The organism is Streptomyces sp. NPDC015130, from assembly GCF_043080005.1.
Lineage (GTDB): Bacteria > Actinomycetota > Actinomycetes > Streptomycetales > Streptomycetaceae > Streptomyces.
Genome location: NZ_JBIBVC010000008.1, coordinates 66163 through 123833, shown reverse-complemented (window position 1 = coordinate 123833; position 57671 = coordinate 66163). Strand labels below are relative to the sequence as shown.

The window sequence follows — 57671 nt, the reverse complement described above, 5'->3', positions numbered from 1 at the left end:
CGAGAACCCCAACGACCCCGCCGCCGCGGGAATGCGCGAGACCGAGGCGTCGATGCTCCGCGTGGTCGCCACCGGCGAGCGCGACACCATGGCCCTGCTCCGCTACGACATCGAGGATTCCGAGCAGCCGGGCCACTGGCAGGAGCACTTCTGGAGCCCCGTCAACGCACCCGTGGTGGGCTCCGACGGGCAGGTGGCGATGATCGTGCACCGGGTGGAGGAGATCACCCCGCTCATCCGGGCCCGCGGCGGCCTGGGAGGCACCACCGAGGCGGCGCGGCTGGAGGCCGAACTGTACACGCGCTCCCGCGAGTTGCAGGAGGTCAACGAGCGCCTGCGCAAGGCACACGCCCGGGAGCGGAAGGTGGCTCTGGCCCTCCAGGCGGCGATGCTGCCCTCCCCCGGTCCCGTCGGCCACCACCGGGCCGCCGTGCGCTACCGCCCCGCGGTCGGCGGCCTCAACGTGTGCGGCGACTGGTACGACCTGGTCGGACTCCCCGGGGACCGCATGGCGGTGGCGGTGGGAGACGTCGTGGGCCACGGGCTCACCGCGGCCTGCGTCATGGGCCAGCTGCGCAGCGCGCTGAGCGCGGCCACGCTCGTCGCCGACGGCCCGGCCCAGGCACTCGACGCCCTCGGGCTCTACGCCCGCTCCGTCGAGGGCGCCGAGTCGACGACCGCGGCGACCGCCTTCATCGACTGGAGCAGCCACACCCTGACGTACAGCAGCGCGGGCCATCCTCCGCCCGCGCTGCTCTCCCCCGACGGCGACGTGATCTTCCTCGACCGGGCGACGGACCCGCCGCTCGGGGCCCGCCCGGACCACGTCGCCCGGCCCCAGGCGACCGCTTCCTTCGAGGAGGGCGCGACGCTGGTGCTGTACACCGACGGCCTGATCGAACGCCGTACGGAGGACATCGACGCCGGACTCGCGCGCCTCGCCGCCTCCCTCGGCCGGCATCGGCTCGACGATCCCGAGGCCCTGGCCGACACCCTCCTGGCGGACCTCCTGAACACCGACGAGAACTCGGACGACACGGCGCTGGTGGTCATCCGCCTGTGAGTCGCCGGACCTAGGGCGTGTTGCGAAAGTAGCGCCGGCCGCCCGAAGGGCGGGCCCGACGACGTCTGGTGCGTGCGATCGCAAGGCGGAGGGTCGCCCCGACTACTGGATGTATCGGGGTGATCCGACAACGCGGCGAGCGTGCGTGCCAGGCGCCGTCGGGCAGGCGGGACTTTCGCAACACGCCCTAGGAGCGCAGGAAGGCGCGTACGCCCCGGGAGACGGTGTCGTCGCCGAGGAGGTCGTTGTGGGCGAGGCAGCCGGCGGCGTTGTTGGTCGCGCCGGTCAGGTGCACGCTGCTGTCGGGGTTGATGACCTCGTCGCAGTTCGACCACCAGGTCGCGTAGCGCACGGCGCCGGGTGTCTCGTCGCCCGCCGCGAGACCCTTCTGGACGTAGGACCCGGGGGTCATGTCGCGGCAGGCCTGGTCCCACAGCGCGCAGGCCCATGCGGTGCCGGTGCCGTGGTTGGGGCCGGCGAGGGAGACCCAGTGGGCGACCGAGGCCTGACCGGCGGGGTCGTACTTCACGTACCAGCGGGTGACGAGGCTGCCGAAGGAGTGCGCGACGAGGTCGACGCGGCTCGCGCCGGTCTGCCGCTTGACGGACTCGACGTAGGCGGCGAGTTCGCCCGACAGGACCTCGTTCACCGACCGGTGCGTGTCGTATCCGAAGGAGAAGAGCTCGGCGTCGGTGTACCCCTCGGACGTGAGGTCCTCGCGCAGGCCGCCCCAGACGCCGGGGTCGGCGTTGTACCCGTGGACGAGGACGACCGGGGTACGGGCGACCGCGCTCCGCTCGGGCACCTGGGCCCGGACCGTGGCGGCGGGCACGAGCAAGGACATGGCGACGGCCAGCATCGGCACGGCGATCCCGGCCGCGGTCCGTGAACCGGGCTTCACCACACTTCCCCCTACGACGCGTTACGCACGAGTAGTCAGGAGCATGGTGGGGCCTCGGGGCCCGGATGAACAGCCTCGTGCGCAGCCCTCTCGGCCGACGGTCACCGCGCCGAGGACGACGGAGAGGGGAATCGCGGGCCCGAAGGCCGCCCGGTCAGGCGGCCTTCGGGCGCACGGGCGCCTTCCGCGTCGTCACCCCGGCGGCGACGAGCACCAGTCCCACCGCGACGATCCCGAGGTAGGCGGCGGTCGGAAGGTCGACGACCTTGTGGATCCAGCCCCACTCCGCGTCGAAGAAGGTCCGCGAGGTGAAGCTGACGACCCCCTGGGCCCCTACGACGTATCCGATGCTTTCGACGATGTATCCGATGGTTGTTCGCACGGATCAACCCTCTCGTGGCCGTGCCACAAGATCCTCCTCCTCAAGGCCGAAAGCACGGTAGGCCGAAGGACGGAGTCACCCGGATGCGGCTCCTCGGCCCGCCCGTGCCGAGTCCAGGACACGGTCGAGCGCCGCGCGGCCCGCGGGCCCCCAGGCCGGCTTGCCGCCCGGCAGACCCCGGTCCCCGGCGCGGCCCATGAGGATGAGGAAGAGGCTCTTCGCGGCAGCCAGCCCTCGTGCGCGCCGGACCATCGCCTCGTCCACGTGTCCGTACGCGTCGAGGAACCGTGCGTCCGCCCCGGCGGGAAGGAGCACCCAGGCGGCCGCGAGGTCGACGGCCGGGTCGCCGGCGCACATGTCGCCGAAGTCGACGACGCCCGAGAGCGTCCCGTCCGCGACGACGACGTTCGCCGGATGGAGGTCCCCGTGCAGCCATACCGGCGGGCCCTGCCAGTCGGGAGCAGCGACGGCCTCGGCCCAGACGTCCCGTACGTCGTTCTGGAGGTCGGCGAGGCCGCTGCCGGAGACGACCTCCTCGAGGCCCCTCTCGAATCCGTCCGAGAGCGTCCTGAGGGGCACGCCACGATCCTGGCTGACCGGTGCGTCCGCGGGCGCCTGCACATGGAGCGCCCTGAGGAAGCCCGCCAGGGTGTCGGCCGCACCCTGCCGGCTGACGGGGGTGCGGTCGGCCGGTTCGCCCGGGACCCAGGTCGCGACGGTCCACGGGCGCGGGAAGCGTGCGGACGGTTCCCCGATCCGTACGGGGGTCGGAATCGGGAGCGGCAGGCGCGGGGCCAGGTCGGGGAGCCACCGGTACTCCTTGCGCAGGAGGGACGGCGCACGCTCGGTGCGTGGCATGCGTACTGCCAACTCGTCGCCGAGGCGCCACAGTTGGTTGTCCCAGCCGCCTGCCACCTCCCGCAGGTCCAGTTCCGCGAGGTCCGGATGCTGCTCGCGTACCAGGTGACGTACCAGGTCCCCGTTGATCACGAAGTCGTCCATGAGGTCACTCAACCATCAGGGGCACGGGGCCGACCGTCGATGGCGCCGTTTTCCGAGCCCCCTCCGAACCGGTCGGAGGGGGCCCTGCGGAGTCTCTCAGGAGCCGAGGATCTTGCTCTTCTGCGCCGCGAACTCCTCCTCGGTCAGGATGCCCTGCTCCTTCAGCTCCCCGAGCTCCTTGAGCTGCTCGATCTTGCTGCTCATGTCGGGGGCCGCGGGAGCGGGCGGGGGCGCCGCGGCCGGGGGCGGTGCGTACTGCTCCGCCGGAGCCGGTTCCTGCTGGGCGGCCCAACGGCCCGCCTGGCGTCGCGAGACCCTGTTGGAGACGGCGGTCGCCGTCCCGGCCACCACTGCCGTGCGTGCCACACCTCGAAGAAGTCCTGGCATGTCGTTCCTCCTTGGCCCTGTTCGAATGATGCGCTGGTCCTCGGCCGTCCGGGGACGTCAGGCGGCGGCGGTGCCGCCCTCCTCCTCCACGGCGTCCAGCGAGGCCAGGAGCGCCTGCACGGGGATGCGCCCGCCGGCGACGAGCTGCGCACCGCCGCGCCGCAGCTCCCGTGCGAGGGGGGCGGCCCAGAGGTTCTCGTAGATCAGGATGCCGGCCGAATTGCCCGGTTCGAGGGCCGCGCCCGCCTCGTCGAGGTCGTCCTGTCCGAGCAGTCCGGACGAGGAGCCCTCGAACACGGTCAGGTCCAGCTCACCGTCGGCGTCGATGTCCCGCAGCTCCAGCGCGGTGACACTGCCGTCGGTGTCCTTCCGGACGAACGTGAGGTCGAGGACACGGACGATGCCCCTGTCGACCAGGTCGAGGAGCAGGGACAGCCCCTTGCCCGTCATGCGGTTGCCCGGGAACTCGATGACCAGGAAGTCGACCGGCCCCATGTCCTGGAATTCGTTGCTCATCACCGCTCCACACAGTCGGGAGGACAGCAGGGAGGACATGACCGAGCCCGAGCCCAACGTCGTCCCCGTCGCATGTCCACGGACGTGACCGGAGCCAGTCCTGGTCCCATTGCAGCATCGGGCGGAGGGCTTCGCACATTCACGCCGTCATCGGCGCTCTCGGAGCGCGCTGTCGACGCGGGCGACGAGCAGGGCGATGTCGTCGTCCGCGGAAGCCGGTACGAGGTGGGTGACCAGGCGGTCGCAGAGGGCGGGCAGGGACGGGACGGGCTCGGTGAGCAGGTCGGTCAGCTCGGTGAGGCGGGCGTCGATGTCGCTGCTCCGGGACTCGACCAGCCCGTCGGTGTACAGCACGAGGAGGCTGCCCTGGGGCAGGGTGAGCTCGGTGGTCGTGAAGGGGACGCCGCCGACGCCCAGCGGCAGGCCCGGCGGTACGTCGAGCAGGCGGACGACGCCGTCCGGGGAGACGGTCGCGGGGGGCGGGTGGCCGGCCCGTGTGATGCGGCAGCGGCCGGTGGCCGGGTCGACCACGATGCACAGGAACGTCGCCAGCATCGGCTCGGCGAGATCGTGCAGGGCGGCCTCCAGCTGGTAGAGCATGCCCTCGGGCGAGAGGTCGAGGCGGGCGAGGGCCCTGACGCTCGCGGAGAGCCGCCCCATCACCGCGGCGGCCGCCGTGCCGTGGCCCATCACGTCGCCGATGACGAGCACGGCCCTGCCGTCCTCCAGCGCGATGACGTCGTACCAGTCGCCGCCGACCTCGTTGACGTCGCTGGCGGGCAGGTACCGGTGGGCGACCTCGATCCCCGGCGGCGGCGTGATGTGCTGCGGCAGCATGCTGCGCTGCAGCACGGCGGCCGTGTCGTGTTCGCGGCGGTAGAGGCGGGCGTTGTCCACGCAGACCGCGGCGCGCGCCGCCAGTTCGCCGGCGAGGTCGACCTCGCCCTTGGTGAAGGGGCCGACGGCCCGGGTCCGGTAGAAGGTGGCCAGGCCCAGGACCACGCCCCGGGCGAGCAGCGGGGTCATCATGAACGAGTGCACTCCCAGCCCCAGCAGCTCCGCGGGGACGCTGGAGTGGGCGGCCGCCGACACGATGGCCTCCTCGTCGAACTCGCCCACGACGAAGGGACGGCGCTCGCCGAGCGCCCGGCTGTACGGCGCGTTCGCGGGAAAGACGAGTGTGCGTCCCAGGGGGGCGAGGACGGCCGTGACGGACGATCCCGCCAGCGGCGCCTTGGCCACCCGGCGCAGCGTGGCGCCACCCACCAGCCCGCCGCCGAGTTCGCCGTCGGCGGCGAGGGACTCCAGCACGTCGACGGTGACGGCGTCCGCGAGTTCGGGCACGGCGATGTCGGCGAGCTCCTGCGCGGTGCGTTCCAGGTCCAGGCTGGTGCCGATCTTCAGCGTGGCCTCGTTCACGAGGGCGAGGTGGCGCCGTCCCGCGTCGGCCTCCAGCTGTGCCTGCTGCTGGGCGGTGATGTCGATCAGGGTGGCGGCCAGCCCGATCGCGCGTCCGTCGGCGTCCTCCAGCCGGACGTACGACCCCGACCACACGTGGTCGTGGTCCGGGTCGGCCGGCGTGCGGCCCGTACGGCGGGAGTCCAGGACGGGTCTTCCCTCGTCCAGGGCCCGGCGCATCGCACGCTCCATGTCCGCGGCGTTGACGTCGGGCAGGATCTCGACGAGGCGGCGCCCGATGTGGGCGGCCTGCGACAGACCGTTCATCGCTTCGAGGGCCGGGTTGACGCGGAGGAAACGCAACTGCGTGTCGAGGACCGCGATGCCCACCGGGGAGCGGGAGAACAGCCCGTCCCACACCACCGACGAGCCGCGGATCCGTCGTGCGGCCTCCGCCTCCGCGGCGAACACCAGCACCGTCGTCCCGCCCCGGTGGCGGGCCGGCACGGGGCAGGCCCAGATCTCCAGGTCCAGCGGGCGCCCCTCGCGGTGCCAGGCGGTCACCGTGCCCATGACCCCGCGCCCCGTGGCGGCGCCCTCCCACAGCGAGCGGCCGAGACTGCGGTCCGCACCCGGGTGGAGCAGGTCGGCGATGTGCCGGCCGAGGACCTCGTGCGGGGTGTAGCCCAGCAGGTCCTCCGCCGCGTGGTCCCAGCGGACGATCGCCCCGTCCGCGCCGGTGGCGACCACGGCGACCTGCAGGGCTCCCAGCCAGCCGCCCGCGTCCCGGGCCGCGCCGGTGGTCACTTCGTCGAAGGGCACCTGCTCCATCGCCACCGCGATTCTTGTGCTGCGCACCCCTGGGCGGCTGTCGTCATCCTCAGTATGGGCGCGTGTCCGCGGTTCGTCGCGGCGACGAGCGCGGCCGCCACCGGCCGTGCGTCAATGAACGGGAGAGTCGATGAAGGAGAGGGCAGCATGGCGATTCAGCGGATGGACAACGTCGGCATCGTCGTCGAGGACTTGGACGCCGCCGTCGCGTTCTTCGTGGAACTCGGCATGGAGCTGGAGGGCCGGGCGGAGGTCGAAGGCCCCTTCGCCGACCGGTGCACCGGACTCGAAGGCGTCCGCTGCGACATCGCGATGGTCAGGACCCCCGACGGCCACAGTCGGCTGGAGCTGGCGCAGTACCGCAGCCCCGCGCCGATCGACGCGGGGCCGCGCAACCGGCCGCACAACATTCTGGGCACCCACCGCGTCATGTTCGCCGTCGACGACATCGAGGACACGGTTGATCGCCTCCGCCCTCACGGCGCCGAACTCGTCGGCGAGATCGCCCGGTTCGAGGACAGCTATCTGCTCTGCTATCTCCGCGGCCCGGACGGCATCATCGTCGGACTGGCCGAGGAGCTGCAGGGCTCACCCGCGGACGAGTAGCCCGGCGCCGGCGGGTCATTGGGGGGCGAGGAGGCAGAACTCGTTGCCCTCCGGGTCGGCCAGAACCCTCCAGTGGATCTCTGACTGGTCGATGCCGGGGTCCGTGGCGCCCAGGGTGCGCAGTCGGGCCTCCTCCTCCGCCAGGTCGTCACCGGGGTACGGGCGGACGTCGAGGTGGACGCGGTTCCACACGCTCTTGGCGTCGGGGGTGCGGACGAACTCCAGGTAGGGGCCGACGCCCTTGGCGGAACGCATGGTCGCGCTGTCGTCGGTGACCTCGAGGACCGTCCAGTCCATCGCCTCGCCCCAGAACCGTGCCATCTCCCGCGGGTCGCCGCAGTCGACCACGACCGCGGCGACCGGCCCGGTGTCCTGGTAGACCGGACGGGGCTCCAGTACGCAGAACTCGTTGCCCTCCGGGTCGGCCATGACCGTCCAGGGGACGTCACCCTGGCCCACGTCGGCGAGCGTCGCGCCGAGCTCCTTCAGGCGTGCGACCAGCTTCTCCTGGTGGGCGGTGGAGGTGGTGGCGAGATCCAGGTGCACCCGGTTCTTCACCGTCTTCGGTTCCGGGTGGGCGATGATGTCGATGCAGACGGCCGCGGGGTCGGGGTAGTCGAAGCCCACGGGTTCCAGGTTGGTGACGCCGGGCCCCTCGCTGTCGACGCCCCAGCCGAGCGCCTCCGCCCAGAACCGGCCGAGCGCCGCGTCGTCCCGGGCCTTCATGTTGATCTGTACGAGCCTTGTTGCCATGCCGCCGATCCTAGAAGCCCCTCACCGAGCGCTGCCCGCGGATTTCCGCGAGCCCGGGCCTCCCCCGGGGCGTCGTCGGCGCGGCCCGTAAGCTCGCGGGCGACGACGACGGGAGATCGGCATGTGGAAGCGGGTCCTGGACCGGGCCGGGATCAGGGAGCCGCGGCTGCGGAGGGACTACACCGAGCAGCGACGGGCCGTACGCAGGTTCGCGACGGCCGAGTACGCCGCCGCTCGGCTGCTGCTTCCCGCGCCGCTGGTGCCGCACGTCGTGGCCGCCGTCGCGTTCATGCACGACACCGACGACCGGATCGACCGCGGGGCGCGGGACGAACGCACGGCCGCGCTCGCGGAGTGGGGCGGCCTCGTGCACAAGGCCTTCGACGAAGGTGACTCCGGGCTGCCCGTGCTGCGTTGCCTGGTGCGCACCGCCGAGCGCCACCCGGAGGTGCGCGCCCACGTGGAGGAGTTCCTCAAGGGCTGCGAGCGGGAGGTCGCGTGGCGGAGCATCGCCGACGAGGAGGAACTGGAGCGGTACGTGGAGCAGTACTCGCTGCCCGCGCTGATGCTCACGGCCTGCCTCCTCGCGCCCGCGCAGGCCGGGGCACGGGCCGTGTTCACCGGCGGCTGCCACCAGCTCATCCGTGCCATGCAGCGCTTCGACTTCCTGGAGGATCTCTCCGAGGACGTGCGCGCGGGGCGTACCGGCGTACCCTCCGACGCGGTGGCGCGGCACGGCGCGGATCTCACCCGGCCCGACGGGGCCCTGGGCCGGCTCGTCGTGGAGCAGGCGGACCTGGCCGACTCCGACCTCTTGGCCGCCGCCTGCCTCACGGAGGTCGTGGATCCGTCGTACCGGCCTTTCCTGCGGGCCCTGATCGGCGTCCAGCACCTCCGTCTCGACGCCGTACGCCGCGCCGGTGCGTCCCTCGCGACACGGACCTCCGGCCCCCCGGCACCTGCGGCTGCCGCCCTGCTGCTCCGGGAGACGCTCGCACGGCCCCGGCGCCGGGCCGTCAGCTGAGACGCCGTCCCGGCAGGTCGCAGGCCCGCGAGGCGCTCTTCGAGCCGTGGTGACGTCGAGTCACGGATACCGACGTGCACCGCGCGACCGATGCCGAGCAGGCGTACGCGTCTCCTACGTCGACGTGGGGCGGCTCCTCAGATGCCGGTGGCGAGGGCTTCGTGCCGCCAGGCGTCGAGTTCTCGTCGCACCAGGTCGAGCTTCGCCTCGACGCGCTCGACCGCGTCCGCGCCCAGCTGCAGGCGCAGCGGCGGGTCCGTGGTCTCGGTGATGTCGACGACGGCCTTCGCCGCCTTCTCCGGATCGCCGGGCTGGCGGCCGTCGTTCCGGGTGAGCGCCTCGCGTACCGGGCCCGCGCCGGCGGCGTAGTCGGCGATGGAGGCCGGCTCGACCTGGATGCTGGAGCTGTGGAGGAAGTCGGTGCGGAAGCCGCCCGGCTCCACGATCGTGACGTGGATGCCCAGCGGGGCGAGCTCGCCGTGCAGCGCCTCGGAGATGCCTTCGAGGGCGAACTTCGAGGCTCCGTACAGGCCCACGCCCGGTGCGGTGGCGAAGCCGCCCACGGAGCCGATGTTGAGGACGTGCCCGGACCGCTGCGCACGCAGGGTCGGCAGGGTCGCCCGCAGGGTGTTCAGTACGCCGAACACGTTGACGTCGAAGAGGGCCCGGGCGGCCTTGTCGGAGACCTCCTCCACCGCGCCCACGAGCCCGTAGCCGGCGTTGTTGACCACGACGTCGATCCGGCCGAACGCGGCCAGGCCCGCCTCGACGGCGGCGGCCAGCTGTCCGGGTTCGGTCACGTCCGCGCTCACGGCCAGCAGCCTTTCGGGGCTGTCCGGGTACGCCCGCCGCACCGCCGCCGCGTCCCGCGCCGTGGCGATGACGCTGTGCCCACGTCCCAGCGCCTCCTGGGTGATCTTCGCGCCGAGCCCACGCGACGCACCGGTGACAAACCACACGCTCATGCTTTTCCCTGTTCCGTTCCGGTCGGCCCCGTCGGCCGACGGCTCGACGCTAGAAGCTAGAGTCGTGTCTAGATCAATAGCTGTGTGACGGGGGTCACTCATGGACCTGAGCATCGGCGAAGTGGCGCAGCGCAGCGGGCTCAGCGTCCACGCGCTGCGGTTCTACGAGCGGGAGGGCCTGTTCGCCAACCCGGTGCGCCGCCTGCCCAACGGCCGCCGGATCTACCACGAGGAAGACCTGGAGTGGCTGGCGATCTGCACGAAGCTGCGCTCCTCCGGCATGTCGTTGGCGACGATCCGGCAGTACATCGACCTGGCGCGCCAGGGCCCTGGCAACGAGCACGAGCGGCTCGAGCTGCTGCGCCGGCACGAGAGCCACGTGGAGGCGCAGATCCGGGAACTGCGCGAGACCTTGGACGTCATGCGGTACAAGGTGAGGATCTACGAGGAGCACCTCGCGCGCGGCGAGGCCGACCGTCTCTGGAATCCGTCCCGTTCGGACACCGCGGTGGCCGGCCCCCACCACGAGGACCAGGCGTCAGAGGGGGCGTGACTCCTCGGGCGCGCCCTCCGGCGGGCGCAGCCGGTCCAGCTCGTCGCCGATGGCTTCTCGGAGCACGTCGTGCCGCGGGCCGAGCCTGAAGCTCTCGTCGCTCCACCGGTCGCGCGGGTAGAGCCAGACGGGAAGACCGACCACATCGGCGGGCTCCCACTCGAACCGCGGCCACACATGCGCGTGCAGGTACGGGTCCGTGTTCCCCAGGATCTCCAGGTTGACCCGCCGGAAGGCGGGGTCCGCCTGTCGGCAGGCGCGTTCCACCGCCTCGCCGAGCCGGTCCATGTCGGACAGGAACGACAGCCGCTTCGTCCTGGGCAGGTCCGAAAGCCGCTGTACGTTCGGGTCGTCCACGAGGAGGACCGAGTACCCCGGCAGGAACTGCACGTCGCCTATCGCCGCGAACCCCGCCGTCAGCCTTCGCACGACGGTCGGGTTCTCACCTCTCAGAGCGGACCCGATCCGGTCCGTCCGTCAGTCACTGTTCATGGCCCGAACCTAACCGCGGGTGATCATGGGGAGGAACGGACGCCCTGGGCCCGCTCAGAACTGCTGGAGGTAGGTGTCACCGGCGTACCGGGCGATGGGCTCGGCGGGGCGGCACTGGTTGAACATCAGGTCGTAGAACGCCCTGGCCGTGGCCTTGTTCTTCTCCGGGTCGCTCATGGGGTCACGGTAGGTCCGGCGGCCGGGCTCGGCACGGTGAGTGTGGCCGTGCACGGGGGTGCCGGGTCCGGGCGGGGCGTCCGGTGGACCCGCGACCTGTACCCTCTTCCGGCCTTAGGTTAGGCTGACCTTGCCTGGCGTGCGAGTGTACGGTCGGCAGAGGACTCGACGGGCAGAGGTAGGGCGCAGGTGAGAGACGGTATCCGGGCTTGTGCGCGTCGTGCGCCCGCTGGGGCGGGACGTCCATGCGGCTGAGGTGCGTTCCGGGTGCCGGGCCGGGGTACGGGACGGGGCGTCGTGGATAAGATCGCGCTGACGGCCGGAGCCCTGTACGTGATCGTTCTGCTGCGCGCCGGAGGGACGTTCGCCGTCGGATGGCTCACCGGCGCCGGTGCCCGTCGCAGCAGGTTCGCCGGGCGGATCTCCTCGGCGAAGTTCCAGCGTGCCGAGCGGGCGATCCAGCGTTGGGGCGCGCCGGTGGTGGCCCTCTCCTTCCTGACCGTCGGTTTCCAGACCGCCGCGAACTTCCTCGCGGGCAGCATGCGCATGCCGTTGCCGCGTTACCTTCCGGCCCTGTTCCTGGGCGGAGCGGCCTGGGCGCTGATCTACGCGACGGCGGGGATCGGCGTGCTCGAAGTGCTGGGAAGGATCTTCGCCGAGCAGACGGCTCTCGGTGTCTCCGCCGTGGCCGGTCTGCTGCTCGCGGTGTGCGGGGCCGTGGTGTACCGCAAGCGGAGGGCGACGTCGCCCTCCGGGGACGGCGTGGCCGAGGAGTCGTAGGTCGCGGGGTTCCGACAGCGACCGAAACACACCGGTTCGACACTGCGGTTCGCGAGCGCGGCCCTGGACTCGGTCTCCGGCATCGCCTTCGGCACCGAGGCCGGAGCTCCGGAGCTCGTGGAGCGCGGGCGCCGCACCCTCGCCCGCCTGCGAGCAGGCACTCTCTGACCGCTCCTGGGCAGCCGACGGCCCGCCTTCGGTTGATCACCGGCCGAGTCGTCTCGGGTCGCGGCGTGCGGCGGATGGGGGAAGGGTGGGCTGGGCGCGACGAAAGGGAAGAGTCATGACCGAGAGCCGACCCGCGACGACGACCGATTCCGGCGCCCCGGTGGAGAGCGACGAGCATTCGCTCACCGTCGGGCCGGGAGGGCCGATCCTCCTCCAGGACGCCTACCTGATCGAGCAGATGGCGCAGTTCAACCGGGAGCGGATCCCGGAACGGCAGCCGCATGCCAAGGGCAGCGGCGCCTTCGGCCGTTTCGAGGTCACCCATGACGTCAGCCGGTACACCAGGGCGGCTCTCTTCCAGCCCGGCGCCCGCACCGACATGGTCGCCCGCTTCTCGACCGTGGCCGGTGAGCGCGGCAGCCCGGACACCTGGCGCGACCCGCGCGGCTTCGCGCTGAAGTTCTACACGTCCGAGGGCAACTACGACATGGTCGGCAACAACACGCCGGTCTTCTTCGTGAAGGACCCGATGAAGTTCCAGCACTTCATCCGGTCCCAGAAGCGGCGGGCGGACAGCAATCTGCGCGACCACGACATGCAGTGGGACTTCTGGACCCTGTCCCCCGAGTCCGCGCACCAGGTCACGTGGCTGATGGGCGACCGTGGCATCCCCCGTACCTGGCGCCACATGAACGGCTACACCTCGCACACGTACATGTGGATCAACGCGTCCGGGGAGCGGTTCTGGGTGAAGTACCACTTCAAGACCGACCAGGGCGTCGAGTTCCTCACGCAGGACGAGGCGGACCGGCTGGCCGGGGCCGACGCGGACTTCCACGTGCGGGACCTGTTCGAGCACATCCGGGACGGGGACTTCCCGTCCTGGACGCTGCACGTCCAGGTCATGCCGTACGAGGAGGCCGCCGGGTACCGGTTCAACCCCTTCGACCTCACCAAGGTCTGGCCGCACGGCGACTACCCCCTCATCCCCGTGGGCCGGATGACCCTCGACCGCAACCCGACCGACAACCACGCCGAGATCGAACAGGCGGCGTTCCAGCCGAACAACTTCGTCCCCGGCATCGGGCCCAGCCCCGACCGGATGCTCCTCGGCCGGCTCTTCTCCTACGCCGACGCCCACCGGGCGCGCATCGGCACGAACTACCAGCAGCTTCCCGTGAACGCGCCCGTCGTCGACGTCCACACGTACTCGAAGGACGGCGCGATGGCCTACCGAAAGACCTCCGACCCGGTCTACGCGCCGAACTCCCAGGGCGGACCGGCGGCCGACACCGAGCGGTACGGGACCCCGCCGGGCTGGGCGGCCGACGGGGAGATCACCCGGTCGGCCTACGTGTCCCACCCGGAGGACGACGACTGGGGCCAGCCCGGCACCCTCGTCCGCGAGGTCCTGGACGACGCGGCCCGCGACCGGCTCGTGGACAACGTGGTCGGCCACCTCCTCGACGGCGTGAGCGAGCCCGTCCTGGAGCGCGCCTTCACCTACTGGACGAACATCGACACCTCCCTCGGCAAGCGCATCACCGACGGCGTCCGGGAGCGGCAGAACGCCTAGGGCGTGTCGTTGGCGAGACGGCATGATCCCGGAACGTCCAGGGCGCCGCCCACCGAGGGAGCTGTGATGACCCTTGGCGTGTCCGAGGTCCGGGTGACGGGCGGGGTGTTGCGCGGGAGTCTGGAGGCGGGCGTCGCGGTGTTCCGTGGCATCCCGTTCGCCGAGCCACCGGTCGGCCCGCTGCGCTTCGCCGCTCCGCGGCCCGCGCGCGCGTGGGACGGCGTACGGCCGGCGGTGTCGTACGGCCCTCCCCCGCCGCAGGGCGGCCATTTCGGCATGGACGCGCTGGCGCAGGACTCGGCGGGCGACGACTGGCTCACCGTCAACGTCTGGTCGCCCGACCCGAGCCCCGCCGCCGGTCTGCCGGTGATGGTGTGGATCCAGGGCGGCGCCTACTCGATCGGCATGTCCGGCCTTCCCGAGTACGACGGCGGCCGCCTGGCGCGTGACGGTGTCGTCCTGGTGACGTTCAACTACCGCGTGGGGCTTGAGGGTTACGGGCAGATCGAGGGAGCGCCCGCCAACCGGGGCCTGCTGGACCAGGTCGCCGCTCTGGAGTGGGTACGCGACAACATCCGGGCCTTCGGCGGCGACCCGGGCCGTGTCACGGTCTTCGGCCAGTCGGCGGGTGCCGGGTCGGTCGCCGCCCTGCTGGCGACGGATCGCGCGGCGGGGCTCTTCGTCCGCGCCGTGGCGCAGAGCGTGCAGGGCACGTTCTTCTCGCCGGAGCTCGCCGCCGACATCGCGGCCGCCTGCGCCGCCGAGCTGGGACTGCGGCCCACGGTGGCCGACCTGTCCGGGGTGGAGCCCGCCCTGCTGGCCACCGCAGGTGACGCGGTCGGCACCGAGGCGGAGGGGCGGAGCGATCGGTGGGGTCCGGCCGCGCACCGGGCGATCCCCTTCAGCCCCGTCGTCGACGGTGACTCCCTGGCGGTCACTCCCTGGCAGGCCCTCGCTGCCGGCGCCGGACGGGACGTCGAGCTCCTCGTCGGCCACACCCGCGACGAGACGCGGCTGCTGGCCGCGCTCGACGGAGTGCTCGGCCAGGTCACACCGGAGCAGGCGGAGACCGCCCTGCGTGTCTTCGGGCCCGGTCCGGACGCCGCACGCCGTTACCGCGAGGCGTTCCCCGCCGCGGGTCCGGACGAGCTCTACGAGCTGGTCGCCTCCGACTGGCTGTTCCGCATGCCCTCCCTCCACCTCGCCGAGGCCCAGGTCGCCGCCGGCGGCCGGGCGCACGTCTACGAGCTGACCTGGTCCGCCCCGGGCATGGGCGCCGCACTCGGCGCCTGCCACGGCCTCGACGTCCCCCTGGTCTTCGGCAACCTGGACCGGGGCCGGACCGCGGCGCTGATCGGCGAGGGCCCGTCCGTGGAGGCGGAGGAGCTGTCCGCACGCATGCGGGCCGCGTGGACGGCGTTCGCCGCCCACGGTGACCCGGGCTGGCCCGCGTACGACACCAGGCGGCGCCTTGTGCGGCTCTTCGACGTCCGGCCCGGTGTCGCCGCCTACCCGGAGGAAGCCTCACGTCTGCTCTGGCAGGACCACACCTTCCGCGCGCTGCCGCTGCTGCAACAATGACGTCGTCATCGGGCCGGGCGCTCCTCGCGCCTCGGGCCTTCTGCTGTCGGAGGGGAACGCCATCATGGCGTGGATAGTGGGAACGGCTGTGTTCCTGGGGCTGGTGGTGGTCGCGCTGGGCATCGTCACGCTCAGGACGGGGTGGGTCGTGCCCACGGCACGCCGTCGCGTCGCCAGGCCCGAGCTGCACGGTCTGGGTGCGCTACTCGTGGGCACCTCCGTCGTGCTGCAGGGCCTCTTCTTCTTCCCGGTCCTGCCGGGCGTCTCCTGGGAGGCCCGCTTCTTCGGGGGGAACGCGCTCCTTCTGACCGGGCTGCTCCTGCTCGCCCTCAGCCAGCTGCTGCCGGTCCGCCGGAGCCAGGACCGCCCCGGCCCCTCGGTCTGAGGCCGGGCGCGGGGCCGGCGCCCGCCGCTGGGTGCGGGGGCGCCGGTGTTCTCGGTGGTCTCCTTGCCGGGCGGAAGCCCGTCAGCAGGGGTTGACGGTGAGCTTGAAGTTGGTCGTGTTGCGGATGTTCTCGGCGTTGTCCTGCATGCGCAGGCAGTTGAAGGTGGCCTCGCCGACGGCGGGGCCCTGGCCGGGTTCGGGCATCTCGTTGGCCCAGACGCCTATGCCGGACTTGGCGTTCCAGGCGTCGCCGCTGCGCTTCGCACCCGTGATCGAGATGTCCGTGAAGACGGTGTCCTTCACGGGGTTCTCGGGCTGCGAGCCCGTGTACTTCGTCTGGAACATGATGCCGCTGTACGTGGGGTCGACGATGTCCACGTGGCTGACCCGGATTCCCTGGAAGACCTTCGAGGCGGAGAAGATCCAGATGCCGGGGAACGCCTGGTTGCCCCAGAAGTGGCCGCCGGCCCGGACGATCGAGATGTTCTCGAAGTTCGTCGGGATCGTCCCGAAGCCGTTCATCGGATAGCCGAAGTCCAGCGACGAGACGGTGATGCCGGAGTAGACGAGGGTGTCGGCGATGTGGATGTTGCGGAAGGTGTTGTTGTAGCCGCCGTACACCGCGATGCCCGCGGCCCGCCAGGTGAGCGTGGTGGTCAGGTTCTCGTAGACGTTGTTCTTCATGTCCGCGCCGCCGGCGTCGATCGCCGAGAAGAGCGCGAAGCTGTCGTCGCCGGTCGCCCGGGCGTCGTTGTTGGAGACCAGGTTGTCGGTCGATCCGTTGGTCATGTTGACGCCGTCGGCGAACATGTTCCGGATCCGCGAGTTCTTGATCGTCATCCGGTCGGTGTTGGCGCCCCAGTAGAGGCACACCATGTGCTCGTTCCAGATGTCGTCGACGACGATGTCCGCGACGTTCTGGAAGTCGAAGACCTTGCCCGGACCGTCGATGCGGGTGACATAGTTGCCGAAGTAGGCGAAGCCCTTGAAGAGCGAGCCGTTCGCCGTGGCCTCGGCCCGGAAGCCGATGTCGGTGTTGTCCTGCGTGGTGGGCGCGTGGAACTTGGTGTACCAGGGGCCCGCACCGACGACCTTGACCGCCTTGCCGTACACCTGGAACTTGCTGGACGTCTGGTAGTCGCCCGGCGGCAGGTAGACGCCGACGAGCTTCCCGGTGGTGTCCATGCGGACCTTGTCGAGCGCGTTCTGCACGTCCTGGTGCGTGAGTCCGGCCGGCACGGTGTACGTGGCCGGGTCGGGGTTCGCGACCGGTGCGACCTGCTCCAGGTCGACGAAGTCGATCGCGTAGTGGGCGGCGGAGTTCGCGGCGTCCTTCTGGAGCCGGATCCTGCTGCCCGCGGGGATCGTCTCGCCGAACATCAGGTGCGCCTCGTCGTAGATGTGGCGCGGGGCGCCGGAGCCCGGGTCGTTGCCGGGGCCGGCCTCGGCTCCGTACAGCCAGGCGTACTTCGAGGTGAGGGGCAGGGCCTTCTTGAACACGCCGTCGACGTAGACGTTGATGCTGGAGTCGATCCCGCCGCCGCCCGGGGCGTCCGGGAGGGAGAAGCGGGTGACGAGGGTGTTGGTGGCGGCGCGGGTGGTGAACTCGACGTACTCGCCGGTCGCGTCCAGGGTGACGGCCTTGCGGCCGGACGCCTCTCCGGCGATGTCGCCGACGGTCCGGTTGGGTCCGACGACGCTCGCGCCGCCGCCTGCCGTGCCGTCCTCCGCCTCGTAGGTCGTGTACGGCATGTTCGCGCCACGTCCGACGAAGAGCGGTTGGGTCGCCGTGTTGTTCGCGCGCTTCACCGGCAGCTCGTTGGCGTCGGCGGCGAGGACCGTCCTGACGGTGTACGAGCCGTTCACGGCGGTCCATGTGCCCAGGCTGACCTGGGCCGAGGCTCCGGGTGCCAGTGCTCCGGTGTGGACGCCGGTCAGTGTTCTGACCACGCCGCCCTGGCTGTTGACCAGCTCCAGGGACACGCCGTGGTCGCCGCTCGTGGTGGGTTCGGTGCCCTGGTTCCTGACCGGGACCTTGAACGTGACGGCGTCGCCGGCGGTCGGGCTCGACGGGGTGGTCGTCACCGAGCCGGCGACGAGGTCGGCGCTCGCGACCGGCTTGACCACGAGCGCGGCCGGCCGGGTGTAGGTGTTGTCGGTCTCGTTCTGCTCCAGGACCTCGTTCGCCTCGTCCGCGACGGCGCCGAGCTCGTACGAGCCGGACGCGCGCACGCCGAGGGAGACGGGGACGGTCGCCTGCTGTCCGGCGGCGAGGGCAGGGACCTGGCCGGTCGCGACCTTGGTGCCGCCGAGGCGGACGGCGACCTTGCTCGCCGCCGCGGAGACCGCGCCGTCGTTGCGGACGGTGGCGGAGACGGTGATCTCGTCGTCCTCGTCGGGCGAGGCGGGCGTGGTGGTCAGTCCGGTGACGGTGAGGTCCGGGTTGGGCGCGGGGACGCCGACGACCTGGAACTCGGCGAGCTGCCCGGCCGGGGCTCCGGAGTTGGCCGTGAACCTGAGCTGGACGTCCGCCAGTCTCTTGGCCAGCGGGATGGTGACGGTGTTGCCGCTTGCCGGGTCGAAGGAGTAGCTCCTGGCCGCGATCTGGCCGGTGAATCCGGTGGCGTTCTGTTCGCGGCCGAGGACCTCGACGGTCTGGGTGCGGGCCTGCCAGGCCTGGGCCGGGTTGAGTTTGAGCACGAGTCTGTCGAGGTCGGCGTTGGCGCCGAGCTTGACCGTGAGCGTCTGCGGATAGCTGCCGCCCGCGCCCTCCCAGTAGGTGGCGGTGTCGTTGTCGTTGGCGTTCGCCGCGACGAAGGTGCCCGTCGTGGAGGACGCCTCGACGGGCTTGCCGACGGAGAGGTTGGAGCCGCCGCCGCTGCCGTTTCGGGTGACGGCCTGGGAGGCGACGGAGGTGTTGCCCGCCGCGTCCTTCGCCACCACGTGGTACGAGACGGTGGCGCTCGCCGGCTGGCTGTCGGTGTACGTGGTGACGTCGCCCGCGACGCTGCCGCGCAGGACGTTGTTCGCGTAGACGTCGTAGGCGGTGACGCCCTTGTTGTCGGTCGAGGCGTTCCAGGTGAGCTTGATCTGGCCGGTGGCGGGCTCGGTGTAGGCCAGGTTCGCGGGGGCGGTCGGCGCCTGGGTGTCTCCGGCCTCGCCGACACGGGTGACGGTGTTGCTGTCACCCGACTGGTTGCCCGCCGCGTCCTTCGCCCGGACCCGGTAGGAGACGGTCTGGTTGGCCGGCCGGTTGTCGGTGAAGGTCGTGACGTCGCCGGAGACCGTGGTGAGCAGGGTGTTGTCGGCGTAGATGTCGTACGCGGTGACGTCCTCGTTGTCGGTCGAGGCGTTCCAGGTGAGCTTGATCTGGCCGGTGGCGGGCTCGGTGTAGGCCAGGTTCGCGGGGGCGGTCGGCGCCTGGGTGTCCCCCGTGGCCGGGCCGTAGACCTCCAGTTCGGAGAGCTGGGCGGCGGGCTGCGCGGTGTTCGCGGTCACCAGGACGCGCACGTGGCGGGTCGTGGTGGAGTCCAGGGTGAGCGTGGCGGTGTTGTCGTTGCCCGCGTCGAAGGAGTACGCCCGGGAGGCCGACAGGTCGGTGAAGGCGGTGCCGTCGGTGCTGCCCTGGATCTTCAGGGTCTGGCTGCGGGCGCCCCAGCCGGCCGGGAGCCTGAGGACGACGCGGTTGACGGCCACGGTGGCGCCGAGGTCGGCCTGGAGCCACTGCGGCAGGGCGTTGTTGGCGCTCTCCCAGTAGCTGGCCCGGTTGCCGTCGTTGGCGTTGGGCGCGGCGTACACCTCGGTGTGGCTGCTGGCGGTCAGGGTCTTCCCGGCGGCGAGATTCGCCGAGGAGCCCTCGGCCGCGTGCACCTCCAGTTCGGAGAGCTGCGCCGCCTGCCAGCCGGTGTTGGCGGTGACGTGGACACGGACGTACCGGGTCAGGGCCGCCGGGAAGGCGATGGTGACCGTGTTGGCCGAGCCGGGGCTGAAGGTGTAGCCGGCCGCGCTCTTCAGGGTGCTGAAGCTGGTGCCGTCGGCGCTGCCCTGGATGGACAAAGTCTGGTTGCGGGTCTCCCAGCCGGCGGGCAGCTTCAGGACCACCTCGTCGATCCGGGTCGCCGTGCCGAGGTCGGCCTGGACCCACTGGGGCAGGCCGGCGCCGGCGCTCTCCCAGTACGAGCCCTGGTTTCCGTCGGTGATGTTGCCGGCGGAGTAGCCGGCCTGGGCGCTGCTGGAGGCGGCGGTGTCACCGAGTGCGATGTTGGGTCCGCCGGCCGCCTGGGCGGCCATCAGCGGGCCTCCCAGGGTCAGCAGGCTGGTCGCGATCGCGGCGCTCAGGCACCGTGATCGCCAGGTGGGGGTTCTCATCGTTCCTCGCTTCTCGGTCCCGCGCCCGCCCGGGAGTGCGGGCGGGCGCGGGACGGGGTGGTGGAAGGCGGGGGTGCGTCAGCCCTGGTTGAAGGTGAACTGCGTGCCGGGCTGGGAGCAGATGTCGCCCTTGGCCGAGTCGGTGACGGTGACGCCGGTCAGCGTGGCGCTGCCGCGTGCGCCGCTCATCGCGAGGATGCCGCAGCCGTTGAGCGACTTGTCGATGCGGACGTTCGTGACCTTGACGTTCGGCATGGCGCCGCCGCCGGTCTTGAACTGGATGCCGTCGTAGGTCGACTCGTGGATGTCGGTGTCCCGGATGGTGACGCCGGGGATGTCCGGGCCCTGCGCGAAGAGGGTGATGGCGCCGAACTCCTGGTCCTCGTTCCAGAAGGCACCGCCGGTGCGGTGGAGCGCGTTGTTGGCGATGAGGGTCTGTCCGGAGAAGGGCAGCGGGTCGTGGTCGGTGGCCAGCATGATGCCCGGGTAGTTCATGGTGTCGGCGACGACGTTGTTCTCGATGGTGTTGCCGTGACCGCCGTAGACGGCGATGCCGTTGGCGCGCCAGGGCAGCTGGACGGTGTTGTTGCGGAAGTGGTTGTCGTGCCCGACGTCCACCGAGGTGTCCTTGACGTACTTGCTGGCCCAGACGGCGAGGGCGTCGTCGCCGGTGTTGCGGAACGAGGAGTTGTAGACGGTGGAGTTGCGGGTGCCGTTGGCGAAGTTGACGCCGTCGGCGTAGGTGTTGCGGATCCGCATGCCGCTGAACTCCAGGCCGTCGCCCGGTCCCCACAGTTCGGGGATGTTGGAGTAGTCGCGGCCGACCCAGGCGCCGACGTTGGCGTGCTCGATCCAGACGTTGCTGATCTTGGTGTTCTGGCCGAAGCGTCCGTTGAGGCCGACACCGCCCTCGGCGTTGCCGTCACCGCCCCGGATGGTGCCGGAGCCGAAGATGGCGATGTCCGAGATCTTGGTGTTGTCGTCGATGTCGAAGCCGAAGTTGCCCTCGTGCGGGTGGTTGATGCCGTTGGCCAGGTGCGGCGGGGTCAGGGTGTAGAGCTGCGAGTGCCACATGCCGGCGCCGCGGATGGTGACGTCGCGGATGCCGACCTGGTTGTGGGTGCCGCGGTTCAGGGGGTCGTCGGTCAGGATCTTCTGCTCCTGGCGCCACTGTCCGGCCGGGATCCACACGCAGGGGATCTCGCCCTTCTGGTCCGCCGTGACGGCCCGCTGGATGGCGTCGGTGTCGTCGATGCCGTCGTTGGGGACGGCGCCGTACGCGGTGATCGACGCGCACTCCGCCGGCTTGGCGGCCGCCGGGGCGACCTGCTCCAGGTCGACGAGGTCGACGACGTAGAAGGCGGCGGTGTCGCCGGCGTCCCGCTGGAGGCGGAACTTCGTGCCGGCCGGGTAGGACTGGGTCAGCAGGGCGTGGGACTCGTCGAAGAGGCGCCGCGCGTCACCGCCCGGGGTGTTGGTGAGTCCCTCCGGCTGGTCGGTGGTGCCGTAGAGCCAGCTGTGCTTGGAGGAGAGCGTCAGCTTCCGCACGAACTGGCCGTCGGCGTAGAGGCTCAGGGTGGCCTCCTGTCCGCCGCCGCCGGGGGCGTCGGGGACGGAGTTGCGTACGACGACGGAGTTGGCGGCGTTGGTGGAGGTGAACTCCACGTAGTCGCCCGTGGTGTTGAGCCGTACCGACTCGCGGCCCGAGGACTCGGTGGCGAAGTTGGTGTGGCCGAAGGGGCGGGTGGAGTCGGTGGAGAGGAGGGAGCCGCGGTAGTTCGCGTCCTCGGCCTCGTACTCGGTGTACGGGACGGCGGCGCCGCGCCCGACCACGAGGGAGCGTGCGAAGACGTTGTTGTTCTCGTTGGTCTCGGTCACGGTGCCCGTGGCGTCGGCGGTGGCGGTCAGGGTGACGCCGCCGTTGGTGGCCGTCCAGGTGCCGGTGACGGCGACGGTGACGGTGTCCCCCGCCGCGACGGCCGGGGTGCTGCCCGACAGGGTGGTCGTGCCGACGGTCAGGCGGGTGGTGGTGCCGGCCGGGGCGGCGGACGTGCCGCGGTTCTTGACGGCGACCGTGAAGGAGACGGGCGCGCCGACGGCGGGCGTGGCCGGGTTGGGGGTGATGCCGGTGACCGTGAGGTCGGGGCCCGGTGTCTGGGTGACGTTCAGCTTGTTCGTCGCGGTGCGGCTGTTGTTGCCGTTGTCGAGCTCGGGCACGGTGTCGGTCGGGTCGACCGCGGCCGAGACGGTGTAGGAGCCCATCGGGCGCTTGCCGATGGGGACGTCCACGGTCGTGGCCTGTCCGGCGGCGAGCACGGGGACGGGGGCGGAGCCGGCGACGGTGCCCTCGGCGCTGACGGCGACCGTGCTCGCCGGGGCGGCTGCGGTGCCGGCGTTGCGGACGGTGGCCTTGGCGGTCACGTCGTCGGCCTCGGAGGGGGTGGCCGGTGTCCAGGTGAGTTCGTTGACGACGAGGTCGGGGGCGGGGGCGGCCCTGCCGAGGACCTGGATCTCCGCGACCTGGACGCCGGGGGCGCCGCTGTTGGAGAAGCCGGTCAGCCGCAGGTCGGCGACGCGGCCGGTCACCGGGACGGTGACGGTGTTCTGGCCGGTCGACGGGTGGAACGCGTAGTCGGCGCGCGCCTTGAGGGTGGTGAAGCCGGAGGCCGCCGAGGCGCGGCCCTGGATCTCCAGGGACTGGGTCCGGGGGCCCCACACGGCGTCGGGGTTGAGCTTGACGACGACGGCCTCGATGTCGGCGTCCGAGCCGAGCTTGACGGTGAGGCCGCCGGGGAAGCCCGCCGATTCCCAGTAGGTGGAGGTGTTGTCGTCGTTGGCGTTGGCGGCCGTGTAGTTCTGGGCCGTGGACGTCGCCTCGATCGGCTTGTTCCGCGCCAGGTCGGTGCCGGTAACCGGTGGCGGGTCGCCCGGGTCCCCGCCGCCCGTGGTGTCGCCGTAGATCTCCAGTTCGGAGAGCTGGGCGGCGTTCCATCCCGTGTTGGAGGCCACCTGGACCCGTACGAAGCGGGCCGTGGCGGTGGGCAGGTCGATGTTCACCGTGTTCGCGGCGGACGGGTCGAACGAGCGTGCCTGGCCGGCGGCGATCGTGCTGAACGAGCTGCCGTCGGCGCTGCCGAGGACGGCGAGGTTCTGGCTGCGTGCCTCCCAGCCGGTGGGCAGCTTGAGCGCGAGGCGGTCGAGCTCGACCTGGGCGCCGAGGTCGACCTGGACCCACTGCGGGAAGGAGCCCGACGGGCCTTCCCAGTAGCTCTGTTGGCTGCCGTCCGTGACGTGGGACGCGGGGTAGCCGGTGTGCGTGCCGCCGGCCGTTGCGGCTCTGCCGAGCGCGAGGTTGGCCTCGCCCGCCGCCTGCGCGGGAACGGGGAGCAGTCCTACGGAGATCAGGCCCGCTGTCAGCAGACCGACCCCCAACCGCCTGCTCGGATGTGTGCCTCTCATGGTGACCTCTCCGCGATGCGGGCACGGCCCATGGCCTGTCTCCGTCCCGGGCGCCCCTCACCGGAGGACGCGCAAGGGAGCTCGGAGGAGTTCGACAGGGTCACGCGCCTGGAGCCCGACATGGCTCCGACAAGGATCGAATGACGACTAGCCATGTTCTTGAGTAACTCTGTGGCTCATTTGCGCCGTCAGCCCGCAAGGTTTCTACTGGATGGCGACTTTGTCAACGGTTCCCGTCCGGTTGCAAACATCCGCCATCTCGCGGAAACGCCGACGGCACCGGTATCGCAGCCGCTCAGGGCGGTGACACCGGTGCCGTCGGGTGATGGCTCTTCAGTTGTCTTGTGGAGAAAGGCAGTTGGGCGCCGGGGGAGGAGGGACTCCGGGAGCGGGGGTCCGCCGGAGGATCAGCGCGCGGGTGGCGGGGCCGTCGAGCCGCGGACGACGAGCTCGGGCTCGAAGAGCAGCTCCCCGGGGTGGTGCTGGGTGCCCTGGATCTGCGCGATGAGCAGGTCGACGGCGGCGCGCCCCATGGCCTCGATGGGCTGGCGCACCGTCGACAGCGGCGGCTCCGTGCAGGTCATGAAGGCGGAGTCGTCGAAACCGACGACCGACACGTCCGCCGGGACCGAGAGGCCACGGCGCCGGGCGGCCCGGATCGCCCCGAGCGCCAGCGGGTCGCTGCCGCAGGCGATGCCGGTGGCGCCGCGCTCCAGGAGGCGCGCGGCGGCGGCCTGTCCGCCCTCCAGCGAGAAGATCGACCGCTCCACGAACGCGTCGTCCCACTCCGTGCCGGCCGCCTTGGCGGCCACCCGGGCGGCCTCGAGCTTGCGGCGTGAGGGCACGTGGTCCTCGGGTCCGAGCACGAGCCCGATCTTCTCGTGGCCCAGCGAGGCGAGGTGGCGCCAGGCCTGTTCGATGGCGACGGCATCGTCACAGGAGACGCAGGGGAAGTCGAGGCCCTCGATCGAGGCGTTGACGAGAACGACGGGGATGTTGCGCTCGGCCAGCCGGTAGTAGTGCTCGTGCGGGGCGTCGGCCTGCGCGAACAGACCGCCCGCGAAGACCATGCCCGAGACCTGCTGCTGGAGCAGCAGGTCCACGTAGTCGGCCTCGGAGACACCGCCCTTGGTCTGTGTGCAGAGCACCGGGGTGAGCCCCTGCTGAGCGAGCGCACCGCCGATGACCTCGGCGAACGCCGGGAAGATCGGGTTCTGCAGCTCCGGCAGGACGAGTCCGACGAGCCGCGCGCGCTCGCCCCGCAGCTGCGTCGGCCGTTCGTAGCCGAGCACGTCGAGCGCGGTCAGCACGGACTGCCGGGTCGCCTCCGAGACCCCGGGCTTGCCGTTGAGGACACGGCTCACCGTCGCCTCGCTGACCCCCACCTTCTTGGCCACTTGAGCAAGTCGTCGCGTCATACACGCAAGTCTAGCGCAAATAACGCAAGAGAATTGCGCCAATTCGACAGGGACAGCGGGCTACACGACGCAAGAGAGCGGACCCCGCGTCAGGGCCAGGGCGAGGGAGCCGGGGGTGCGACGACCGGCGGTCGGTCCTCGCAGGTGATGGTGTTCGGCAGCAGCCAGGGGGCCAGCCAGCCGCCGTCGTTGCCTCCCCGGTCGGTGAGCGCGAACTCGGAGCCCGTGGCGGGGAAGTTGAAGGAGCCGCAGTTGTTCACGCCGACGGCCCCGACGTTGCGGGCGTCGACGTTCTCGAAGGTGGCGGAGCCCGCCGTGCGGGCGCTGAGCACGGAGTTCCCGGTACCGTCCACCCGGATGTCCTTGAAGTGGACCTTCGGGACGGCGTAGCGGTCCTTCACCCCGTACTCGCTGACCAGCATGACCGCGTTGTGGGTCGAGTCGAGGTAGTGGTCCCCGGTGACCCGGACGTCGGCGTCGATCGAGCCGTCGAGGGCGTAGAACCAGAGGGCGCCGAGGCCGATCCTCCAGTTGAGGTCGAGGGTGCCGGCGCGGACGGTGGTGTTGTCGGTGAAGCGGAGGGTGCCGGTGAAGGGCTCGGCGCCGAAGCGGGCGCCGGCGTGGAGTCCGCTGCCCTCGCGGACGGGATCGGCGACGAGGTTGCCGGCGACGGTGGTGTCGGCTCCGCCGTAGACCGCGATGCCGTTGGCGAGGGTGGGTGACTGGACGGTGTTGCGGGCGACGGTGTTGCGGGCGTCGGCGGTCTTCTCCGACCACAGGGCGATGCCGTCGTCGCCGGTGTTGCGGACGAAGTTGTTCCGTACGAGCGAGTCGGTGACGCCGGTGTGGAGGTTGAGGGCGTCGGCGATCTGGTCGGTGATCACGTTGTTCGTGATCCGCACGTTCCGCATCGGACCGTCGAACCAGAGGCCGACCTTGGTGTGGCGGAGGTGGAGGCCGTCGATCGTGGAGTCGCTCATGGCGCCGCCGACGGCGTTGACCTGGTCGGTGTCGATGCGCTCCCGTACATCGCCCTCGACGGCGAAGCCCCTCAGGTGCACGTTGCGGCTGCCGCCCTCGGCTGCGGGCTTTCCGTAGAGGCCGACGCCGGTGTGCCGGGAGCCGTCCGGGGCGGGTTCGTCGAGGGTGACCTGGCGGCCCTTGAGGACGGTGTGCCAGTTGCCGGCGCCGACGATCGTGACGTCGTCGACGACGATGTGCCGGTCGACCCGGAAGGTGCCCGGCGGCAGGTAGACGGGCCGGTCGGTGCGGCGGGCGAGGGCGATGGCCCGCTCGATGGCGGGGACCGCGTCCCGGCGCCCGGTGGGGTCGGCGCCGAGGGCGCGGACGTCGACACCGCCGCGCTCGACGTGCGGCGGGGCGACGAGCTCGGTGTCGAGGAGGTCGATCACCGTCCAGGCGGCGGGGCTGCCGGTGGGCACCGTGAGCCGGACCTTCTCCCCGGCGCGGTGGGTCCTGCCGAGGTGGAGGCGCTGCTCGTCGTAGAAGTGCGTGGGCCGGAAGGGCTTCGGGAACTCGGGCGCGGGCGTGGTGGCGGCCGGGACGCAGGAGCACTCGGCGAGCCACCAGTCCGGGTGGAGCAGCCCGGCGCCGGGGTCGTTGGTGAACGGGTACTGGTTGTAGAGCCAGGAGTACTGGGAGGTCAGGGTCAGCGTGCGGCGGTGGCGTCCGTCGAGCGCGACGTCGAGGGGCGCGGTGATGCCGCCGCCTCCGGCCGCGTCCGGGATGCTGTAGCGGACGGTCAGGGCGTTGGCGGCGCGCGGCAGGGTGAACTCGACGTACTGCCCGGGGACGAGCCGGACCGCCTTCCGGCCGGAGGCCTCGGAGGGAAGGGTGTACGGGGTGCGGTCCGGGCCGATGACCGTGCCGGTGGTACGGGCGTTCTCCGCCTCCTGCTCGACGAAGGCGACCTCGGCACCCCGCCCGGCCACCAGCTCCGGGTCGAGGCCGGCGCGGGTGACGACGGGCCGGACGGGCTCCGGGCCCGCCGGTGCGGTGTGAGCGGCGGGCCCGGTGGTGGGGGCGGCGGCCGCGATGCCGCCGGCCACCTGCCCGAGGCAGAGGAGGGCGCAGGCGACGGCGGTGGCTCTCGCCCCGGTGCGCAGGCGTGGCGGGCGGACGTGACGGGGGATCATCTGAGCTCGCTTCTGTGGAAGGGAGGTCACGCGGCGGACGGGATGCGCGGCGGGGAGCGGCGGGCTCAGGCGCGCAGCCAGGCGGCGGTGTCCGGGGGGAGGGTGCCGCTGGGGTCGAGGGGACCGCTGGCGAGGAGGAGCGTGCGGTGGGCGGGGAGCCGTACGGAGCCGGCGGAGAGGTTGACGACGCAGGTCAGGCCGGAGTCGCGGGTGAAGGCGAGGACGCCGTCGGGGGCGGGGAGCCAGGTGAGCGTTCCGTCGCCGAAGCCGGGCTCCGCGCGGCGCAGCCCGAGGGCCGTGCGGTAGAGGGCGAGCATCGAGTCGGGGTCGGCGCTCTGCCGGTCGACGGCGTAGCGGGACCAGTCGGCCGGCTGCGGCAGCCAGGGCTCCGTACGCGTGTCGCCGCCGAAGCCGTAGGCAGGGGCCTCGGCCTCCCACGGGAGGGGGACGCGGCAGCCGTCGCGGCCCGGGTCGGTGCCGCCGGAGCGGAAGTGCATGGGGTCCTGGATGCGGTCCAGGGGGATGTCGGCCTCCGGGAGGCCCAGTTCCTCGCCCTGGTAGAGGTAGACGGAGCCGGGCAGGGCGAGCGTGAGGAGGGCGGCGGCGCGGGCGCGGCGGGTGCCGAGCTCCAGGTCGGCGGGGGTGCCGAACCGCTTGGTGGCGAAGTCGAAGGCGGTGTCGGCGCGGCCGTAGCGGGTGGCGGTGCGGGTCACGTCGTGGTTGCAGAGCACCCAGGTGGCGGGGGCGTGCACGGGGGCGTGCTCGGCGAGGGTGTCGTCGATCGTGCGACGGAGCCGGTCCGGTTCCCAGGGGCAGGCGAGGAAGTTGAAGTTGAAGGCGGTGTGGAGCTCGTCGGGGCGCAGGTAGCGGGCGAAGCGCTCGGCGTCGGGGAGCCAGACCTCGCCGACGAAGACGGCGCCGTACTCGTCGGCGATCGCCCGCCAGGAACGGTAGACGTCGTGGATCTCGTCGAGGTCGATGTACGGGTGGGGGTCGACGCCCTCGGTGAAGTCGCGGAGGTCCGGGTCCTTGGTGAGGAGGGCGGCGGAGTCGATGCGGACGCCGGCGACGCCGCGTTCGAACCAGAAGCGGAGGACCTCTTCGTGTTCGCGGCGGACGTCGGGGTGGGACCAGTTCAGGTCGGGCTGTTCCGGGGTGAAGAGGTGGAGGTACCACTCGCCGTCGGGGACGCGGGTCCAGGTGCTGCCGGAGAACTGGGAGGGCCAGTCGTTGGGCGGGAGTTCGCCGTGCTCGCCGCGGCCGGGGCGGAAGTGGAAGCGGTCGCGCGCGGGGCTGCCGGGGCCGGCGGCGAGCGCCTCCCGGAACCAGGTGTGCTGGTCGGAGACGTGGTTGGGGACGATGTCGACGATGACGCGGAGGCCGAGTTCGGCGGCCTCCGCGATGACCTTCTCGGCCTCGTCGAGGGTGCCGAAGGCGGGGTCGATGGCGCGGTAGTCGGCGACGTCGTAGCCGCCGTCGACCATCGGGGAGGCGTACCAGGGGGTGAACCAGACGGCATCGACGCCGAGCGCGGCGAGGTGAGGCAGTCTGGCCCGGACGCCCGCGAGGTCACCGGTGCCGTCCCCGTCGCCGTCGGCGAAGCTGCGCGGGTAGACCTGGTAGATGACGGCGTCGCGCCACCAGTCGGCGGTGCGGGTCGGGGTGGGGGCTGCCACGGGGTGTTCCTTTCGGGCAGGGGGAGTTCTTCTCGGGCAGGGAGGGGTCTTCACGGACCGGAAGGGGTTCTTCGCCGTCGTCCCTGAGCAGCGGGGACAGGATGGGCCCGGGACGACGGCGAAGGCTTCGGGGGAAGGGGCGGTGCGGGCTTCAGCCCTTGAGGCCGCCGGCGGTGAGACCGCCCATGATGTTGCGCTGGAAGACCAGGAAGACGAGGAGGGTCGGCAGCGAGGCGATGGTGAGGGCGGCGATGAGGACGTTCACCGGGACCCCGTTGGAGAGCGAGTAGATGCCCACGTTGAGGGTCTGCTTCGCCGGGTCGGGGAGGGTGAGCATCGGCCAGAGGAAGTCCTTCCAGACGCCGACGACCGCGAAGATCGACACCACGCCGAGGATCGGCCGGGAGATCGGCAGGACGATCGACCACAGGATCCGCGTCGGGCTCGCGCCGTCCATCGAGGCGGCGTCCAGGATCTCCTTCGGGACGGAGTCGAAGAACCGCTTCAGCAGGAAGATGTTGAAGGCGTTCGTGACCGAGGGCAGCCAGATCGCCCACGGCGTGTTCAGCAGGTTCCGTTCGACGACCGGCACGTCGAGGACGGTCAGGTACTGGGGCACGACCAGGACGGTCGCCGGGATCATCAGGGTGGCGAGCATCATCCCGAGGATCGCCTTGCCGAGCACCGGGCGCAGCTTGGACAGCGAGTAGGCCGCCGCCACGTCGAGGACGAGCTGGAAGGCCAGGGCTCCGAAGGCGTAGTAGAAGGTGTTGAACAGCAGCGAGGAGAGGTCCATGACCTCCCAGGCGCGGCTGTAGTTCTCGGGGGTGAAGCTCTCCGGCACCAGCGTCGGCGGGGTCCGGACGACCTCCTGGGTGTCCTTGAAGCCGCTGGAGACCAGCCAGTACAGGGGTCCGAGGAACACCAGGGTGAAGCCGCCGGTGACCAGGGCGAAGGCACTCCAGTACAGGCGCTTGCCGCGGGGCCTGGCGAGCACGGCCGGTGAGATGAGCGTACGTGTGGACATGCTGTTCTCCCGGGTCCTACGCGTCCTCGGAGCGGCTGAGCTTCACGTACGCGGCCGAGAATCCGGCGAGCAGTACGAGCAGGAGCAGGCCGAGGGCCGCCGCGGCGCCGTAGTTGTTGAAGTTGAAGGCGTACTGGTAGATGAGGTAGACGACGGTGGTCGTCGAGCCCTCGGGTCCGGCGCCGCCGGTGAGCAGGAAGGGTTCGACGAAGACCTGCATGGTCGCGATGATCTGCATGAGCAGCATCAGCGAGAGGATGAGGCGCGTCTGCGGGATGGTGACGTGCCAGATCTTGCGGAACAGGCCGGCGCCGTCGAGCTCGGCCGCCTCGTACAGCTCGCCCGGGATGCCCTGGAGCGCGGCGAGGTAGATCAGGGTCGCGCCGCCCATGTTCATCCAGGTCGAGGCGACGACGAGGGAGAACATCGCGATGTCGGCGTCCTGGAGCCACTGCTGCTCGGGCAGGTGGAGGAGGCCGAGCAGTTCGTTGAGGAGGCCGTAGCCCGGGTCGTACAGGTACTGGAAGAGCAGCACGGCGGCGACGGGCGGCAGCATCACCGGCAGGTAGACGAGGAGCCGCAGGTATCCCTTGCCGTGGTGGAACTCGTTGATCGTGAGCGCGAGGACGAAGGGCACGGCGAAGCCGAGGACGAGGGCGAGGGCGGTGAACCAGAGCGTGTTCCCCCAGGCCTGCCAGAAGGCGGGGTCGTTGAAGACGGTGGTGAAGTTGTCCAGTCCGACCCAGACCGTCCGGCCGCTCTCGGTCTTCTGGAAGGCCAGGAGGAACTCCCTGACCATCGGGTACCAGGAGAAGATCGCGAAACAGAGGACGGCTCCGATGAGGAACGCGTGGGCCGTCAGGTTGCGCCGCAGGTTCTTGGCGAACGCGCCGCCGGGGGCCGGGGGGCTCTCGCTGCGGGGCGTGGAGCGGCGTGGACGCGCCGTCTTGCTCGGGGTCAGGCTCGGGGCCGACATGCGTGCTCCTTGGTACGGGACTGCCGTGGCTGCTGGCTGGGGTGCCGGGCGGGGCGGGCCGTGGCTGACGCCCGCCCCGCCCGGTCCCGTCACTGGTTGGCCAGGACCTGGTTGACCTGCGTCTCGGCGGTCGAGAGGAGCTTGTCGACGTCGGCGTCCTTGTTGGTGAGGATGCCGGACATCACGTTGTCGAGGACCTTGTAGATCTCCTGGGCCTTCGGCGGCTCGGCCTTGCCGGGGACGGGGTCGGCCATGAAAGCCCTGAAGTTGGCGACGGGCATGGTGGCGCTGGCGGCGCGGCCGGCGTCGTCCGTCTTCTTCGACTCGTTCAGCCAGAAGTTCGGCTGCGGGAGGCCGACGGGCAGGCTGTCGGACTTGGCGCGGGACCAGTCGAACTGGCCCTTGCCGACGGTCAGGTTCTTGAAGTTGAGCCAGGCGATGCCGGCCTTGATCTTGTCGGGCGATATGCCCTTCTTGATCATGTAGTTGTTGCCGCCGGCGAGGGTGTTCTTGCCGCCGGGGATGGGGCCCATGCCGAAGTTCTCGTACGTGGCGCCGAGCTGCTGGACCATGTAGGTGATGTCGTCGGGGGCGGCGAGGAACATGCCGAGCTTGTCGGTGGCGATCTGCTTCTGGAGGTCGCCCCACTTCAGCAGCTGGGTCTTGCCCATGCTGTCGTCCTCCCAGCGCATGGCGCGGAGGTTCTTCGCGACCTGCTTGCCGAGGTCGTTGTTGAAGGCCGCCTTCTTGCCGCTCGTGTCGACGATGTCGCCGCCGAGGCTGTACAGCTGGGCGGTGAAGTGCCAGCCGCCGGTGTTGCCGGCGCTGTACTCGCCGAAGCCGGAGATGCCCTCGCCCAGGCCCGCGATCTTCTTCGCGGCGGCGCGGACCTCGTCCCAGGTCCGCGGCGGGGCGTCGGGGTCGAGCCCGGCGTCCTTGAAGAGCTTGCGGTTGATCAGCAGGCCCATCGTGTAGTTGCTCGTCGGCAGGCCGTACAGCTTGCCGTCCTGCTTGAGGGAGCCGAGGACGTCGGGGTCGATGTCCTTGAGCGCCGGGACGGTCTTGTCGCTGACGTACGCGGAGATGTCCTCGGCGCCGTCCTCCGAGAGGACCTGCGGCAGGTCGGTGAAGTAGGTGTAGAAGACGTCCGGCTGCGACTTGGCCTTGAGCATCGCGGTGAAGCGTGGCGGCTCCAGGCACTGGCCGGGGGTGGAGCGGCCCTCGATCGTGACGTTCGGGTACGTCTTGTTGAACGCGGCGACGTCCTCCTTCCACTCCTTCAGCTCGGCGGCCTTCGCCGCGGGCGGCATGCAGTCGATCGTGATCGACACCTTGGTCTTCGGGTCCAGCGGGGCGGAGGCGTCGGTCGGACCGTTCTGCTCGCTCTGCTGCGAAGCACCGTCACCGTCGTTGTCGCTGCTGCTCGTGCCGCAGGCGGCGAGCGCGGTCAGCGTCATCGCGGAGACGAGGGTGACCGCGCTGGCGCGGCGGGTACGGCGGAGCCTGGCACTTCTCATCGAGTGGTCCCCTTCGGGCAAGAACGTGGAGGTCGCCCCACCGACGGACGGCGTCTGCGTTGCGGGGCGCGGCACACTCAATCACCCTCAACAAGTGAACGCAAGATGTCGCGCCAATTTCGCAATTGCTCGACAAGCCAGTCCGCACTTGGCTCCCGACCAGCCACCACCCCACCTCCTGACGGCAGGGCCCGGACCGCCGATGCCCGCACGGGCACAGTGCATGGTCGCCCAGCCATCTCTGTTCTACGAGATCATGTGCAAGATTTGCGCGATCTCTTCAATTTCTTCCAGAACCCCGATACGTTGGCCCCCACGGCTCATCCGTACGCATGAGGGGACGGAACGGCTCGCGTCGTAGCCTGGTATCCGCCGCGGACGACCGGCGCGGCCTGGCGTCCTCGGGCAGGAGAGCAGCATGGACGGTTCCCTCTGGCTCGTCGTGGCCGTCGTTCTCGTGCTCGTGGTGGCGGGATGCGCGGCCGTACTGCTCTTCCGCGTCTTCCAGGCGCGCAGGCTGCTGCTGGACGCCGGTGTTCCGCTGCAGTCGAAGGCCCTGTTCTGGGCCGCGGTGGTCTACACCGTGTCACCGATCGACCTGATCCCGGATCCGGTCTACCTGGACGACATCGGCGTGCTCCTGATCGCCCTGAAGGCGCTGCACGCGGCGGCCGCCGGCAGCGGGGTGGGGCGCCCCGGCGATCTGCCCGGGAGCGCGGAGGCCTCCAGCGGCGGGGCGGCGAAGGTGCGTCCGCCTCGGTGAGGACGAGGCCTTCGCTCGGGCGGGGGCAGGCCCTCGCTCAGGACGGAAGGTTCTGTTCCGCCCAGACGACCTTGCCGGTCACCGTGCGGCAGGAGCCCCAGCGGCGGCACAGCATGTTGATGAGCTGAAGTCCTCGGCCGCCCTCGTCGCTGAGCTCCGCGTGCTGGATCTGGGGCAGGTCGGGGCCCGTGTCCGAGACCTCCACGACGAGACGGTCGCCCCGCAGCAACCGGAGGCTCCCGGGACCGTTCCCGTAGCGCAGGGCGTTGCCGACGAGTTCGGAGACGACGAGTTCGAAGACGTCGGCGAGCTCCTCCAGATCCCATGCGGCGAGCTGGTCCGTGACCAGGTTCCGGGCGACGGAGGCAGCGCGGCCCTCCTGCGGCAGCTGCCACTCGCGCACGGCGTCCGGGTCTTCCGGCAGGGTCGTCGCGACGAGGAGTACGGCCTCGTCGAAGCGGGCCGCGTCGGCGGGCGCGCACCCGATCAGGCCGCCGCTTTCGAGGGCCTCGGGGCCCAGTCCGCGCGCCGCGGAGAGCAGGCACTCCAGCTGGTCGTCGATGTCCGCGTGCCGTGACTTGACGAGACCGTCCGTGTACATGACCAGGTTGCCGCCCTTCGGCACCTTCAGGCGGACCGGGTCGTACGGGATCACCCCCGAACCGAGCGGCGCGCCCACGGGTACGTCCACGAACTCGGCGGAGCCCTGCCCGTCGAGGAGCAGCGGTGGCAGGTGTCCTGCGCTGGCCAGCGTGTACGTGGAGTCGGCCGGGTCGAACACGGCGCAGAGGAAGGTGGCGACCTGCTCGTCCTCCAGGTCACGAGTGGCGAGGTCCAGCCGGGCCAGTACGCGCTCCGGGGCCATGTCCAGGGTCATCAGGGTGCGGGCCACCGTCCGCAGCCGCCCCATCGTGGCCGCCGCGGGCAGCCCGTGGCCCATGACGTCGCCCACCATGAGCGCCGTACGTCCGCCGGGGAGGGCCATCACGTCGTACCAGTCCCCGCCCACGCCGTGGTGGGCCGACGAGGGCGCGTACTCGGCCCGCACGCTCAGCCCGGGCGTCACCGGGGTCGCGCGCGGCAGCAGGGCGCGCTGCAGGGAGACGACGTGCTCGCGCTCGCGCCCGTACAGCCGGGCGTTGTCGATGTAGACGGCGGCCTGGGAGGCCAGCTGCTCCGCCAGGGCGAGGTCGGTGGACGAGAACGGCGGCGTTCCGCGGCCGCGGACGAAGTCGGCGCTGCCGAGCAGCAGCCCGCGGGCGATCAGCGGTACGGCGAGGTAGCTGTGCACGCCGGCGGCCCGCATCTTCGCCGCCGCGCTCTCCGTCGGCGCGACCTTGAGGAAGTCGTCCCTCCTCATCCGGCTCACCAGCACGGACCTGCCCTGTCGCAGGCAGTAGCGGTGGAGCAGCGTCTCGTGCGCCTCCTCGACGCGCCCGGTGGTGGTGGTCTCGCCCACCGGGGTCGGCTCCAGGGAGGAGAGCTCCTCGACGGCGCACACCGCGGTGGCCCGCATGAGCGGGACGCCCGTGCCCGTCCATCGTGCGCCCTCCTCGCCCCGCAGGACGCTCTCCAGGATGTCGACGGCGGCGCCGTCGGCGAAGCGGGGCACGGTGAACTCGGCCAGCTCCTGGGCGGTGCGTTCCAGGTCGAGGGTGGTGCCGATCCGGGAAACGGCGGAGCTCAGCCAGGCCAGTCGGCCGCGCGTGGTGAGCCGGTCGAGAGGGACCTCGCCACCGCCCCGGGCGAGCCGCCTCCGGGCACCGGCAGGCCGGTGCGCCGCGGCGCCCTTTCCGGCCGTGACACGGCCGGGCAGACGTCGTCTCCCGTCACCGGCGTTCACTCTTTCGACCTCCAGACAGGAACTCGATGGCTGCTCGTGCCCAGCATGCACCCTTTTCCGGCCGCTTGGCTGACTCCGGCCGATCTTCCGGCCCCGGTCAGTCCAGGATGGTGGCGGCGCCCCGGCGCCGAAGATCGTCCAGCCCGTCCAGCATGGCCTGGATCTTCTCCTGGGAGTGCCCGGTCCACCCCTCCAGCTCCGACACCACGCGCACGGGCTCGCGCGTGCGGTAGGAGCGGGTGGGATTGCCCGGGAGCTTCTTGTCGGTCACGTTGGGGTCGTCCTCCAGGGCGCCGGTCGGCTCCACCACGTAGATCCGGCCCGGGCCGTCGCCGGCGGCGAGTTCGGCACCCCAGGCGGCGGCGTCCAGGGTCTCGGAGACGTAGACGTGCCGGGACACCCGTCCGGCCTCGAAGTTCGACGCGTGGCCCGCTCGCACCAGGTCCCCGGGAGCGAGGTCCGCCTTCGTCCCGTGGAGGAGGGTTCCCGCCTCGTGGACCTGGAAGGGGACGGGTTCACTGCTCATGGGTGCTCCGTGGGGGGTCGTCGGGCGCGGAGGCCGGGTGTGCCCGAGATATTGCCATTGCCACTGCCGATGTTGCTATCGCTGTGACTGCCGGTTTCTGTCTCGGCCTTGGTCTCGGCCTTGGTCTCGGCCTTGGTCTCGGCCTCTGTATCGGCCTCTGTATCGGCCTCGGCCTCGGTCTCGGTTTCCGCCGCGAGCCGTTCCAGGTCCGTCGCCAGGGAGGCCAGCCACGACACGGTCGCGTAATAGGCGCGCCCCGCGCCCGGCGGGTCGGTGGCCAGGGTGGCGACGGCCGTCGGGGCGTGCAGCCGCCCCGGTGTCTCCGCGGTGTCTCCGGTCGGGTCCATGCGGGCGGAGGTCAGCAGCATGCCCGCCGCGACCCGGTCGCCGGTACGGATGACGGAGGCCGAGGATTCGGGGCCCAGCGGCGGGATCACGACCGGCTCGGCCGGTACGAGCAGCCGGTCGGCGCCCCACAGCGTGTGGTGTCCGGCGATGAGCGCGGCCTGCCAGTCCCGGCAGACGGGCGCGGGGCCGGGGCCCCGGGGTTCGCTCTGGTACTGCGCGTACGCCGACTCCGCCATGACCAGGGCGTGCTGCAGGCTGCGGTGTCCCGGCGCCGTGACCACCGGCACGCGCCGCCCGCCCGCCGCGACCTGCGCCGTCGTGGCCACCACGATCTCCGCGGCGATCCGCAGCAGCACCGCGACCGACCGCCGCAGTTCGTCATGGGCGCCCCGCGGCCAGGCGAGCAGCCCGAAGACGGCGCCGATCGCGCTGCCGGCCAGGACGTCCAGCAGGCGGAACTCCGCGAGCTGCCAGGTGGCCGGTGCGAGCTGTGCGAAGACCAGCGCGATCACCACCGTGAACAGCGCCTGCGCCCAGCCGACGCCCTTCACCGGCCCCAGCGTGAAGGCGACCAGCATCAGCGGCGGGAGAGCCACCGCGTACACCTCGATGTCGGTGCCGACGACCGCGAGGAGCGTCGCGGCGACCAGCGCGCCGACGAGGGTGCCGGTCAGCGCCTTCCGTACCGTCGTCCGGGTCTCCCGCACCGTCGTCCGGGTCAGCGTCAGCGTCGCGAGCAGCACCCAGAAGCCGTGCGGGAGCGTGTCGATGCCCGCGATCAGCCGGGCCGCCGCCAGGGCCAGGCAGATGCGTACGGCGTTCTGGAAGAACACCGACCGGCCGCCCGCGTGGCCCGACAGCCGCCGCCACCACAGCAGAGGTGCCCGCTGCCGTGCGTACCAGAAGCGGCCCGGGGCCGGTGCGTCGGCCGCTCGGCCCCGTACGGCGATGTCGGCCGCCGTGGACATCGCGAGCGCCGCGTCCGCCACCTCCAGGAGCGCGGCGTCACGGCGCAGCGCGGCGGGAGAGCCGCCCTCGGCCGCCACCAGCGCCTGACGCGTCCGACGCAGGGCGGCGTGCGCCCGCCCGTCGGGCGCACGGCCCCGCAGGCGGGCTGCCGTTTCCCGCGCCACCTCCGCGACCGCCCGCAGCGGGTCCGGTCCCCCCGCGTCGGCTCCGTCGAGGGGCGGGACCGCGCCCGGAGGGGGCGGCGTCAGGACCGCCAGTCGCCCGAGCAGGGTGCGCGTCGCGAGGCCGGTGTGGGCGAGGGCCCGCTGCTGCAGCCCCGCTCCGGCCGGCCGTTCCGCCTCCGGGACCTGGGAGGAGCGGAGCTCCGTGCTCAGGGCCCGGGCGGTGCGCAGCTCGGTCTCCGGAAGCGTGTACGGGGCGCTGCGCAGCCGGTCCGCGCAGCGCGCGGCACCGTCGGCGGCCCGGGCGGCCCGCTCGCGGTAGGGCACGGCGGCCGGCTCGGGCAGCAGCGTCTCCTCCACGACGATCAGCAGGGCGAGACCGAGCGTCGCGCCCGCGAGCCGTTCGCCCAGCGAACCGGGGTCGTACGGGGGGAAGGACGGCAGGATGTACATGAGTTGCAGTCCCGTGGCCGCGCCCGCGAAGCGCGGCCCGCCGACGGCAGTGAAGGCCAGCGCGAAGCCGACGACCAGCATCCCGAGCACGGCGCTCCACGTCCGTACGGACAGGTAGGTGCCGAGCGTGATCAGCACCCAGCAGACCGGTAGGGCGGCCGTCAGTGTCCTGGCCCGCTGCCGCCCGGAGCCGGGGAGATGGGAGAGCCCGGCCATCGCGACGGCGCCGAACAGCGCGTACGTCGCCCCGACCGGCAGGTCGAAGGCGTAGAGCAGGACGTAGAACCCGGCCCCGGCGGCGATCGTGACGCGCAGCGCCCGGCGCGCCGCCGCCCGATAGGCGGGCGGCAGCCGTCGCGGGAACGGGCGACCCATGCCCTCAGGATCGCCCGCGCGGCGGCACCCGGCACGACGGGGAGGGCGGCCGAGCCCGGTGACGAGGACGCCGGAGCGTCGCACAGGCCGCCGGGGCGGCCGGTGGATCGCCGCAAAACCGTGTGGCCCTGCGGGCGGTCCCCGGGGCAGGCTGGGGCGCATGAACGAGTTGCGCGGCGCGAGTGTGGTCCTGCGCCCTTCCGGCCCCGGGGACGTCTCCGCCCTGGCGGCCATCCGGACCACCCCCGAGGTCAGGGCGCGGTGGCGCGGCGGGGACGACATGGCGGCGGAGGTGGCGGCCGACCTCGCGGATCCGGACACCCACTGCCTGACGGTGCTCCACCACGACCGGATCGTCGGAATGATCCAGTGGTACGCCGAGGAGGAACCGGACTACCGGCACGCCGGCATCGACCTGTTCCTCGACCCCTCGGTGCACGGGAAGGGCCTCGGCACCGACGCCGTCCGCACCCTCGCCCGCCATCTGGTCGACGACGTCGGCCACCACCGGCTCGTGATCGACCCGGCGGCCGACAACCTCGCCGCGATCCGCTGCTACGAGAAGGCGGGCTTCCGGCCCGTCGGCGTGATGCGGCAGTACGAGCGGGACGCGGACGGCGGCTGGCACGACGGGCTGCTCATGGACCTGCTGGCCTCCGAACTGGTGCGGTGATCCGTCAGTCCGGTCCGGCGGGGTCCAGGGTGAGGATCAGCAGGGTGACGTCGTCCTGGATCTTGGGGCTGAAGCCGCTCAGGTCGGCCCAGATCTCGTCGGGCAGCTGGTCCAGGCCGACTCCGGTCATACGGGCGAGACGCTCGACGAAGGGGTAGAAGGCACCGGACGCGTCCCGTGCCTCCAGGACTCCGTCCGAGGCCAGGAGCAGCCGGTCCCCGGGCAGCAGCGAGGCCGTGGCGGCGGTTCCCGGCATGACGCCGGCGAGGCCCAGTCCGAGGGGCGGTCCGGGGTCGACCTCCAGGGTGCTCACGGCTCCGCCGCGCAGCAGGATCGGCGGCGGGTGGCCGCAGGCCAGCATCCGGACCTCCCGTCCTTGCGGCGCGAAGTCCAGCAGGACGGCCGTGGCGAAGAGTTCCGCGTGCTCCGTGCGCGCCGAGTCGACGACGAGCCTGCGGTCCAGCCGCGCCGCGATCGCCTCCGCGTCCACGTCGTCCAGCACGGCCTCGCGGAACGCCCCCAGGACGGAGGCGACCGTCGCGACGGCCGACAGACCGTGCCCCTGTACGTCGCCGAGGACGGCCCGCACGCCGCGGGGTCCGGTCCGCACGTCGAAGAAGTCGCCGCCCACCAGGGTGCCGCGCTCGGCGGCGCGGTAGAGGCTCGCGCAGCGCACGGGCCCGACCCGGCGCCGTACGTCGGGGACGATGGCCCGCTGCGCCGTCTCGGCCACCGTGCGTTCCAGGTCGAGCTGCTCGTCCCGGCGCCCGCGGACGAAGGAGACGAAGACGCTCAGGGAGGCGACGAAACCCAGGGTGATGAGGTCGGTGTTCCCGGGGCGGTCGAGGTTGAAGACGGGAACGGTCAGCAGTGCGATCGTCGCGGCGCCGAGCAGGGCGGTGGCCCACGGTCCGTAGGCCAGGACGGCCAGCGGGGGCACCGCGCCGAGCAGGAAACCGATGTCGAGCGGGACGGAGTCGGTGACCGAGGCGACTGCGACGCCGACGAGCAGCAGCACGGGCAGGACCCGCACCCAGCGGGGCGGCGGGGCCCCGCTCAGCCAGCTCCGCCGGTGCGCGTCGGTCGCCGCCTTGTGTGCCTTGGCCACACCACCAGGCTCCTATGCCGGAGTGCGCCGCGCACGTCACGGCCGTCGCCGGGCCGGACCGGGGAGGCCGTACGCCGTGGGTCCGGCCGGACCGGGGAGGCCGTACGCCGTGGGTCCGGCGAGGATCACTCGACGCCGCGCCGAAGATCCTACTAAGCTGTACGGCGACATCGCGTGCCGGTCACCGACCGGGTGAGGCATGGAGGTGTCAGGAGATGCCTTCGGAGGCATTCCTTGTCAGTCGAGTTGAATCACACGATCGTTCACGCCCGGGACAACCGGGAGTCCGCGGAGTTCTTCGCGCAACTGCTGGACCTGGAGATCACCGCGGAGTGGGGACCGTTCATCGCGGTCGAACTGAGCAACGGCGTCACACTGGACTTCGCGACCATTCCCGCGGACAAGATCACCCCGCAGCACTACGCCTTCCTGATCTCGGAGGCGGAGTTCGACGCGGCCTACGCGCGCATCACGCGGGACGGCATCGAGCACTACGCCGACCCGCACCGGCAGCACCCCGGCGCCGTCAATCACCACGACGGCGGACGCGGGGTCTACTTCATGGACCCGGCCGGCCACGCCATGGAGCTCATCACCGTGCCCTACGGCGGCTGGCCGCCGGCACGCGCTGCCTGACCGCTTTCCGTCCGGCGCCTGCCACGTCGGCCGACGCCCGCCGAGATCCGCTCGGCGGGCGTCGGCCTGCTCCCGGCAGTGCCTCCGCCCGGTGCGGCGAGAGTGCGTGCATGTCGTCGCGGAGCAGCGGGAGTTCGACGACAGGGCCTAGGGCGTGTTGCGAAAGTAGCGCCGGCCGCCCGAAGGGCGGGCCCGACGACGTCTGGTGCGTGCGATCGCAAGGCGGAGGGTCGCCCCGATACTGGATGTATCGGGGTGATCCCGACAACGCGGCGAGCGTGCGTGCCAGGCGCCGTCGGGCAGGCGGGACTTTCGCAACACGCCCTAGCGCTGCGCGGACGCTGCCGCCACGGCGACGATCGACCGCACCTGGGCGATGATGTCCAGCCGGTTCCGTACGAACTCCGGGTCGGTGACCGCGCCCGTCGCCGGGTCGGTGTTCCCCGGACCGAACTGGAGGACAGGCGTGTGCACATGGCCGCCGGGCAGCCGTGTCAGGCCGAGGCGGTCGCGCAGCAGGGTGGCCCGGTAGGCGATCTCGTTGGACAGGTAGTTCCCGCCGCCGCCCGCCCGGGCCGCGGAGCCGGGCGTGGGTCCGTCGGGGCGGACCACGGGAGTGTCCGCACCGGCCGGCAGTTCGGTCACCGACGTGTTGTCGTACACGGGGAACCGCCCGGTGGAGGCCGCCGTGATCGCCGTGTACGGCAGGGTCGTCGACGTCCACTGGGGCTGCGTGGCCGGATCGGCGACGGGCACGGTCTCCGTACGGGACAGGTTCTCGTTGTCGGGGAAGCCGCCGCGCCAGGCTCCGTTGGTCCGCTCGATGTCGAAGCGACCGGGCCGGCCCTGGCTCACGGTGGTGAAAAGGTCCAGCTTGGGCAGGTGCGGGCGCAGCGTCCGCTCGACCGTGCCGTCGGCGAAGTCCGCCCAGCGGACGGGGAAGACGGCCGTCTCGACCCGGGCGAGGGAGCCGTCGGCGGTGCGCAGCCAGGTGCCGTCCAGGGCGAGCGCCGTGGCTCCGGAGGGGTTGCTGATCCGGACGTCCCGGTCGAGCGTGAACGGGTCGAATCCGGTCAGCAGGATGCGCTTCACTCCCTTCCCGGCCGGGTGGCGGATCGAGTCCTGGCCTCGGGAGGAGCGTTCGAGCCGGTCGAGCAGCCGGGTCCTGCCCTCCTCGGTGATCCTGAAGTCGGGGTTCCAGGAGCGGAGCTCCCGGGTGAGCGCGAGGCGCGACCAGTACAGGGGCCGGTCGTCGTCCCGCGAGAGGTCGCCTCCCGCGCTCCCGCGGCCCTGGGCCCGGTCCACGGCCCGCCGCCAGAGTCCCGATCCGTACCGGGCGACCGTCCTCTCGGCCTCGGCGAAGGAGTCGGCGCCCGAGAGGGCGGCGGCGAACTCCGGCGCCAGGGAGGCGAATCCACTGCGCCTGAGGATCTCCTGGGGCGCGGCCCTGTCGAGCCGTGCCTCCTCGACGGAGACGGAGACGGTGGCCGTGTTCGTGTTCGTGTTCGTCCCTGTCGCCGAGGCCGCCGGGACGGCCAGGGCCAGGGAAGCGGCGACGAGGGGGAAGGCGAGAGCGCTGCGTATCGAGGTCACCGGAGTCCTTTCGCACGGAAATGACGCTTCGTCACAAGTGTTCATTCGCAAAGGAACTCATGCTACGGCGCACCGGCCACGCCTGCCCCGGAAACCACCGCGCTCCGACGTCATGGCCGCGCCGGCGGTCGAGCGAGGGCTCCTCCCCCGAGCCCGGTGGGGCCGTTGTCACCGGGGGCGGCTACGTTGCCTCTCGGCACGGAGGCGAGTGGGAGCAGGGAGCGGTCATGGTCGTCGAGGTGGGGTACGCGCGGGCGTGGGACCTGGAGGACCGGGCGCCCTGGGGGCCGATGTCGGTGGCGGAGGCGCGTGAACGGGATGCCGCCGGGCTGCCCTACGTGGTCGTGTACCGGACGGAGGGCCGGGAGGCTCCGCTGGAGGTACGGCTCGTCTCGTGGCGGGACCACCACGTCGGGCTGTGGGTCTACGACGCGCAAGGCCGCCGCACTCACGCGCTGGACCTGCGGCTGCTGGACGACCCTGCGCGGCTGCTGCACCGGCACACCGTCGCCTGGAGCTACACCGGCCCGGAGATGGCGGAATTCGACGAGGCGTGTCCGCGCGTCACCGTGGAGCTCTTCCCGGACGGACGGGGCAGTCGCACGGAGGAGCCCCGGGGCAGCCGGGGAGGTGCCTCCGTCACCGTGCCCAGGCTCGGCGACGACGAGCGCTGGACGGACCGGCCCGCCTTCGGGGAGTGGCCCCTGCTCTCGGCGCAGCTCCACGGGCTCACGGACCTCTCGGCCTTCGAGGTCACCGTGTTCACGGCGGCGACGGGGGCGACCCTGACGGCCGACGACGGCACCGGCGGCGCCCCGCCGGCCACCTGCTGGCGCCCGCCCCGCCCCGCGCAGCCCGGCCCGCTCACGGAGCTGTTCCGGCCCGGTGTGCGGGTGACCGACGGGTACCACCCCGAGATGACGGTCGTGGAGCCGCGCCGGATCGGGGTCCTGCCTGTGCCCAGCGGGCTGCTGGCCGTCTCCGGCCCGGACGACGACGGCGACGGCCCGCACATCACGGTCCCCGTCCCGCCGGGTGAGTACGTGCTGGAGGAGGCGCAGGCCCGCCACAGCTACCACTGCGAGTGGACGAACGGCCAGGTCACCCGTACGGACACCATGGCCGTCCGTGTGCTCGTCGGCGACGCACCCGCCGCGACCTGGGAGATGGCCGCCGGGCCCCACGACGACCCCCGTCTGCTCCCGGAGAACGGGATCTTCGGATTCACGACCGACGGTGCCACGGGCTGCTTCGCCGACGCCGGAGCCTGGCCGCCGCTCCTCACGCTCTACGAGAAGGTCCTGATCCAGGGAGACCCGGACCTGGATCAGGACGCGTACGAGCACATCGAGGACTCCATGTACCTGCTGCGTACCCGGGACCGGGCGTCCGGCGGCGAGCTGGTGGCCTTCGCGACGACCGGGGACGGCACCCATCCCGTCTGGGTCGGCCGGTCCGAAGCCGGCGAGGTGGTCGGCGTCGTGGTGCTGGTGGAAGGGATGCCGGAGCTGCTTCCGGAGGGCGAGGAGAGCCCTGGAGCCTGAGGGCGGGAGGGTGGCGGGCCGTGCAGCCGGCCGAGGAGACTCGCCGAGGAGGCTGCACGGCGTGAGGACGGCCACGTGCACGCGGCCGGGGTCAGGGGGCGATGAGGGCTACACCTGCTCGGCCTTCGCGGCCGCGGTGGTGTCGTCGAGGAAGCCGCCCGACTGGTGCTGCCACAGCTTCGCGTACGCGCCCTCCGCGGCGAGCAGTTCGTGGTGCGTACCCTGCTCGACGATGCGTCCGCTGTCGAGGACGACGAGCCGGTCCATGGTGGCGACCGTGCTGAGCCGGTGCGCGACGACGAGCGCGGTCCGCCCTTCCATGAGGCGCCAGAGCGCGTCCTGTACGAGGATCTCGCTCTCGGAGTCCAGGGCGCTGGTCGCCTCGTCGAGCAGCAGGATCGGTGCGTCGCGCAGGATCGCCCGCGCGAGGGCGACCCGCTGGCGCTGGCCCCCGGAGAGCTTCACTCCGCGCTCCCCCACCATCGTGTCGAAGCCGTCGGGCAGTATGTCGACGAACTCCGTGACGTGCGCCGCCTCGGCCGCGGAGCGGATCTCGGAGTCGGTGGCGTCCGGGCGGGCGAACGCGATGTTCTCCCGCAGCGTGCGGTGGAACATCGCCGGGTCCTGCGGCACGTAGGCGATCAGGCTGCGCAGTTCGGCCTGGCGCAGCCTGCTGATGTCCTGGCCGCCGATCGTGATCCGGCCCCCGTCGATGTCCGTCATCCGCAGCAGCAGCCGGGTGAGCGTGGTCTTGCCGCCGCCGGAGCGTCCGACGAATCCCACCTTCGCCCCGCTGGGCACGGCCAGTTCGAGGCCCTCGAAGAGCGGCTTCGAACCCGCGTGGGCGAAGGTCACCCGCTCGAAGCGCACGTCCGCGCCGTCGGAGAGGAGCGGCTCCGGCACGTCCGGGTCCCGTACGGTCGGCGAGGTCAGCAGCAGTTCGGTGAACTGCGCGGCCTCGGTCATGGAGCTTTCCAGACGGCGGTAGATCTGGTTGAACTCGAACATGATCCGTGTGGCGTTGGAGTAGTAGGTGAAGGCGACGACGACGGCCTCGACGCCGTGCTTCTGCGCGCCGAGCGAGAGCGCGAGGAACAGGCCGAGGACATTGGTCAGCACGGACATCGGTGCGATCAGGGTGTCGATGCGCAGGTTGCCGTAGTCCCACGAGCGCAGCATGAGGCGGCGCGATTCGGCGCAGCGGGCGCGGTGTTCGGCGGCCTCGCGGTCCTCGGCGGCGAACGAGCGGACCGTGTCCATGTTCATCAGGCTGTCGGCGACGTGGCCCGACACACGGGCGATCGCCTCCTCCCGCTCGTCGACGAGCGCCTGACGGCGACGGATCAGGGGACGTACGCAGAGGGACGTGACCGCGATCATCGTCAGGAGCCCGACGACGAGGAGGGGTTCGTACGTCCACAGCACCACCGACGCGAAGATCAGGGGTACGAACTTGCCCATCACCGAGAAGGTGAGGGTGTCCACGAACTCCTCGAAGCGCGAGGCGAAGCTCAGGACCCGCTTGGTCAGCGAGCCGGCGAAGTTGTCGTGGAAGAAGGCGGCGTCCTTGGCGAAGAGCGCGTCCATGCCGATGACGTACAGGTGCTCGATGCCGAGGGCGTCGAGACGGTTCAGACAGTGCAGACCGACCCGCCACAGCGCTTCGGCGAACAGCAGCACGCCGGCGAAGCCGAGGACGAAGGGCATCATCGGGCCGATGCCGCCGTCGGAGTCCCCCGAGATGCGGCCGACGACCTTGGCGACGATCAGGGGCCCGATGTAGAAGATTCCGATGTTGCCGAGTGCCGGAAGCAGCATGGCGGGCGCTGCCCACCATTTGAGCCGGGCCAGCTCCCGTCCGTAGAAACGGAGCGCGAGAAGCACCGAGCCTTTGCTCGGCGAACTCTTGCGCGATTCAGGCTTTCCCATATCAACCTTGCCTTTCCTGTCGAAGTGGACAGGAGGGGCATTTTTCCGTTTGCGAACTCGCGCCGTCCAAGGGTTTTACCGGCCTGCCCGTCGGTGGACTTCCATCGAGCCCCACAGGAACAACTGGTCTTGTTCATCAACTGAGTTCGCTTGAGCATGCTCGATTCGACCGATCTTCGTCTCAACGTCCGACAGGAGATTCGGATATCCGGATGAGCGACAGAAAGAACAGCCCCGCCTCCCTGTCGCGATGCGGACAGGCGAGGCGGGGCTGCGGGATCACGCTCCGGCGGATCAGTCGTCGGCGACCGACCGTCGGCCTCCGTACGAGGCGACCAGGGCGTCCGCCACGATCGCCGCGTCCGCCTCGGCGACGTCGGCCGGGTATTCCGGCAGCAGGTCGTCCCAGATGACCATCCACGACCCGTACAGCTGGGCCTGCCCCTCGGGGCGGGCGAAGAACCAGACGTGCAGGTGGGCGCCGCCGTCCCCGATCCGGTAGACGTGCGCCCGCGCGATGTGGGGCAGCGCCTGGACGTGGCGGGCGATGTGCGTGCTGAGCACGCCCAGTTCGGCCGCCATGTCGTCGGGGAGGTCCGCGAGGTCGAAGTGTTCGAGGGGATGCAGCATCAGGACGAGCGGCACACCGACGCGCTCGATCCGGGTGAGCCGCCAGCGGTCGTTGAACCAGATTCCTTCTTCCTTGCTGCGGCAGGAATCGCAGTCGGACGGGTCTTCGCCGTGCCGCGGAGGTTCGGGAAGGACCGGCGGGCGCAATGGCGCGACGCGCAGGCCGTCCGGCTCGAAGGGGCTGATCTCCCACCCCGTCATACGGGCCAGCGGAAGCCGCCGTTCGTGATCCGCGGCGGTGGCGGCGTGGTCGTGAAACTCTTGTGGTGTCAGGGCCATGATCGAAGACTACTGCTGATCGAGAGGGGCGAATCCGGGCCGGATTCCTCACGGGCCGGCCGGATTCCTCACGGGTCGGACGGGTTCCTCGGGGCGGCGCACACATCGGGGGCCGTGTGTCGCGTTCCGTGGACCGCGTTCCGTGTGCCGTGTTCCGTGTGCCGTGTTCCGTGTATCGCGGGCATATCGAGAATCGGATACGCCGTCGCTACCGTCCTCCGTGTCTCATGGTCTCATGAACGACTTCGACACCGGCGGCATCACGGCTTCGCCTCCGCCCCGCAGCACCCGCAGGATCCTTTTCCTCGGGGCGGCCGTCCTCGCCGTGGCGAGCGCCCTGTTCGCCGTACGCAGACCGCTGATGATGTCCGCTCCGGCGTGCGGGACCGGGCAGTGGGGCATCTGCTTCGGCACGTTCAACGGCGTGGTGCTCATGACGCTGGCCCTGGTGCCGCCGGCCTTGCTGGTGGTGTGGGCCCTGGCGCGCCGCCGACGCGCCGCCGGGGTCGCGCGGGCCTGGCGGAAGTCGCTGGCCGAGGTGGGCATGGTCCACGGGACGGCGCCGTTCGTGTGGATGACGATGATGCCGGGCGGTGGGGCCGGTGTCGTGCCTCCCCGGGTGAGCCTGGTCCCGCTGCGGGACCTGGTCACGATGGGGCCGATGGGTCTGGGCGGCAACCTGCTGGTCTTCGCGGCGCTCGGGTTCTTCGCCCCGGTACGGTTCGCGGCACTGGCGTCCGCGCCGCGGCTCCTGGCGCTCGGGGCGGGCTGCTCGGTCCTGATCGAGACCGCGCAGTACGTGCTGCGGCTCGACCGGGTGTCCTCCGTGGACGACGTACTGCTCAACGCCACCGGCGCCGTACTGGCCGGGCTGGCGTCGCGCCGGTGGTGGTCGCCTACCGGGACTCCTCATACGTCGCCGATACGTCCTGCTGCCTAGGCTGCGGGCATGCGCGTACTGATCGTGGAGGACGAGCCGTACCTGGCCGAGGCCGTCCGGGACGGCCTCCGGCTGGAGGCGATCGCCGCCGACATCGCCGGCGACGGCGACTCCGCCCTGGAACTACTCACCCTCAACTCCTACGACCTCGCGGTCCTCGACCGCGACATCCCGGGCCCCTCCGGCGACGAGGTCGCCCGGCGCATCGTCGCCTCCGGCAGCGGCATCCCGATCCTCATGCTCACCGCCGCCGACCGCATCGACGACAAGGCGTCCGGGTTCGAGCTCGGCGCCGACGACTACCTCACCAAACCGTTCGACCTGCGGGAGCTCGTCCTGCGGCTCAGGGCACTCGACCGCAGACGCGCGTACGCCCGGCCCCCGGTCCGTGAGATCGCGGGCCTGCGTCTCGACCCCTTCCGCCGGGAGGTCTACCGCGACGGCCGCTTCGTCGCGCTCACGCGCAAGCAGTTCGCGGTGCTCGACGTCCTGGTCGCCGCCGAGGGCGGGATCGTCAGCGCGGAAGAGCTGCTCGAACGGGCCTGGGACGGAAACGCCGACCCCTTCACCAACGCCGTCCGCATCACCGTCTCCGCCCTGCGCAAACGGCTCGGTGAGCCGTGGGCCATCGCGACGGTTCCGGGGGTCGGCTACCGCATCGCCACCGAGCCGGGCACCGGTGCCGCGGACAGCGCCAGTGCGGGTGCGGATGCGGGTGCCGGTTCCGGTGCCGATCCCCGGACCGGCGGCACGCGTGCGTAGACGACCCGGGCTCAGCGTCCGGCTGAGACTCACCCTCAGCTACGCCGGGTTCCTGACCGTCGCGGGCGCTCTCCTCATGGCCGTCGTGTGGGGCTTCCTGCTGCGCTACGTCCCCGACAACTCCCAAGGCCTCCTGGGCGTCTCCCCCAACCGCTACCTGCTCGTGCGCACCTTCGCCCCCGCCGCCGCCGCGGCCATGGCCTTCCTCCTCGTGCTCGGCCTCGTCGGGGGATGGTTCCTCGCCGGCCGGATGCTCGCCCCGCTCACCAGGATCACCGCCGCGGCGCGGACGGCGGGGCGGGGATCGCTCTCCCATCGGATCCGGATGGAAGGCCGGGAGGACGAGTTCCGCGAGCTCGCGGACGCCTTCGACACCATGCTCGAACAGCTCGCGTCTCACGTCGCCGAGCAGCAGCGGTTCGCCGCGAACGCCTCGCACGAGCTGCGCACGCCCCTGGCCATCTCCCGGACGCTGCTCGACGTCGCCCGCAGGGACCCCGCACGGGACCGCGACGAGCTCGTCGAACGACTCCAGGCCGTCAACACGCGCGCGATCGACCTCACCGAGGCGCTCCTCCTCCTCAGTCGCAGCGACCGGGGGAACGTCACCCGCGAGTACGTGGACCTCTCCCTCGTGGCCGAGGAGGCCGCCGAGACCCTGCTTCCCCTCGCCGAACAGCGCGGGATCACCCTCGACGTCACCGGCGGAGCGGCACCGGCCGGCGGCTCCGAGGAGCTCCTGCTGCGGATGGTGACCAACCTCGTCCAGAACGCGATCGTCCACAACCTCCCGACCGGCGGCACCGTGACGGTCCGCACCGGGACGCTGGGCGACACGAGCGTGATCCGCGTCGAGAACACGGGGCCGCCGCTCCCCTCGGAGCTGGTGCCGACTCTCACCGAACCCTTCCGGCGCGGAACGGACCGCGCGCGCACCGACGAACACGCCGGTGTCGGCCTCGGTCTCGCCATCGTGCACAGCGTCGTCCGCGCCCACCACGGCTCCCTCGACCTCGTCCCCGGCCCCTCGGGGGGACTTGTCGTCACGGTCCGCCTGCCCCACGACGGAGTCCGTCATACGATCGGATGATGATCACTTCTGTCACGCTCCACGCCGCCACGACACCGACCGCACCCGCTCTCGTGCTGCGCCCGTGGCGCGTCGAGGACGTCCCGGCCCTGGTCGAGTACTTCCGGGATCCCGGTATCCGCGGGTCGACGAACGTCTCGCTGGAGGCCGAGGAGGACGCGGTGTGGTGGGTGCGGGCCCACGAGGAGAAATGGGCGGCGGGTACGCGGTTCGGCTTCGCCGTCCTCGAATCCCCGGGCGACGACACGGCGACCGGGCAGGTGGTCGGCAACGTCGTCCTCAAGGACGTCGCGCCCGGCAAGCCCTCGGCCGAGGTCGGCTACTGGACAGCGGCACAGGCCCGCGGGCGCAGCGTGGCCCCCCGGGCCCTCGAAGCGCTCACCGCCTGGGCCCTGGAGACCTTCCGGCCCGAGGGACTGGAGCACCTGACGCTGCTCCACCAGGAGGACAACCTGGCGTCCTGCCGCGTCGCGGTGAAGTGCGGGTACGAGTTCGACAGCACCCTCCCCGCAGCGCCGCCCACCTACCCGCTCGACGGACACCTGCACATCCGGCACGCCACCGCCTGAGCCCGTCACGCCCCCCGGGCACCAGGCACCGGGCGAGATGTGAGGATGGGCGCTCACTCGACGAGCGCGTCGAGCTGCCCGAGGTGGGCGGGGCCGTCCCCGCCGTGTTGATCGGCTCCGACGGCGGCGGGATCCTGTACGCGCTCGGCGCGGACGGCGCCGTCCGGCGTTCGCTCCGCGCTTCCACGGACGGCGAGTTCGTCCGGATCACGAACGACCTCGGCGAGTTCCTCGACCTGTTGCGACGGTCGGTCCACCGCTTCAACGAGTCCGGGCAGCCGGGACTCGTGTAGGCCGCCTCGCCCGTGAGCACCACGGGCGAGGCGGCTGTCCGGCTGCCGACGGAGCTGGTCAGCACTTCACCCAGTAGCCCGGGGCGGTCTCCTTGAGGGTGCTGGAGGCCAGGACGTTCCACAGGCCGAGGTTCTGGTTCGAGCCGTTGGCATAGGCGTAGCCGCCCGACTGGTGGGCCCGGCCGGCCTGGGTGTGGGCGTAGTTGCTGGCCGTCACGCACACCGGGGAGGATCCCGTGGTGGTGGCATTGACCGTGCCGGACCGGGTGCCGACGGTCCCGGCGGCGTCGACCGCGGCCACGGCGTAGGAGTAGGTGGTGGCGGCGGTCAGGGCGGTGTCGGTGTACGTGGTGGACGTGACCGGAGCACTGTTGACCTTGGTTCCGTCGCGGTACACGTCGTACGAGGCCGCGCCCGCGACGGCGTTCCAGGACAGCGAGGCGCTCGTCTCCGTCGTCGCGGTGGCGGTGAGGCCGGTCGGGGCGGGCAGGCCGGCCGGGGGGTTCGCCGAGCCCGCGCCGAGCGCCCTGGCCATGTTGGTCACGGCCGTCATCTGCGGGCCGCTCTTCTGCGCGTAGTCGGCCGACTTGTACCCCCACCAGTCCCAGCAGCCACGGGGGTTGCCGGTCATCGTGGTGGCCTGCGGGTAGAGGACGATCATGTCGTTGGTGTCGGCGTACTCGTTGAGGTACGCCTTGTCCATGAGGGCGTTGCCGACCACACCGAAGTACTGGTAGCAGCCGTGGAGGGTGACCATCAGCTTGCAGGAGGCGCCGCTCTGGCAGGACTGGGGGACGTAGGCGAAGCCCTCGTTGCCCATGCTGATCGCGCCGGCGTTTCCGCCGGGGGCGTAGGCGCTCTGGTCGAACCGGACCAGCTTGCCGGTCAGGGCGGAGGTGCTCGCCGCGTTCACGCCGCCGAGCAGGTGGGTCAGCATGCCCCGCACCGGGTCGCCACCGCAGTTGTTGACGTACGGCGAGCTGGTGGAGGAGCAGGAGTTGGGGCCGAGCGGGCTGACCCAGGCGTGGCCCGCGGCGGACGTGTTGTCGTACACCACGTTCGCGCCGAAGTCGCGGTAGTAGCTCGCGAGGTCGTCGTTCACGGCCGCCTTGACGGTGGTGTCGTTGGTGCCGTGGAACAACCAGACCTTGTCGCCCGCCAGGTTGGCGACCGCGTCGACCTTTCCGGTCGCCGCCCGGTCGCGGGTCAACTGCTCCAGCTGGGCCGGGGTCTTGCGGGGCATGAAGGTGTCCATACACGCGTACTGGGCCGTGCTGACGCTGTTCTGGGCGCAGTCGTACGGGCCGGCCGAGAAGATGCCCGCGCCCTCGAAGACGTCGGAGTAGGCGACGTGCAGCTGGTTGGCCATGAACCCGCCGGACGAGAGCCCGCTGACGTAGGTCGCGCTGATGTCGTACTGCTGCAGCGCGCCCGGGGTCGGCGTGGGCACGGCCGCTGTCGCACCGCCGACCGTCGTCGCGGCGAGTCCGACGGCCGCCAGGCCGGCGACGAGGAGCCGTCCAACCTTCAGTTGCCCGAACCTCAGCTGCCCGAATTTCATCTGTCCGAATTTCATCTGTCCGGACGTCCGCTGTCCGGACTTTCGCTGTCCGATCCTCATGCGCATCTCCAGAAGGGGGAAGGGGGTGAGATGGCGACATCCTGATGAACGGCGGTGACTCCGGCCCACATGTCGGCCCACCACTTCCCCGGGCCGCAATGTGGCGCGCGTTGCCATAGAAACGACGAGTTCAGGACTTCGTCCTGGGCGTTCCTCGGGAGAGCTGGTGGAGGCGGAGCGCCAGGTGGAGCTCCAGGGCGCTGGACGGGGTGTTCCAGTCGGGGCCGAGGAGTTGGGCGACGCGGTCCAGGCGCTGGACGACGGTGTTCACGTGGACGTGCAGGGCGTCCTTGGCGCGGGCCAGACTCGATCCCTGGTCGTAGTAGGCGTGCAGGGTGCGGACGAGTTCCGTGCCGCGCTCGGTGTCGTAGGCGAGGACGGGGCCGAGGACACGGTCGACGTACGAGGCGATGTCGGCGCGGTCGCCGAGCAGGACGCCGATGAAGCCGAGCTCGGCGATGTCGGCGCCCTGGCCCGTACGTCCGAGGGAGTGGAGCGCGGTGAGGCTGCGCAGGGCCTCGGCGTGGAGCGCGGCGTGGTTCTCGGGGCCGGTGCCGGGGCCGGCCGCGCCCACGGTCACCGGTGCGCCGATGATCCGGGCGAGGTCGGCGGCGAGGTCGCGCGCGAGCGTGCCGGGCCGTTCGGAGAGGGCGAGCAGGACGGTGTTGCCGTGGCGGGTGCCGGCCAGGCCGCCGAGCCGACGGGCGGTGCGGGCGTTCTCCGCGGCGAGCCGGGGACGCAGGGCCGGTTCGCAGTCGAGTACGGCGACGGCGTGCGGGCGGGCGAGGTCGAGCCCGAGGCGTCGGGCGCGCAGGGTGAGGCTGCCCCCGTCCCAGTGCGCCGAGGAGGCCGGGCCGGCGAGGAGGTCGTCGAGGAGTTCGCCCCGTACGCGGTCCTCGGTCTCGGCGACCGAGCGGCGGATCAGGAGGAGCATGGCGGTGACGAGCGCCGCGCGTTCGAACAGCCGCCGGTCGGCCTCGGGGAGGTCCGCGCGGCCGGTCAGGACGATGCCGCCCAGTGGTTCGGCTCCGGCGAGGACGGCGCAGGTCCAGACGCCGTCGGCGTGGACCGCGCGGCCCTCGGTGTGGGAGGCGTCGAGGCTCGCGGGCGGTGGCGCCACCGGGTCGGTGCCGACCCGGGCCAGTTCGCTGCCGTCGGTGTCGTGGATGGCGACCCGCCGCCGAGGAGCGCCGCGATCTCGGCGGCGACCTCGTCGGTGCCGGCGCCGCGCAGGACCAGCTTGGACAGTCGGTCGTGGGCGTCGGAGGCCTGGTGGAGGGCCTTGCTGTGGGCGTGGGCCCGTGCGTTGGCGGCTTCGAGCCGGGCGAGCGCGGTACGGGTCTCCCCCAGCCGGCGGGCGCTGTCGATGGCGACGGCGGCGTGGTCGGCGAGCGAGCCGAGGAGGGCGATGGCGTCGGGGGTGAACTCGCGCGGGGTGCGGTCCGCCGCGAACAGGACGCCGATGATCTCCTCGCCCAGGCGCAGGGGGACGCCGAGGATGCCGCGCAGCCCTTCCTCGGACACCCCGTCGTCGATGGTGCCGGTGTGCCGGTAGCGGCGGTCGGCGTGGTAGTCCGTGCTGGCGTACGGGCGGGCGGTCTGCGCGACGAGGCCGCCCAGGCCCTCCCCCATCCCCAGGCGCAGCTGCTGGAAGGCCGCCGAGACGGAACCCTCGGTGACCCGCATGAACGTGTCGTGCGCGACCGGGTCGTTGAGTGTCAGGTAGGCGACGTCCGAGCCGAGCAGCGCCCGGGCCCGGCGGACGATCGCGCGCAGGACGGCGTCGAGGTCCCGCAGCCGGGCCAGGTCGCCGGCGGTGTCGAACAGCGCCACCAGTTCCGCCTCCCGGCGCCGGTACTGGTCGATCACCCGCCGCACCGAGAGGGCGACCTCGGTGGTCTCCTCGATCCACTCGACGTCCGCGGGGGCGGCGCCGCCGGCCCGCGAGCGCGCGGGTTCGAGTGCGAGCTCCTCGGCCGGGGAGTCGGCGGCGAGCAGGTCGAGCACACGGCGCGCGGCCGTCTCGGTGGGCGAAGGGGTTCGGGCATCGGCTCGACGACCGGCGGTCATGGGGCCTCCTCGCGGTCGTACGGGCAGGTGGTTCTGCGGTGGACGCGCCCGGTCCGTCGTCGTCACACCCATGACGACGACGGACCGGGCGGGCCACGGACGGGCCAGGGGGTGGCTTACGGGGCCCCGGCCGGGGACCCGTTGAGGCTGGGTGGGGGGTGCTAGGGCGTGTTGCGAAAGTAGCGCCGGCCGCCCGAAGGGCGGGCCCGACGGCGTCTGGTGCGTGCGATCGCAAGGCGGAGGGTCGCCCCGATACTGGATGTATCGGGGTGATCCCGACAACGCGGCGAGCGTGCGTGCCAGGCGCCGTCGGGCAGGCGGGACTTTCGCAACACGCCCTAGGCTCGGTCGCCCGCGGTGACCGCGGACGGCTCCTCGGCCTGTGTCTCGTCCCGTCCTCGGCTGAGGTCGCGGCCGAGGGTCTCCCTGGTGACGGCCACCGTGATGGTGGTGACCACGGCCGCCGCGCAGAGGTAGATGCTGATGGGCGTGGAGGTGCCGTAGTCCTTGAGGAGCTCCACCGCGATGATCGGGGCGAGGGCGCCGGCGAGGATGGAGGCGAGCTGTGAGCCCATGGAGGCCCCGGAGTAGCGGACCTTGGTGTCGAACATCTCGGAGATGAACGCGGCCTGCGGCCCGTACATCGCGCCGTGCAGCAGCAGGCCGGCGGTGACGGCCAGGACGATCACCACGAACGACTTCGAGTCGACGAGACCGAAGAAGACGAAGGCCCAGATCGCCATGCCCGCGGAGCCGATCAGGGTCACCGGGCGGCGGCCGATGCGGTCGGAGAGCGCGCCCCACAGCGGGATGGTGACGAAGTGGACGGCCGAGCCGATGAGGACGGCGTTCAGCGCGGTGCTCTTCGGCAGCTCCAGGTGAACCGTGACGTACACGAGGAGGAAGGAGGTGAGGATGTAGTACGAGATGTTCTCACCGAAGCGGGTGCCGATGGCCGAGAGCACCTCGCGCCAGCTCCGCCGGAACACCTCGACGACCGGGGCCTCCTCCTTGACGCCCGCGGCGGCGGCCGCCTCGGCCTTCGCCTGGGCCTCCAGGAAGACCGGGGACTCGGAGACCGAGACGCGGATCCACAGGCCGATCACCACGAGGAGACCGGACAGCAGGAACGGGATCCGCCAGCCCCAGGCCTGGAAGTCGGCCTCCGACTGGACGGCGGCCAGCAGCGCCAGGACGCCGGTGGCGAGCAGGTTGCCGCCCGGGGCGCCGGCCTGCGGCCACGAGGCCCAGAAGCCGCGGTGCCTGTCGCCGCCGTGCTCGGAGACGATGAGGACGGCGCCGCCCCACTCGCCGCCCAGGGCGAAGCCCTGGACCAGTCGCAGCACGGTCAGCAGGATCGGCGCCCAGACGCCGATGTTCTCGTACGTGGGCAGCAGGCCCATCGCGAAGGTGGCGCCGCCCATCATCAGGAGGCTCAGCACCAGGAGCTTCTTGCGTCCGACCTTGTCCCCGAAGTGCCCGAAGACGATGCCGCCGAGCGGTCGGGCGGCGAAACCGATGGCGTACGTGATGAAGGCGATCAGCGTGCCCACCAGGGGGTCGGCGCTGGGGAAGAACAGGGTGTTGAAGACGAGGGCGGCGGCGGAGCCGTACAGGAAGAAGTCGTACCACTCGATGGTGGTGCCGATCAGGCTCGCTCCGACGATGCGGCCGATGCCGCTTCTCGACTGGGTGGTGGCGTCAGACATGGATTCACCGGTTTCACGAACGGACGGGACGGGGGTGGTACGCGAAGGGGCGGGAGCGGTACGGGGGAAGGTGCGGGTCAGCCCGCGGTCCAGCCGCCGTCGAGCGGCAGGGAGGCACCTGTCAGGTAGCCGGAGTGCGGGCCGCACAGCCACAGCACGGCCGCGGCGACCTCCTCGGCCTCCAGGAGCCGCTTGACGGGCGAGCGGGCCAGCATCACGTTCGTCAGGACGTCGCCCTCGCTGATGCCGTGGGCGGCGGCCTGGTCGCGGACCTGGCCCTCGACCAGCGGCGTACGGACGTAGCCCGGGTTCACGCAGTTGCTGGTGACTCCGTGCGGGGCGCCTTCGAGCGCGGCGACCTTGCTCAGCCCCTCCAGGGCGTGCTTGGCGGTGACGTACGCGGACTTGAAGGCGCTCGCCCGCAGGCCGTGGACGCTGGAGACGTTGACGACACGGCCCCACCCGCGGGCGTACATGTGCGGCAGGGTCCTCCGCATCAGCAGGAACGGGGCGGTGACCATCACCTTCTGGATCAGCTCGAACCGGTCCGGCGGGAACTCCGTGAGCGGGGCGACGTGCTGGAGGCCCGCGTTGTTGACGAGGATGTCGATCTCGGCCGGCAGGAGGCCGATGGCGTCCGGGTCGGCGAGGTCGGCCACCTGCGCCCGGCCGCCGACGAGCTCGGCGACGGCCTTGGCCGAGTCGCCGTCCCGGTCGACCACGTGGACGAAGGCCCCTGCCTGCGCCAGGGCGAGGACGCAGGCCCGGCCGATGCCACTGCCGCCGCCCGTGACCAGTGCGGTGCGCCCGCTCAGCTCGGTCGCGGCAGCGGGTGACGGCAGCGGGTCCGGGGTGGGAAATGTATGCGTCATGGCCGGAAACAGTAGGGAGAGCCCGGGCCCTGACCCATGGATGCGCCCACCATAAAGAGAGGCAGATCCATAGGGACGACCACCATAGGAGGGCGGCACACGGAGGCACTGGTCGTGGCGGGACGGGACGGCGGTCAGGACCGGGAGCGGTGCAGGCGGTCAGGGCCGGGTGCCGGTGGGCTTCCGCGTGTCCAGGGAGCAGGTGTTCGCCAGGGTCACGGGGTCCTGGCCGGCGGGCAGGGCGACGGTGCCCGATACGGGCGGCCGCTGCCCCTTCCTCAGCCAGTCCTCCAGGGCCGTGAAGGCGGTGCGGTGGCACGGCGTGAGGGGCCTGAGCCGGTCCGGGAACGCGTCGACCAGGGAGTCCGCGTGGGTGCCGCCCTCGATGCGGTAGTAGCGGTGCAGCCCGCCGCGGCCCGCCTCGCGCACCATCCGCGCGTACACGTCGGAGTCCCGGCCGATGGGAAGCAGGGCGTCGAGCGTGCCGTGCAGGGTCATCAGGGGCTTGCCGATGCGTCCGGTCAGGGCGATCCGCTCGACCGCCCGCCGGACCTCGTCGGGGCGGGACGCGTAGTCGTAGTCGGCGTCGCAGCCGGGCGTGCCCGTGGCGCAGTACGGGGTGCCCGCCTCGGTCGCCCCGTCGTAGCCCGGGTCCAGCTCCTCGCGGTAGATGCGCTGGGTGAGGTCCCAGTAGACCTTGTGGTGGTACGGCCACAGGAACTCGGACCCGGCGGGGAACCCCGCGGCGTGCATCTCCGCGCGGGCCGCGTCCGCGCCCTCGCCGCCGGCGACGTATTTCGGGTAGGCGCGCAGGGTCGGGGGCAGGAAGTCCAGCAGGTTCGGGCCGTCGGCCCGCCAGAGGGTGCCCTCCCAGTCGACTCCCCCGTCGTAGAGCTCGGGGTGGTTCTCCAGCTGCCAGCGGACCAGGTAGCCGCCGTTGGACATGCCGGTGACCAGGGTGCGGGACGGCGGGCGGTGGTACCGCTGGGCGATCGTGGCACGGGCCGCACGGGTGAGCTCGGTGACCCGGTCGTTCCACTCGGCCATCGCGTCACCGGGGGCGTCGCCGTCCCGGTGGAAGGCGAGCCCGGTGTTGCCCTTGTCGGTGGCGGCGTACGCGTAACCGCGGGCGAGCACCCAGTCGGCGATGGCCCGGTCGTTGGCGTACTGCTCGCGGTTGCCGGGGGTGCCGGCGATCACGAGGCCGCCGTTCCACCGGTCGGGCATGCGGATGACGAACTGGGCGTCGTGCTTCCACCCGTGGTTGGTGTTGGTGGTGGAGGTGTCGGGGAAGTAGCCGTCGATCTGGATGCCGGGCACTCCGCTGGGGACGGCCAGGTCCTTGGGGGTGAGCCCCGCCCAGTCGGCCGGGTCGGTGTGGCCGGAGGCGACCGTTCCGGCCGTGGTCAGCTCGTCCAGGCAGGCGGCCTGCTGGTGTTCGGCGCCCGGCACCCGGAGGTGGGCCAGACGGGCGCAGTGGCCGCCGGACGCGGGCGGGGTAGCCGTGGCCGGGGCTGTGGTGAGGGTGAGTGCCGCCAGGGCGAGGGCCGCCGGCGCGCCATGCCGCCGGCGGCGTGGCGAGGAACGGAACGTGGGACGACGCATTGGTGTCTGCCTCCGAAGTCGTGGAACGGGCGTGGTGGAACGGGCGTGGTGGAACGGGACTCGCGGAGTCGGGCTCGTGGAGTCGGGCTCGTGGAGTCGGGCTCGTGGAGTCGGGCTCGTGGAGTCGGGCTCGTGGAGTCGGGCTCGTGGAGTCGGGCTCGTGGAGTCGGGCT

Annotated in this window: 46 protein-coding genes and 1 pseudogene (1 of these 47 running past the window's edge); 17 read left to right on the top strand and 30 right to left on the bottom strand. The window is 71.7% G+C overall.

All coding sequences use genetic code 11. The annotated features are described in order from the left end of the window. Nucleotides 1–1063, top strand: partial view of a PP2C family protein-serine/threonine phosphatase gene (locus tag ACF08F_RS18895; RefSeq protein WP_392299648.1) — the 3' portion only. Its footprint begins 167 nt before the window's first position; the window shows 1063 of its 1230 coding nt (coding positions 168–1230); the start codon falls outside the window, past its left edge; it ends in the stop codon at nt 1061–1063. Between the two features lie 187 nt (nt 1064–1250). Here ACF08F_RS18895 and ACF08F_RS18890 read toward each other — a convergent pair whose 3' ends face one another. From ACF08F_RS18890 to ACF08F_RS18865, 6 genes are all read right to left on the bottom strand, one after another. Continuing rightward, nucleotides 1251–1964, bottom strand: coding sequence for an esterase/lipase family protein (locus tag ACF08F_RS18890; RefSeq protein ID WP_392299647.1), 714 nt, complete (start codon nt 1962–1964; stop codon nt 1251–1253). Between the two features lie 154 nt (nt 1965–2118). Continuing rightward, nucleotides 2119–2346, bottom strand: coding sequence for a hypothetical protein (locus tag ACF08F_RS18885; RefSeq protein WP_392299646.1), 228 nt, complete (start codon nt 2344–2346; stop codon nt 2119–2121). Nucleotides 2347–2421: 75 nt separating this feature from the next. Next, on the bottom strand, nt 2422–3348 hold the full coding sequence (locus ACF08F_RS18880; protein WP_392299645.1) for an aminoglycoside phosphotransferase family protein: 927 nt from the start codon (nt 3346–3348) through the stop codon (nt 2422–2424). A gap of 96 nt (nt 3349–3444) precedes the next feature. Then, nucleotides 3445–3735, bottom strand: a complete 291-nt coding sequence (locus tag ACF08F_RS18875; RefSeq protein ID WP_392299644.1) for an SHOCT domain-containing protein — start codon at nt 3733–3735, stop codon at nt 3445–3447. A gap of 57 nt (nt 3736–3792) precedes the next feature. Further along, nucleotides 3793–4251 (bottom strand): DUF6325 family protein, encoded by a 459-nt coding sequence (locus ACF08F_RS18870; protein WP_392299643.1) that lies wholly within the window; start codon nt 4249–4251, stop codon nt 3793–3795. Nucleotides 4252–4398: 147 nt separating this feature from the next. Beyond that, entirely contained in the window at nt 4399–6507 is a 2109-nt protein-coding gene (locus tag ACF08F_RS18865) for a SpoIIE family protein phosphatase (RefSeq protein ID WP_392299642.1), read from the bottom strand. A 120-nt stretch (nt 6508–6627) separates the two neighbouring features. On the opposite strand from ACF08F_RS18865, the gene ACF08F_RS18860 reads away from it, so the two are divergent. Further along, nucleotides 6628–7086, top strand: coding sequence for a VOC family protein (locus ACF08F_RS18860; RefSeq protein ID WP_392299641.1), 459 nt, complete (start codon nt 6628–6630; stop codon nt 7084–7086). A gap of 15 nt (nt 7087–7101) precedes the next feature. On the opposite strand, the gene ACF08F_RS18855 is transcribed toward ACF08F_RS18860, so the two are convergent. Then, nucleotides 7102–7839, bottom strand: coding sequence for a VOC family protein (locus ACF08F_RS18855; protein ID WP_392299640.1), 738 nt, complete (start codon nt 7837–7839; stop codon nt 7102–7104). Nucleotides 7840–7960: 121 nt separating this feature from the next. Here ACF08F_RS18855 and ACF08F_RS18850 point away from each other — a divergent pair, with 121 nt between their 5' ends. Then, nucleotides 7961–8863 (top strand): phytoene/squalene synthase family protein, encoded by a 903-nt coding sequence (locus ACF08F_RS18850; protein WP_392299639.1) that lies wholly within the window; start codon nt 7961–7963, stop codon nt 8861–8863. Nucleotides 8864–9000: 137 nt separating this feature from the next. Here the strand turns inward: ACF08F_RS18850 and ACF08F_RS18845 are convergent, their stop codons facing one another. Continuing rightward, complete coding sequence (locus tag ACF08F_RS18845; protein ID WP_392299638.1) at nt 9001–9828, bottom strand: oxidoreductase; 828 nt, start codon at nt 9826–9828, stop codon at nt 9001–9003. Nucleotides 9829–9928: 100 nt separating this feature from the next. Between ACF08F_RS18845 and ACF08F_RS18840 the strand changes: the two genes are divergently transcribed. After that, on the top strand, nt 9929–10381 hold the full coding sequence (locus ACF08F_RS18840) for a MerR family transcriptional regulator (protein WP_392299637.1): 453 nt from the start codon (nt 9929–9931) through the stop codon (nt 10379–10381). Here ACF08F_RS18840 and ACF08F_RS18835 read toward each other — a convergent pair. Next, nucleotides 10367–10810, bottom strand: a complete 444-nt coding sequence (locus tag ACF08F_RS18835) for a diadenosine tetraphosphate hydrolase (RefSeq protein ID WP_392299636.1) — start codon at nt 10808–10810, stop codon at nt 10367–10369. The two genes, ACF08F_RS18840 and ACF08F_RS18835, sit on opposite strands and share 15 nt — an antisense overlap. A 117-nt stretch (nt 10811–10927) precedes the next feature. Next, nucleotides 10928–11050, bottom strand: coding sequence for a hypothetical protein (locus ACF08F_RS18830; protein WP_392299635.1), 123 nt, complete (start codon nt 11048–11050; stop codon nt 10928–10930). Nucleotides 11051–11347: 297 nt separating this feature from the next. Here ACF08F_RS18830 and ACF08F_RS18825 point away from each other — a divergent pair, with 297 nt between their 5' ends. The 4 genes from ACF08F_RS18825 (at nt 11348) to ACF08F_RS18810 (ending at nt 15540) form a co-directional block, all read left to right on the top strand. Then, a complete protein-coding gene (locus tag ACF08F_RS18825) occupies nt 11348–11830 on the top strand; it encodes a DedA family protein (protein ID WP_392299634.1) in 483 nt (160 codons plus the stop codon). Between the two features lie 283 nt (nt 11831–12113). Further along, a complete protein-coding gene (locus ACF08F_RS18820) occupies nt 12114–13574 on the top strand; it encodes a catalase (RefSeq protein ID WP_392299633.1) in 1461 nt (486 codons plus the stop codon). Between the two features lie 66 nt (nt 13575–13640). Next, on the top strand, nt 13641–15155 hold the full coding sequence (locus ACF08F_RS18815) for a carboxylesterase/lipase family protein (RefSeq protein ID WP_392299632.1): 1515 nt from the start codon (nt 13641–13643) through the stop codon (nt 15153–15155). Nucleotides 15156–15219: 64 nt separating this feature from the next. Further along, on the top strand, nt 15220–15540 hold the full coding sequence (locus tag ACF08F_RS18810; protein WP_392299631.1) for a hypothetical protein: 321 nt from the start codon (nt 15220–15222) through the stop codon (nt 15538–15540). 81 nt (nt 15541–15621) lie between these two features. Here the strand turns inward: ACF08F_RS18810 and ACF08F_RS18805 are convergent, their stop codons facing one another. The 8 genes from ACF08F_RS18805 to ACF08F_RS18770 form a co-directional block, all read right to left on the bottom strand. Next, entirely contained in the window at nt 15622–19908 is a 4287-nt protein-coding gene (locus ACF08F_RS18805; RefSeq protein ID WP_392299630.1) for a discoidin domain-containing protein, read from the bottom strand. 78 nt (nt 19909–19986) lie between these two features. Beyond that, entirely contained in the window at nt 19987–23367 is a 3381-nt protein-coding gene (locus ACF08F_RS18800) for a CARDB domain-containing protein (protein ID WP_392299629.1), read from the bottom strand. A 407-nt stretch (nt 23368–23774) separates the two neighbouring features. Beyond that, nucleotides 23775–24785 carry a LacI family DNA-binding transcriptional regulator gene (locus ACF08F_RS18795; RefSeq protein WP_392299628.1) on the bottom strand — a complete coding sequence of 337 codons (1011 nt, stop codon included), beginning with the start codon at nt 24783–24785 and terminating at the stop codon, nt 23775–23777. 89 nt (nt 24786–24874) lie between these two features. Then, a complete protein-coding gene (locus ACF08F_RS18790) occupies nt 24875–26941 on the bottom strand; it encodes a glycosyl hydrolase family 28-related protein (protein WP_392299627.1) in 2067 nt (688 codons plus the stop codon). Between the two features lie 65 nt (nt 26942–27006). Beyond that, complete coding sequence (locus ACF08F_RS18785; RefSeq protein ID WP_392299626.1) at nt 27007–28617, bottom strand: glycoside hydrolase family 13 protein; 1611 nt, start codon at nt 28615–28617, stop codon at nt 27007–27009. Nucleotides 28618–28768: 151 nt separating this feature from the next. Continuing rightward, nucleotides 28769–29644: a carbohydrate ABC transporter permease gene (locus ACF08F_RS18780; protein WP_392299625.1), complete on the bottom strand. Its 876-nt coding sequence runs from the start codon at nt 29642–29644 to the stop codon at nt 28769–28771. Nucleotides 29645–29660: 16 nt separating this feature from the next. Further along, nucleotides 29661–30620 (bottom strand): carbohydrate ABC transporter permease, encoded by a 960-nt coding sequence (locus ACF08F_RS18775; RefSeq protein WP_392299624.1) that lies wholly within the window; start codon nt 30618–30620, stop codon nt 29661–29663. Nucleotides 30621–30709: 89 nt separating this feature from the next. After that, nucleotides 30710–32137, bottom strand: coding sequence for an extracellular solute-binding protein (locus tag ACF08F_RS18770; protein WP_392299623.1), 1428 nt, complete (start codon nt 32135–32137; stop codon nt 30710–30712). Nucleotides 32138–32555: 418 nt separating this feature from the next. Between ACF08F_RS18770 and ACF08F_RS18765 the strand changes: the two genes are divergently transcribed. Next, the gene (locus ACF08F_RS18765) at nt 32556–32900 is read left to right on the top strand and encodes a YkvA family protein (protein ID WP_392299622.1); all 345 of its coding nucleotides are present in this window, start codon (nt 32556–32558) and stop codon (nt 32898–32900) included. A gap of 37 nt (nt 32901–32937) precedes the next feature. Here the strand turns inward: ACF08F_RS18765 and ACF08F_RS18760 are convergent, their stop codons facing one another. From ACF08F_RS18760 to ACF08F_RS18750, 3 genes are all read right to left on the bottom strand, one after another. Continuing rightward, complete coding sequence (locus ACF08F_RS18760) at nt 32938–34743, bottom strand: SpoIIE family protein phosphatase (protein WP_392299621.1); 1806 nt, start codon at nt 34741–34743, stop codon at nt 32938–32940. Nucleotides 34744–34840: 97 nt separating this feature from the next. Beyond that, entirely contained in the window at nt 34841–35269 is a 429-nt protein-coding gene (gene arr, locus ACF08F_RS18755; protein ID WP_392299620.1) for an NAD(+)--rifampin ADP-ribosyltransferase, read from the bottom strand. Continuing rightward, nucleotides 35266–37575, bottom strand: coding sequence for an FUSC family protein (locus ACF08F_RS18750; RefSeq protein ID WP_392299619.1), 2310 nt, complete (start codon nt 37573–37575; stop codon nt 35266–35268). Before ACF08F_RS18750 ends, arr begins: the two co-directional genes overlap by 4 nt. A gap of 160 nt (nt 37576–37735) precedes the next feature. Between ACF08F_RS18750 and ACF08F_RS18745 the strand changes: the two genes are divergently transcribed. Next, complete coding sequence (locus ACF08F_RS18745) at nt 37736–38248, top strand: GNAT family N-acetyltransferase (RefSeq protein ID WP_392299618.1); 513 nt, start codon at nt 37736–37738, stop codon at nt 38246–38248. Nucleotides 38249–38252: 4 nt separating this feature from the next. On the opposite strand, the gene ACF08F_RS18740 is transcribed toward ACF08F_RS18745, so the two are convergent. Then, a complete protein-coding gene (locus ACF08F_RS18740) occupies nt 38253–39356 on the bottom strand; it encodes a PP2C family protein-serine/threonine phosphatase (protein ID WP_392299617.1) in 1104 nt (367 codons plus the stop codon). 234 nt (nt 39357–39590) lie between these two features. Between ACF08F_RS18740 and ACF08F_RS18735 the strand changes: the two genes are divergently transcribed. Next, the gene (locus ACF08F_RS18735) at nt 39591–39992 is read left to right on the top strand and encodes a VOC family protein (protein WP_392299616.1); all 402 of its coding nucleotides are present in this window, start codon (nt 39591–39593) and stop codon (nt 39990–39992) included. A 324-nt stretch (nt 39993–40316) separates the two neighbouring features. Here the strand turns inward: ACF08F_RS18735 and ACF08F_RS18730 are convergent, their stop codons facing one another. Next, complete coding sequence (locus tag ACF08F_RS18730; RefSeq protein ID WP_392299615.1) at nt 40317–41585, bottom strand: pyroglutamyl peptidase; 1269 nt, start codon at nt 41583–41585, stop codon at nt 40317–40319. A 227-nt stretch (nt 41586–41812) separates the two neighbouring features. Here ACF08F_RS18730 and ACF08F_RS18725 point away from each other — a divergent pair, with 227 nt between their 5' ends. Beyond that, nucleotides 41813–43129, top strand: coding sequence for a DUF4241 domain-containing protein (locus ACF08F_RS18725; RefSeq protein WP_392299614.1), 1317 nt, complete (start codon nt 41813–41815; stop codon nt 43127–43129). A 108-nt stretch (nt 43130–43237) separates the two neighbouring features. Here the strand turns inward: ACF08F_RS18725 and ACF08F_RS18720 are convergent, their stop codons facing one another. Both ACF08F_RS18720 and ACF08F_RS18715 read right to left on the bottom strand, forming a co-directional pair. Beyond that, nucleotides 43238–45058 carry an ABC transporter ATP-binding protein gene (locus ACF08F_RS18720; protein WP_392299613.1) on the bottom strand — a complete coding sequence of 607 codons (1821 nt, stop codon included), beginning with the start codon at nt 45056–45058 and terminating at the stop codon, nt 43238–43240. Nucleotides 45059–45352: 294 nt separating this feature from the next. Next, complete coding sequence (locus tag ACF08F_RS18715; RefSeq protein ID WP_392299612.1) at nt 45353–45889, bottom strand: hypothetical protein; 537 nt, start codon at nt 45887–45889, stop codon at nt 45353–45355. Between the two features lie 313 nt (nt 45890–46202). Here ACF08F_RS18715 and ACF08F_RS18710 point away from each other — a divergent pair, with 313 nt between their 5' ends. From ACF08F_RS18710 to ACF08F_RS18690, 5 genes are all read left to right on the top strand, one after another. Further along, on the top strand, nt 46203–46907 hold the full coding sequence (locus ACF08F_RS18710) for a VanZ family protein (protein ID WP_392299611.1): 705 nt from the start codon (nt 46203–46205) through the stop codon (nt 46905–46907). A gap of 9 nt (nt 46908–46916) precedes the next feature. Then, a complete protein-coding gene (locus ACF08F_RS18705) occupies nt 46917–47669 on the top strand; it encodes a response regulator transcription factor (RefSeq protein WP_392299610.1) in 753 nt (250 codons plus the stop codon). Beyond that, the gene (locus ACF08F_RS18700) at nt 47662–48759 is read left to right on the top strand and encodes a sensor histidine kinase (RefSeq protein WP_392299609.1); all 1098 of its coding nucleotides are present in this window, start codon (nt 47662–47664) and stop codon (nt 48757–48759) included. Before ACF08F_RS18705 ends, ACF08F_RS18700 begins: the two co-directional genes overlap by 8 nt. Further along, nucleotides 48759–49328 (top strand): GNAT family N-acetyltransferase, encoded by a 570-nt coding sequence (locus ACF08F_RS18695; protein ID WP_392299608.1) that lies wholly within the window; start codon nt 48759–48761, stop codon nt 49326–49328. Before ACF08F_RS18700 ends, ACF08F_RS18695 begins: the two co-directional genes overlap by 1 nt. 104 nt (nt 49329–49432) lie before the next feature. After that, on the top strand, nt 49433–49621 hold the full coding sequence (locus ACF08F_RS18690; RefSeq protein ID WP_392299607.1) for a hypothetical protein: 189 nt from the start codon (nt 49433–49435) through the stop codon (nt 49619–49621). A 58-nt stretch (nt 49622–49679) separates the two neighbouring features. Here the strand turns inward: ACF08F_RS18690 and ACF08F_RS18685 are convergent, their stop codons facing one another. The 5 genes and pseudogenes from ACF08F_RS18685 to ACF08F_RS18665 all read right to left on the bottom strand — a co-directional run bounded on the left by ACF08F_RS18685 (nt 49680) and on the right by ACF08F_RS18665 (nt 57498). Then, complete coding sequence (locus ACF08F_RS18685) at nt 49680–51182, bottom strand: fibronectin type III domain-containing protein (RefSeq protein WP_392299606.1); 1503 nt, start codon at nt 51180–51182, stop codon at nt 49680–49682. A gap of 190 nt (nt 51183–51372) precedes the next feature. Further along, nucleotides 51373–53312, bottom strand: a pseudogene (locus tag ACF08F_RS18680) (helix-turn-helix domain-containing protein). 338 nt (nt 53313–53650) lie between these two features. Beyond that, on the bottom strand, nt 53651–55021 hold the full coding sequence (locus ACF08F_RS18675) for an MFS transporter (RefSeq protein ID WP_392299605.1): 1371 nt from the start codon (nt 55019–55021) through the stop codon (nt 53651–53653). A 77-nt stretch (nt 55022–55098) separates the two neighbouring features. Continuing rightward, entirely contained in the window at nt 55099–55893 is a 795-nt protein-coding gene (locus tag ACF08F_RS18670) for a 3-hydroxybutyrate dehydrogenase (protein WP_392299604.1), read from the bottom strand. 159 nt (nt 55894–56052) lie between these two features. Next, the gene (locus ACF08F_RS18665; protein ID WP_392299603.1) at nt 56053–57498 is read right to left on the bottom strand and encodes a tannase/feruloyl esterase family alpha/beta hydrolase; all 1446 of its coding nucleotides are present in this window, start codon (nt 57496–57498) and stop codon (nt 56053–56055) included. Between the last annotated feature and the right edge of the window lie 173 nt (nt 57499–57671).

Bases quoted from the DNA above. Each gene is read 5' to 3' on its own strand.
- ACF08F_RS18810 (WP_392299631.1), top strand. From the start codon at position 15,220: ATGGCGTGGATAGTGGGAACGGCTGTGTTCCTGGGGCTGGTGGTGGTC.
- ACF08F_RS18850 (WP_392299639.1), top strand. From the start codon at position 7,961: ATGTGGAAGCGGGTCCTGGACCGGGCCGGGATCAGGGAGCCGCGGCTG.
- ACF08F_RS18665 (WP_392299603.1), bottom strand. From the start codon at position 57,498: ATGCGTCGTCCCACGTTCCGTTCCTCGCCACGCCGCCGGCGGCATGGC.
- ACF08F_RS18745 (WP_392299618.1), top strand. From the start codon at position 37,736: ATGAACGAGTTGCGCGGCGCGAGTGTGGTCCTGCGCCCTTCCGGCCCC.
- ACF08F_RS18685 (WP_392299606.1), bottom strand. From the start codon at position 51,182: ATGAAATTCGGGCAGCTGAGGTTCGGGCAACTGAAGGTTGGACGGCTC.
- ACF08F_RS18805 (WP_392299630.1), bottom strand. From the start codon at position 19,908: ATGAGAACCCCCACCTGGCGATCACGGTGCCTGAGCGCCGCGATCGCG.
- arr (WP_392299620.1), bottom strand. From the start codon at position 35,269: ATGAGCAGTGAACCCGTCCCCTTCCAGGTCCACGAGGCGGGAACCCTC.
- ACF08F_RS18765 (WP_392299622.1), top strand. From the start codon at position 32,556: ATGGACGGTTCCCTCTGGCTCGTCGTGGCCGTCGTTCTCGTGCTCGTG.
- ACF08F_RS18875 (WP_392299644.1), bottom strand. From the start codon at position 3,735: ATGCCAGGACTTCTTCGAGGTGTGGCACGCACGGCAGTGGTGGCCGGG.
- ACF08F_RS18870 (WP_392299643.1), bottom strand. From the start codon at position 4,251: ATGAGCAACGAATTCCAGGACATGGGGCCGGTCGACTTCCTGGTCATC.
- ACF08F_RS18750 (WP_392299619.1), bottom strand. From the start codon at position 37,575: ATGGGTCGCCCGTTCCCGCGACGGCTGCCGCCCGCCTATCGGGCGGCG.
- ACF08F_RS18715 (WP_392299612.1), bottom strand. From the start codon at position 45,889: ATGACGGGGTGGGAGATCAGCCCCTTCGAGCCGGACGGCCTGCGCGTC.
- ACF08F_RS18840 (WP_392299637.1), top strand. From the start codon at position 9,929: ATGGACCTGAGCATCGGCGAAGTGGCGCAGCGCAGCGGGCTCAGCGTC.
- ACF08F_RS18770 (WP_392299623.1), bottom strand. From the start codon at position 32,137: ATGAGAAGTGCCAGGCTCCGCCGTACCCGCCGCGCCAGCGCGGTCACC.
- ACF08F_RS18675 (WP_392299605.1), bottom strand. From the start codon at position 55,021: ATGTCTGACGCCACCACCCAGTCGAGAAGCGGCATCGGCCGCATCGTC.
- ACF08F_RS18780 (WP_392299625.1), bottom strand. From the start codon at position 29,644: ATGTCCACACGTACGCTCATCTCACCGGCCGTGCTCGCCAGGCCCCGC.
- ACF08F_RS18880 (WP_392299645.1), bottom strand. From the start codon at position 3,348: ATGGACGACTTCGTGATCAACGGGGACCTGGTACGTCACCTGGTACGC.
- ACF08F_RS18860 (WP_392299641.1), top strand. From the start codon at position 6,628: ATGGCGATTCAGCGGATGGACAACGTCGGCATCGTCGTCGAGGACTTG.
- ACF08F_RS18790 (WP_392299627.1), bottom strand. From the start codon at position 26,941: ATGATCCCCCGTCACGTCCGCCCGCCACGCCTGCGCACCGGGGCGAGA.
- ACF08F_RS18830 (WP_392299635.1), bottom strand. From the start codon at position 11,050: ATGAGCGACCCGGAGAAGAACAAGGCCACGGCCAGGGCGTTCTACGAC.
- ACF08F_RS18695 (WP_392299608.1), top strand. From the start codon at position 48,759: ATGATCACTTCTGTCACGCTCCACGCCGCCACGACACCGACCGCACCC.
- ACF08F_RS18710 (WP_392299611.1), top strand. From the start codon at position 46,203: ATGAACGACTTCGACACCGGCGGCATCACGGCTTCGCCTCCGCCCCGC.
- ACF08F_RS18845 (WP_392299638.1), bottom strand. From the start codon at position 9,828: ATGAGCGTGTGGTTTGTCACCGGTGCGTCGCGTGGGCTCGGCGCGAAG.
- ACF08F_RS18795 (WP_392299628.1), bottom strand. From the start codon at position 24,785: ATGACGCGACGACTTGCTCAAGTGGCCAAGAAGGTGGGGGTCAGCGAG.
- ACF08F_RS18775 (WP_392299624.1), bottom strand. From the start codon at position 30,620: ATGTCGGCCCCGAGCCTGACCCCGAGCAAGACGGCGCGTCCACGCCGC.
- ACF08F_RS18705 (WP_392299610.1), top strand. From the start codon at position 46,917: ATGCGCGTACTGATCGTGGAGGACGAGCCGTACCTGGCCGAGGCCGTC.
- ACF08F_RS18720 (WP_392299613.1), bottom strand. From the start codon at position 45,058: ATGGGAAAGCCTGAATCGCGCAAGAGTTCGCCGAGCAAAGGCTCGGTG.
- ACF08F_RS18670 (WP_392299604.1), bottom strand. From the start codon at position 55,893: ATGACGCATACATTTCCCACCCCGGACCCGCTGCCGTCACCCGCTGCC.
- ACF08F_RS18855 (WP_392299640.1), bottom strand. From the start codon at position 7,839: ATGGCAACAAGGCTCGTACAGATCAACATGAAGGCCCGGGACGACGCG.
- ACF08F_RS18815 (WP_392299632.1), top strand. From the start codon at position 13,641: ATGACCCTTGGCGTGTCCGAGGTCCGGGTGACGGGCGGGGTGTTGCGC.
- ACF08F_RS18800 (WP_392299629.1), bottom strand. From the start codon at position 23,367: ATGAGAGGCACACATCCGAGCAGGCGGTTGGGGGTCGGTCTGCTGACA.
- ACF08F_RS18820 (WP_392299633.1), top strand. From the start codon at position 12,114: ATGACCGAGAGCCGACCCGCGACGACGACCGATTCCGGCGCCCCGGTG.
- ACF08F_RS18725 (WP_392299614.1), top strand. From the start codon at position 41,813: ATGGTCGTCGAGGTGGGGTACGCGCGGGCGTGGGACCTGGAGGACCGG.